Source organism: Ruegeria sp. CRTD044 (assembly GCF_059613485.1).
In genome coordinates this window covers 115,343-171,622 of record NZ_JBXWSP010000011.1, presented here as the reverse complement: position 1 = coordinate 171,622, position 56,280 = coordinate 115,343, and the positions used below count along the sequence as shown (strand labels likewise).

General features: G+C 63.3%; 51 protein-coding genes and 1 pseudogene (2 of these 52 only partly in view). 26 read left to right on the top strand and 26 right to left on the bottom strand.

Features of this window, described 5'->3' with window-relative positions; all coding sequences use genetic code 11:
• The 8 genes from AC2FNL_RS10820 to AC2FNL_RS10785 form a co-directional block, all read right to left on the bottom strand.
• Positions 1-231 carry the 5' portion of an Lrp/AsnC family transcriptional regulator gene (locus AC2FNL_RS10820; RefSeq protein WP_496833573.1) on the bottom strand. It extends 222 nt beyond the left edge of the window, so 231 of the gene's 453 nt are visible here — the first part of the coding sequence; the start codon lies at positions 229-231; its stop codon lies off the left edge, out of view.
• A complete protein-coding gene (ahbB, locus tag AC2FNL_RS10815; protein WP_496833572.1) occupies positions 228-1,217 on the bottom strand; it encodes a siroheme decarboxylase subunit beta in 990 nt (329 codons plus the stop codon). The genes AC2FNL_RS10820 and ahbB overlap by 4 nt, the downstream gene beginning before the upstream one ends.
• Before the next feature lie 3 nt (positions 1,218-1,220).
• Positions 1,221-2,369 carry a cytochrome D1 domain-containing protein gene (locus tag AC2FNL_RS10810; RefSeq protein ID WP_093963196.1) on the bottom strand — a complete coding sequence of 383 codons (1,149 nt, stop codon included), beginning with the start codon at positions 2,367-2,369 and terminating at the stop codon, positions 1,221-1,223.
• Positions 2,366-2,716 carry a c-type cytochrome gene (locus tag AC2FNL_RS10805; RefSeq protein WP_217357385.1) on the bottom strand — a complete coding sequence of 117 codons (351 nt, stop codon included), beginning with the start codon at positions 2,714-2,716 and terminating at the stop codon, positions 2,366-2,368. Before AC2FNL_RS10805 ends, AC2FNL_RS10810 begins: the two co-directional genes overlap by 4 nt.
• Complete coding sequence (gene cobA, locus AC2FNL_RS10800) at positions 2,709-3,470, bottom strand: uroporphyrinogen-III C-methyltransferase (RefSeq protein ID WP_496833570.1); 762 nt, start codon at positions 3,468-3,470, stop codon at positions 2,709-2,711. The genes AC2FNL_RS10805 and cobA overlap by 8 nt, the downstream gene beginning before the upstream one ends.
• Positions 3,471-3,682: 212 nt before the next feature.
• Positions 3,683-4,090, bottom strand: coding sequence for a cupredoxin domain-containing protein (locus AC2FNL_RS10795; RefSeq protein ID WP_496833569.1), 408 nt, complete (start codon positions 4,088-4,090; stop codon positions 3,683-3,685).
• Between the two features lie 54 nt (positions 4,091-4,144).
• On the bottom strand, positions 4,145-5,932 hold the full coding sequence (locus AC2FNL_RS10790; RefSeq protein ID WP_496833567.1) for a NapC/NirT family cytochrome c: 1,788 nt from the start codon (positions 5,930-5,932) through the stop codon (positions 4,145-4,147).
• A gap of 145 nt (positions 5,933-6,077) precedes the next feature.
• Positions 6,078-7,754 carry a cytochrome D1 domain-containing protein gene (locus AC2FNL_RS10785; RefSeq protein ID WP_093963191.1) on the bottom strand — a complete coding sequence of 559 codons (1,677 nt, stop codon included), beginning with the start codon at positions 7,752-7,754 and terminating at the stop codon, positions 6,078-6,080.
• A 233-nt stretch (positions 7,755-7,987) separates the two neighbouring features.
• On the opposite strand from AC2FNL_RS10785, the gene AC2FNL_RS10780 reads away from it, so the two are divergent.
• Positions 7,988-9,181, top strand: coding sequence for an NnrS family protein (locus tag AC2FNL_RS10780; protein ID WP_496833565.1), 1,194 nt, complete (start codon positions 7,988-7,990; stop codon positions 9,179-9,181).
• Positions 9,182-9,186: 5 nt separating this feature from the next.
• Here AC2FNL_RS10780 and AC2FNL_RS10775 read toward each other — a convergent pair whose 3' ends face one another.
• Positions 9,187-10,293 (bottom strand): Hint domain-containing protein, encoded by a 1,107-nt coding sequence (locus AC2FNL_RS10775; RefSeq protein ID WP_496833564.1) that lies wholly within the window; start codon positions 10,291-10,293, stop codon positions 9,187-9,189.
• Between the two features lie 244 nt (positions 10,294-10,537).
• On the opposite strand from AC2FNL_RS10775, the gene AC2FNL_RS10770 reads away from it, so the two are divergent.
• Genes AC2FNL_RS10770 through AC2FNL_RS10745 form a run of 6 tightly spaced genes read left to right on the top strand, consistent with a single transcriptional unit; the run spans position 10,538 to position 15,971 of the window.
• Positions 10,538-10,987, top strand: a complete 450-nt coding sequence (locus tag AC2FNL_RS10770; RefSeq protein ID WP_093963737.1) for a c-type cytochrome — start codon at positions 10,538-10,540, stop codon at positions 10,985-10,987.
• Between the two features lie 15 nt (positions 10,988-11,002).
• Positions 11,003-12,403 carry a cbb3-type cytochrome c oxidase subunit I gene (locus tag AC2FNL_RS10765; RefSeq protein ID WP_093963188.1) on the top strand — a complete coding sequence of 467 codons (1,401 nt, stop codon included), beginning with the start codon at positions 11,003-11,005 and terminating at the stop codon, positions 12,401-12,403.
• Positions 12,400-13,215, top strand: a complete 816-nt coding sequence (locus AC2FNL_RS10760; protein ID WP_093963187.1) for a CbbQ/NirQ/NorQ/GpvN family protein — start codon at positions 12,400-12,402, stop codon at positions 13,213-13,215. The genes AC2FNL_RS10765 and AC2FNL_RS10760 overlap by 4 nt, the downstream gene beginning before the upstream one ends.
• An 8-nt stretch (positions 13,216-13,223) precedes the next feature.
• Positions 13,224-15,146, top strand: a complete 1,923-nt coding sequence (locus tag AC2FNL_RS10755) for a nitric oxide reductase activation protein NorD (RefSeq protein ID WP_496833563.1) — start codon at positions 13,224-13,226, stop codon at positions 15,144-15,146.
• The gene (locus AC2FNL_RS10750; RefSeq protein ID WP_496833561.1) at positions 15,143-15,691 is read left to right on the top strand and encodes a cytochrome c oxidase subunit 3; all 549 of its coding nucleotides are present in this window, start codon (positions 15,143-15,145) and stop codon (positions 15,689-15,691) included. The genes AC2FNL_RS10755 and AC2FNL_RS10750 overlap by 4 nt, the downstream gene beginning before the upstream one ends.
• Positions 15,692-15,695: 4 nt before the next feature.
• Positions 15,696-15,971 (top strand): cytochrome C oxidase subunit IV family protein, encoded by a 276-nt coding sequence (locus AC2FNL_RS10745; RefSeq protein WP_496833560.1) that lies wholly within the window; start codon positions 15,696-15,698, stop codon positions 15,969-15,971.
• Positions 15,972-16,030: 59 nt separating this feature from the next.
• Here the strand turns inward: AC2FNL_RS10745 and hemA are convergent, their stop codons facing one another.
• Positions 16,031-17,254 (bottom strand): 5-aminolevulinate synthase, encoded by a 1,224-nt coding sequence (hemA, locus tag AC2FNL_RS10740; protein ID WP_496833558.1) that lies wholly within the window; start codon positions 17,252-17,254, stop codon positions 16,031-16,033.
• Between the two features lie 179 nt (positions 17,255-17,433).
• Between hemA and AC2FNL_RS10735 the strand changes: the two genes are divergently transcribed.
• Positions 17,434-18,135 carry a Crp/Fnr family transcriptional regulator gene (locus AC2FNL_RS10735; RefSeq protein WP_496833557.1) on the top strand — a complete coding sequence of 234 codons (702 nt, stop codon included), beginning with the start codon at positions 17,434-17,436 and terminating at the stop codon, positions 18,133-18,135.
• 10 nt (positions 18,136-18,145) lie between these two features.
• On the opposite strand, the gene AC2FNL_RS10730 is transcribed toward AC2FNL_RS10735, so the two are convergent.
• From AC2FNL_RS10730 to AC2FNL_RS10705, 6 genes are all read right to left on the bottom strand, one after another.
• Positions 18,146-19,141, bottom strand: coding sequence for an ABC transporter ATP-binding protein (locus AC2FNL_RS10730; protein WP_093963182.1), 996 nt, complete (start codon positions 19,139-19,141; stop codon positions 18,146-18,148).
• A 1-nt stretch (position 19,142) separates the two neighbouring features.
• A complete protein-coding gene (locus tag AC2FNL_RS10725) occupies positions 19,143-20,171 on the bottom strand; it encodes a Gfo/Idh/MocA family protein (RefSeq protein ID WP_170341789.1) in 1,029 nt (342 codons plus the stop codon).
• Entirely contained in the window at positions 20,168-21,007 is an 840-nt protein-coding gene (locus AC2FNL_RS10720; protein ID WP_496833556.1) for a carbohydrate ABC transporter permease, read from the bottom strand. The genes AC2FNL_RS10725 and AC2FNL_RS10720 overlap by 4 nt, the downstream gene beginning before the upstream one ends.
• A gap of 14 nt (positions 21,008-21,021) precedes the next feature.
• Positions 21,022-21,936, bottom strand: a complete 915-nt coding sequence (locus AC2FNL_RS10715) for a carbohydrate ABC transporter permease (RefSeq protein WP_496833554.1) — start codon at positions 21,934-21,936, stop codon at positions 21,022-21,024.
• A gap of 68 nt (positions 21,937-22,004) precedes the next feature.
• A complete protein-coding gene (locus AC2FNL_RS10710) occupies positions 22,005-23,255 on the bottom strand; it encodes an ABC transporter substrate-binding protein (RefSeq protein WP_170341178.1) in 1,251 nt (416 codons plus the stop codon).
• A 32-nt stretch (positions 23,256-23,287) separates the two neighbouring features.
• Entirely contained in the window at positions 23,288-24,181 is an 894-nt protein-coding gene (locus AC2FNL_RS10705) for an N-acetylmuramic acid 6-phosphate etherase (protein WP_254920163.1), read from the bottom strand.
• A gap of 88 nt (positions 24,182-24,269) precedes the next feature.
• Here AC2FNL_RS10705 and AC2FNL_RS10700 point away from each other — a divergent pair, with 88 nt between their 5' ends.
• From AC2FNL_RS10700 to AC2FNL_RS10670, 7 genes are all read left to right on the top strand, one after another.
• Positions 24,270-25,226: a glucosamine kinase nucleotide-binding domain-containing protein gene (locus tag AC2FNL_RS10700; RefSeq protein ID WP_496833553.1), complete on the top strand. Its 957-nt coding sequence runs from the start codon at positions 24,270-24,272 to the stop codon at positions 25,224-25,226.
• Positions 25,223-25,990 (top strand): GntR family transcriptional regulator, encoded by a 768-nt coding sequence (locus tag AC2FNL_RS10695; protein ID WP_496833551.1) that lies wholly within the window; start codon positions 25,223-25,225, stop codon positions 25,988-25,990. Before AC2FNL_RS10700 ends, AC2FNL_RS10695 begins: the two co-directional genes overlap by 4 nt.
• Before the next feature lie 8 nt (positions 25,991-25,998).
• Positions 25,999-27,030 carry an SIS domain-containing protein gene (locus AC2FNL_RS10690; RefSeq protein ID WP_093963177.1) on the top strand — a complete coding sequence of 344 codons (1,032 nt, stop codon included), beginning with the start codon at positions 25,999-26,001 and terminating at the stop codon, positions 27,028-27,030.
• Positions 27,027-28,178 (top strand): N-acetylglucosamine-6-phosphate deacetylase, encoded by a 1,152-nt coding sequence (gene nagA / locus AC2FNL_RS10685; protein ID WP_496833550.1) that lies wholly within the window; start codon positions 27,027-27,029, stop codon positions 28,176-28,178. The genes AC2FNL_RS10690 and nagA overlap by 4 nt, the downstream gene beginning before the upstream one ends.
• 152 nt (positions 28,179-28,330) lie before the next feature.
• Positions 28,331-29,248: a dihydrodipicolinate synthase family protein gene (locus AC2FNL_RS10680; RefSeq protein ID WP_496833549.1), complete on the top strand. Its 918-nt coding sequence runs from the start codon at positions 28,331-28,333 to the stop codon at positions 29,246-29,248.
• A 3-nt stretch (positions 29,249-29,251) separates the two neighbouring features.
• Positions 29,252-30,748 carry an aldehyde dehydrogenase family protein gene (locus tag AC2FNL_RS10675; RefSeq protein WP_496833547.1) on the top strand — a complete coding sequence of 499 codons (1,497 nt, stop codon included), beginning with the start codon at positions 29,252-29,254 and terminating at the stop codon, positions 30,746-30,748.
• The gene (locus AC2FNL_RS10670; RefSeq protein ID WP_496833546.1) at positions 30,745-32,085 is read left to right on the top strand and encodes an NAD(P)/FAD-dependent oxidoreductase; all 1,341 of its coding nucleotides are present in this window, start codon (positions 30,745-30,747) and stop codon (positions 32,083-32,085) included. Before AC2FNL_RS10675 ends, AC2FNL_RS10670 begins: the two co-directional genes overlap by 4 nt.
• A 41-nt stretch (positions 32,086-32,126) precedes the next feature.
• Here the strand turns inward: AC2FNL_RS10670 and AC2FNL_RS10665 are convergent, their stop codons facing one another.
• The gene (locus tag AC2FNL_RS10665) at positions 32,127-33,677 is read right to left on the bottom strand and encodes a trimethylamine methyltransferase family protein (protein ID WP_496833545.1); all 1,551 of its coding nucleotides are present in this window, start codon (positions 33,675-33,677) and stop codon (positions 32,127-32,129) included.
• 161 nt (positions 33,678-33,838) lie between these two features.
• Between AC2FNL_RS10665 and AC2FNL_RS10660 the strand changes: the two genes are divergently transcribed.
• Positions 33,839-35,464, top strand: coding sequence for a GMC family oxidoreductase (locus tag AC2FNL_RS10660; protein ID WP_496833543.1), 1,626 nt, complete (start codon positions 33,839-33,841; stop codon positions 35,462-35,464).
• A gap of 71 nt (positions 35,465-35,535) precedes the next feature.
• Entirely contained in the window at positions 35,536-36,465 is a 930-nt protein-coding gene (locus AC2FNL_RS10655) for a cation efflux transmembrane domain-containing protein (RefSeq protein WP_496833541.1), read from the top strand.
• On the opposite strand, the gene AC2FNL_RS10650 is transcribed toward AC2FNL_RS10655, so the two are convergent.
• The 5 genes and pseudogenes from AC2FNL_RS10650 to AC2FNL_RS10630 form a co-directional block, all read right to left on the bottom strand.
• Complete coding sequence (locus AC2FNL_RS10650) at positions 36,459-37,124, bottom strand: D-lyxose/D-mannose family sugar isomerase (RefSeq protein ID WP_496833540.1); 666 nt, start codon at positions 37,122-37,124, stop codon at positions 36,459-36,461. The two genes, AC2FNL_RS10655 and AC2FNL_RS10650, sit on opposite strands and share 7 nt — an antisense overlap.
• Before the next feature lie 18 nt (positions 37,125-37,142).
• The gene (locus AC2FNL_RS10645; protein ID WP_496833538.1) at positions 37,143-38,069 is read right to left on the bottom strand and encodes a carbohydrate kinase family protein; all 927 of its coding nucleotides are present in this window, start codon (positions 38,067-38,069) and stop codon (positions 37,143-37,145) included.
• Positions 38,070-38,108: 39 nt separating this feature from the next.
• Positions 38,109-39,089 carry a glucokinase gene (locus AC2FNL_RS10640; RefSeq protein WP_496833778.1) on the bottom strand — a complete coding sequence of 327 codons (981 nt, stop codon included), beginning with the start codon at positions 39,087-39,089 and terminating at the stop codon, positions 38,109-38,111.
• A gap of 48 nt (positions 39,090-39,137) precedes the next feature.
• Positions 39,138-40,436: pseudogene (locus tag AC2FNL_RS10635) on the bottom strand (GH1 family beta-glucosidase); the annotation flags it as partial.
• Positions 40,437-40,438: 2 nt separating this feature from the next.
• Positions 40,439-41,470 carry a LacI family DNA-binding transcriptional regulator gene (locus tag AC2FNL_RS10630; protein WP_170371964.1) on the bottom strand — a complete coding sequence of 344 codons (1,032 nt, stop codon included), beginning with the start codon at positions 41,468-41,470 and terminating at the stop codon, positions 40,439-40,441.
• 231 nt (positions 41,471-41,701) lie between these two features.
• On the opposite strand from AC2FNL_RS10630, the gene AC2FNL_RS10625 reads away from it, so the two are divergent.
• The 9 genes from AC2FNL_RS10625 (at position 41,702) to AC2FNL_RS10585 (ending at position 52,850) form a co-directional block, all read left to right on the top strand.
• Entirely contained in the window at positions 41,702-42,970 is a 1,269-nt protein-coding gene (locus tag AC2FNL_RS10625; RefSeq protein ID WP_093963165.1) for an ABC transporter substrate-binding protein, read from the top strand.
• A gap of 63 nt (positions 42,971-43,033) precedes the next feature.
• Positions 43,034-44,041: a carbohydrate ABC transporter permease gene (locus tag AC2FNL_RS10620; RefSeq protein WP_496833536.1), complete on the top strand. Its 1,008-nt coding sequence runs from the start codon at positions 43,034-43,036 to the stop codon at positions 44,039-44,041.
• 11 nt (positions 44,042-44,052) lie between these two features.
• Complete coding sequence (locus tag AC2FNL_RS10615; protein ID WP_496833534.1) at positions 44,053-45,201, top strand: carbohydrate ABC transporter permease; 1,149 nt, start codon at positions 44,053-44,055, stop codon at positions 45,199-45,201.
• Between the two features lie 9 nt (positions 45,202-45,210).
• The gene (locus tag AC2FNL_RS10610; RefSeq protein WP_496833532.1) at positions 45,211-46,866 is read left to right on the top strand and encodes an alpha-glucosidase; all 1,656 of its coding nucleotides are present in this window, start codon (positions 45,211-45,213) and stop codon (positions 46,864-46,866) included.
• A gap of 3 nt (positions 46,867-46,869) precedes the next feature.
• On the top strand, positions 46,870-47,952 hold the full coding sequence (locus AC2FNL_RS10605; protein ID WP_496833531.1) for an ABC transporter ATP-binding protein: 1,083 nt from the start codon (positions 46,870-46,872) through the stop codon (positions 47,950-47,952).
• A 350-nt stretch (positions 47,953-48,302) separates the two neighbouring features.
• A complete protein-coding gene (locus tag AC2FNL_RS10600; protein WP_496833529.1) occupies positions 48,303-49,427 on the top strand; it encodes an extracellular solute-binding protein in 1,125 nt (374 codons plus the stop codon).
• Positions 49,428-49,551: 124 nt separating this feature from the next.
• Positions 49,552-50,664 (top strand): ABC transporter ATP-binding protein, encoded by a 1,113-nt coding sequence (locus AC2FNL_RS10595; protein WP_093963159.1) that lies wholly within the window; start codon positions 49,552-49,554, stop codon positions 50,662-50,664.
• Between the two features lie 12 nt (positions 50,665-50,676).
• Positions 50,677-51,597, top strand: coding sequence for an ABC transporter permease (locus AC2FNL_RS10590; protein ID WP_093963158.1), 921 nt, complete (start codon positions 50,677-50,679; stop codon positions 51,595-51,597).
• A complete protein-coding gene (locus tag AC2FNL_RS10585; protein ID WP_170365990.1) occupies positions 51,594-52,850 on the top strand; it encodes an ABC transporter permease in 1,257 nt (418 codons plus the stop codon). The genes AC2FNL_RS10590 and AC2FNL_RS10585 overlap by 4 nt, the downstream gene beginning before the upstream one ends.
• Before the next feature lie 42 nt (positions 52,851-52,892).
• Here AC2FNL_RS10585 and AC2FNL_RS10580 read toward each other — a convergent pair whose 3' ends face one another.
• The 4 genes in view from AC2FNL_RS10580 to AC2FNL_RS10565 are tightly spaced (each overlapping or abutting the next) and all read right to left on the bottom strand, a layout consistent with a single transcriptional unit that may run on beyond the window.
• A complete protein-coding gene (locus tag AC2FNL_RS10580) occupies positions 52,893-54,812 on the bottom strand; it encodes a beta-galactosidase (RefSeq protein WP_496833528.1) in 1,920 nt (639 codons plus the stop codon).
• Positions 54,809-55,669 (bottom strand): SMP-30/gluconolactonase/LRE family protein, encoded by an 861-nt coding sequence (locus tag AC2FNL_RS10575; RefSeq protein ID WP_496833527.1) that lies wholly within the window; start codon positions 55,667-55,669, stop codon positions 54,809-54,811. The genes AC2FNL_RS10580 and AC2FNL_RS10575 overlap by 4 nt, the downstream gene beginning before the upstream one ends.
• The gene (locus AC2FNL_RS10570; protein WP_093963154.1) at positions 55,666-56,271 is read right to left on the bottom strand and encodes a 2-dehydro-3-deoxy-6-phosphogalactonate aldolase; all 606 of its coding nucleotides are present in this window, start codon (positions 56,269-56,271) and stop codon (positions 55,666-55,668) included. The genes AC2FNL_RS10575 and AC2FNL_RS10570 overlap by 4 nt, the downstream gene beginning before the upstream one ends.
• Positions 56,268-56,280: the final stretch of a 2-dehydro-3-deoxygalactonokinase gene (locus tag AC2FNL_RS10565; RefSeq protein ID WP_496833526.1), read on the bottom strand. Its footprint extends 881 nt past the window's final position; 13 of the gene's 894 nt are visible here — the last part of the coding sequence; the start codon falls outside the window, past its right edge; its stop codon occupies positions 56,268-56,270. Before AC2FNL_RS10565 ends, AC2FNL_RS10570 begins: the two co-directional genes overlap by 4 nt.

Here is a 56,280-nt window from a genome sequence, read left to right as displayed (position 1 = left end):
GGGCACCGCCATGGCGCACAGGCAGAAATCCCCGCCCATGGCGGCGGCGTCGAAGAACGGGCCGAACCGGGTGATGACCCGGTCGGCCTTCATCCGAGCCAGCCGGTCCAGCAGGTCCTGTTCGGTGATCCCCAGTTCGGTTGCCACATTGGCATAGGGGCGGGGGGTCAGTGGCAAGTCCTCCTGCAGGCGGTTCAGCAGGCGGCGGTCGGTGTCGTCCAGCGGGGTCATGCGGCGGCCTCTTTCGGTTTGATCAATGCGCCGGTCTGTTTGAAGCATCGGGTCGAGAATAGAACCTTGTGCGCGGCGCCTGCCAATTCAGGCAGGGCGGCGGCGCCGGCCAGGATGCCCCGCGCTTCGGAGCGCGACCGGGCGTGGATCATGGAATAGAGCCGATAGGGCCACACGCCCTCGACCGGCTGGCGCTCATAGCACAGGGTCACGCCGGGATGGGCGGCCAGTGCGGGGCCCGCGTGGTCGATCCGGTCGGCGGGCAGGTCCCACACGACCATGGCATTGGCCGACCACCCCAGCGCCCGATGCCGCACGATAACCCCTAGGCGCGAGATGACGCCGGCCTTGTGCAACACCCGGATGCGGTTCATTACGTCCTCGGGGGTGCGGTTCAGGGACCGGGCCAGCGCCGCGTAGGGGTCGGCCATCAGCGGCAGCCCCGCGCTGAGAGCCTGCAGGATGTCGCGGTCGCCTTGGCGCAGAACGCTCCGGTCCACCGCACGCGGCCGTGGCACGCGCCGCGAGCAATCCGACATGCGGAAACCCAGATCGACGTTGAACGGGCGGACCAGACGCAGGTCCAGCACGCGCAGCCCGGTGCGGTCGCTGATCCGGGCCAAAGTGGCGTCCACATGCGCCCGGTCGGGGCCGGTGGCCACGAACCACAGGTTCCAGTCATCCTCGCGCTGGTAATTGTGGTTCACACCCGGCTCGGCGTCGATCAGGGCGGCGATCTGTTCCACCTTGTCCTCGGGCGCGGCGACGGCAGCCAGAGTGCTGGCCGAGGCCACGCCGGGCGCGACCGTCGCGCCGACGCGGGTGATGCGCCCGGCGGCGCGCATGCGGGCCAGGCGGTCGATCACCTCGGTCTCATCCAGCCCCAGCGCCGCGGCCAGCACCTGGAACGGCCGGTCGGCAACGGGAAAATCGCGCTGCCAGTCATCCAGCAGCCTGCGGTCGATCGGGTCGGTGATATGGCACATCGCTTACAGCCCCGTTCTGTGCGCACGCGCGGTGAAGAAGATGCCCGAGGGGCTGTCGGCCGGGATTTCCCGCAGCTTTTCAAAGCTGTGGGTGTCATAGACCATGACCGTATTTGCATCGCGCACGCTGATCCAGACCTCGTGCCCGCGCGGGGTGAACTCCATGTGCAGCACCGCCGGGCCGGGTTTGAACTCGTGGATGACCTGTTTGCTGACCGTGTCTATCACTTGGATCGTGTCGTTCAGCGGGTGGGCGAAATTCACCCAGACCTGCCGGCCGTCGGGCCGCGCCATGGCAAAGACGGGCTGGCCGTATGTCTGGGTGCGCCCGGTTTCCGTGAGTGTGTCGGCATCGACCCAGAGCACCTGGTGATGGCCGACGGCCGGCAATATGAATTCGGCGCCCGTATGCGCCCAGCCTTCCAGATGGGGCATCTTGTAGACGGGCAACTCCTGTTGACCGCGCCCATAGCCAGGCAGCACCCGGATCGGTTCGGGGGTGTCCGCCCACAGGTCCAGCGCGGTCAGCCCGTCCTGCCCGAACAGACCGGTGATGTAGGTGCGGCCATTGGCGGTGATCAGCGCGTCATAGGGGTTTTTGCCCATGTCGGTGATCTTGGTGATCTGCGGGTCGGTGCCGCGCGCGAAATCGGCGATCCAGGTCTCGCCCGTATCCCACATGGTGAATACGAAACGGCGGCCCGGCGCATCGACCAGGCCGATGGTCTTGCTGCCGGTGGGGATGTCGGCCACCAGATCCAGCGTGTCGGCGTCAAAGACGCGCACCCCGCCGGGTTCATAGTTCGACACCGCAACCAGCGTGCCGTCGTCAGAGATCGCCCCGCCGATGGCGTTGCCGGCCTGTACGACTCGATTGGCGATCTGCCGGGTCACGATATCGACTTTGGTCAGCCCGCCGTCGCGCCCGAAGACATAGGCAAAACGTTCATCCGGCGAATAGACCAGCGAGGCATGGGACAGATCGCCCAGCCCCTCGATCCGGGCCAGCGCGGCGCGGTCGGACTGATCGACCAGCAGGACCGAACCGGCGGCCCGTTCTATCACCAGCCCCAGGTCTCCGGTGGCGGTGGGTTCGGCATGGGCTGCGGTCATCAGCAGCGAGGCCGCGAGGCCAAGGACAAACTGTTTCATTGCGCCTCCGGTTTCAGCAGATAACGGGCGATCCATTCGGCTTCTTCCGCGCTGATGAGGGGCCGCCAGGGCGGCATGGCCGTGTCGGGGATGCCGTCCAGGATTACGCCGGTCAGGATTTCGGGGTCATAGTGCTGCAGGTTTCCTGCGCGCAGATCGGGGCCCAGCCCGCCTTTCAGGGTCAGGCCGTGGCAGGACCCGCAATCCTGATGCACCAGACGTTTCAGCGCGTTAGGGTCCAGCGCATCGGCCGCAAAGGCCGAAGTGGCCACCAGCACGGCGGCGGTCAGCACCGCGCGCCCGGGCCAGTCCCGACGGGCCGGTTCAATGGGCAGAGTCCTAGCCATGAGCGTGCTCCAGCAACTCGGCAACGGGCCGTTCGGCATACAGCGACACGACCTTGCCGATGATGAACAGGGTAGGGGCGGCCAGACCGGCCGCGCGCACGTCGGAGGCGACACGGTCCAGACGCGAGACAAGGCGGCGCTCGTCCGGGGTGGTCGCCTTGCCGACGGCCAGGACGGGGGTCGATCCCGGCAGGTTCTCGGTCATCAGGCCCATAGCGATCTGGCCGATATTGGCGACGCCCATGTAGATGACCAAGGTGGTGTCAGGGTCCGCCAGGCGCTTCCAGTCGAGGTCCAGCACCTTGTCGGCCTGACGATGTCCGGTGACATATTGCACCGAGGTGGCCAGCCCGCGATGGGTCAGCGGCACGCCAGTCGTACAGCTTGCACCCTGCGCCGCGGTGATGCCGGGCGCGTATTCCAAGGCAATGCCATGGTCCGTCAGAAACGCCGCCTCTTCCGAGCCGCGGCCAAAGATCATCGGATCGCCCCCCTTGAGGCGGGCAACTATGTGGCCCGCGCGGGCCTGTTCCAGCAGGATCTGGTTGATCCGGTCCTGTGGCACGGTATGGCATTTCGGCGCCTTGCCCACGGGGATCAGCTGCGCGCCGGGGGCGTGCATGGCCAGGATCTCGTCCGAGACCAGGCGGTCGTAGACCACCACATCCGCCTCGCGCAGCATCCGCAGGGCGCGCAGGGTCATCAACTCGGGGTCTCCGGGTCCGGCGCCGATCAGAAAAACCTTACCGCTCATGGTGCAATCTCGCTTGGTCTGAATGTCATCGGGACCCGGGTGTTCCGGTAGGTTCCGAGCGCGGACAGAGCGGCGGATCGGGACGTTGCTGGGGTGGCCGGGCGTGTCATGGCCGCAGACTGGCGCATTCGCAAAGGGGCCTCCTTGACATAAGTTAAGGAGCGCGGGATTTGCGCCCGCGCTCCTGTTGTTTGCCTGTATGTCTGCTGCGTTCAGGGTTCGACGGTGACCATACCGACCATGTTCTGGGTTTCCCAATGAGGGCCGCACAGATAGTCCTGCGGGCCGGGCTCAAGGAACGTCATCTCGACCGACTCCTCGGGGAAGATGCGGTCGGATTCGGGCTGGCTGCCGTCCTTCAACAGCACCGAATGGCTGGTGCGCTTGTCCACGTTGACCCAGCGAACCGTGGTGCCGGGTTTGACCGTGATCCGGGCCGGGCAGAAGTTGTACTTGTACATCAGCACCACCTCGGCATCCTGCGCTGCGTCAGAGGGTTCGCCGAAGAGTTCGACATAGCGCTCCTCGGCCTCGGCGCAGATCTGGTCGGTTTCATCGGCCAGGGCCGGCAGGGCCGCAACAAGGGCCAGGACTGCGGTCAGAAGGGGCTTGGTCGTCATGGTCGCATATCTCCTCGGCTGTGGAAAAGGGGCCGGATCGCCGGCCCCTTTTCGCTACTGTTTGACCACGTTGATGTCGGCGCTGTCGTCATCCAGCGCGAGGCTGGTGTTCAGCGTGACGTGATGGAACCGCGCCGCCGTATGGTCATCGTGGATGGCAAAGCCCACCGTGTAGGTCTTGCCCGGCTCCAGCGGGACGTCGCCCGGCGCGCCCGAGTTCAGCGGACGCGAGAATACCACCGTCCACATGCCGCCCGACAGGCTGGCCGAGGCCGAGATCTCGCCATCATTGACCACGCGCTGTTCCAGCAGATAGCCGTTGGTGGCGCTGCCGTCGGCATAGACGCGCATCAGGTCAAGGAAAGTGCCGTCCTGCAGGTACTGCGCGATCTGCTCTTCGGCCTGCAGCTTGTCCCAGCCGCCCAGCGGCTTGCCGCGCCGGCCTTTGACTTCGACCTCGGTGCGGCTTTCGCTGATGTACTTGGTGACGGTGTCCTTGGCCGTCAGGCGTCCAGCCACGTCCGGGTTGGCGGCGATGGTTTCGGCATCGGGCGCAAAGGGCATATAGGTGTTGTCGGCGTGGCACGAGGCCCAGCACCCCACCTGTTCGCCCAGCTCGATCCCGGTACCGGTGATCATCATGGCGACCTTGATCGGGTTGTCCGGGTCCATCTTGCCGCCGTCGACGAAGGGCACGGGATTGTGACCCGCATCCGCCCATTGCAGCCGGATATACAGGTTTTCGTCGTCATGCGCGGCCTGAACCGTGGCGTCGATCACCCCGCGCTTGCCGGGGATCGGGGTCGGTTCGAGATCACCGCCGGCGACAATCTTGTTGCCGATCGCGTCCAGTTCCTTGGCGTGGCAGGTCGAGCACTGGTCGCCACCCTTGGTCAGCGGGCGTGCGCCGCCGTGGGTCTTGCCGTTCTGTACCCATTCGAACGAAGCCTGTCCCGGATAGAACAGTTTCAGATCGGTGCTGGCCACGGCGTTCCAGTCGATGTTGCCGCCCACGTCGCCGCCGCCCGAGGCCGTGGCGTCGGTTGCGGTGCCATCGGCCTTGGCGCGCTCCTCGGCCACTGCAGCGTCGACCGCGTCGGCGATCTGCGCCTGCACAGCCTCCTGCTGGGCCTTGCGGGCGGCTTTCTCGGCTTCGGCCTCGGCGGCCTCCTTGGCTTCGATCCGTTCCAGGCTGGCCAGGTATTCCGGCGGGATCGGACGGGCGAAGGCCGGGTTCGGGGCTTCGAGCTCTTCCAGGAAATCTTCGGGTGCGCGGTCACGGATGTTCGAGTGTGCGATACCCTTGTGGCAGTCGATGCAGGTCTGGCCCACCTCCATCGCGTTCAGGTGCTGCTGCCGCGCGCGTGGCTTCTGGAACTCGGGCATCATCGACTCGAAATCGTGGCAGTTGCGGCACTCGCGCGAGTCGGTCTTTTTCATCCGCTGCCATTCGTTCATGGCCAGATGGATGCGCTTGGCCTCGAATTTCTCGGGCGTGCTGATCGAGCCAACCATCTTGCCGTACAGCTCTCTCGAGGCTTTGATCTTGCGGATGATCTTGTGCGTCCAGTCCTTGGGCACGTGGCAGTCCGAACAGACCGCGCCCACGCCCGAGCGGTTCACATCATGGATCGTGCCCTTGTACTCGGTGTAGATATAGTCGCGCATCTCATGGCACGAGACACAGAAATTCTCGGTGTTGGTGGCTTCCATGGCGGTGTTGAACCCGCCCCAGAAGATGATGCCGGCGACAAAGGCCGCGGCGATGCCGGCCACGGGCATTCCCCACAGGAAATACCGGCGCCAGATCGGTTTTTTCTTTTCCGGTTCGGACTGGGTCATGTCCAGGCTCCGTTTTGGCTGTCATGTCTGGCCTTGGATTTCAGGCCGGTTGGAATGGCGGTTGGGATGCCGGGCAGGGCGCCGCGGACAAACGTGGAAAGGGCGGGCGAGGGGCCCGCCCTTTCCTGTGCTTGCTGCCAACCCGTCAGGTGACGTGGTTCGAGCGGTTGTAGACGTTGAACTTGCCGGTCGGCGCATAGAGCCCGTCGATACGGCCGATCTCTTCCAGCGTCTTGGCGTCGAAGATCACGATTTGACCGTTGGGCTCCTTGGAGTCCGACAGGTTCCACTTGGAGACCCAGACCTCGGTGCCGTCGGCATTGAATTCAAAGTGAACGGCGGCACTGCCTTCGTCTTCGGTGATCTGGATCGTTTTCACGATCTCGCCGGTCTCTTTCGAGATGACTTGCACCGACTGCTGGATTTCCGGCTCGGGGTGTTTGGTCTGGTCAGCCCAGATGTAGTCTGAGTTCGGGTGGGTGCGGACAAACAGGCCGGGGCCGTCCGTCTCTACTTCGTAGCAGACCTTCCAAGCCTGATCCGGGTGGCCTTCGGGGTCGTTGCCCCAAACGGTCACGGTACCCACACCCAGGTGGGTCGTGCCGGCAACCGGTCCACAGTTCGGATCGACCCAGTTTGCGCCCGGTCCGGGGTGCGGCAGGGCGGCGGTGTCGATCATCGCCTCCAGCTTGTGGGTTTCGGTATCGACGACTACCATTTTGTTCGACGCGTTCGCGGCGATCTGGAAATAGCGGCCCGTCGGGTCAAAGAACCCGTCATGCAGGAACTTGGCGCTGTCGATCTTGTCGATGCGCAGGTTGTCGAGGTCCGTGTAATCGACCTGCCACAACTGGCCCAGTTCTTTCACGGCGACGATCCAAGTGGGTTCGTTCGGTGTCGTGTAGATCGCGGCCACGCGGCTCTCTTCGACATAGTCGCCGTCCACGTTCACGCCGCGGGTCGAAACGACCTTGAGCGGTTCCATGGTTTTGGCGTCAACGATCGCGAAGTGCGGCGGCCAGTAACCACCACCGATGACGTATTTGCCATCGCCGGAAACTGCGACGTCGCGGGCGTCATAGGCGATCTTGACCTCCGAGACCAACATCTTGTCTGGCGTCTGCCAGAGGTCGATTTTGGTCATCTTGCCGTCGCGACCCATGGTGTACCAGAAGCGGCCGGGATGTTCCGGTTCGGTCAGGCTGTGGTGTTCGGACGCTTTCAGAACGTGCACGGCATATCCGGTGGGGATGTGGGTCAGCACCTCTTTGGTGTCGCCGTCGATTACGGCAACCTTGCCCACGTCACGTTCGATGACGACGAAGAAGTTCTCCCAGTTGCGACCGTGCAACGGCTCGGTCGGATAATCTGCCTCTTCGACATAGACCTTGCGGGTCGCCTTCATCTGTTCAAGCGACATTTCCGGCGGCTTGGGCGCGTCCATCATGATGTAGGTCGCCATGTCGCGAATCTGCTCCTCGGTCATGATGTCCGAGAAGTTGTTCATGCCGCCTTCGGTGCCCCACGCGATGATCTTTTCAAGGCGCTCCTGGCCCAGTTGCAGGGTGCCGCCTTCGGTCACGGTGCCGTCGGCTGCGGTTTTCTTCCAGTGCGGCTCGAGGTTCTTGCCGGTGGCGCCTTTGCGCAGCACGCCGTGGCAGCCGGCACATTGTTCGAAATAGAGCTGTTTCGAAGCCTCGAAGGCCTCGTCGCTCAGGGTTGGCTCTTCGGCGAATGTCGGAGCAGCGACGCTGCCCAACAACATGGCCAGACCGACCCTGAAGGCGCGGCCGGTGGTGTAATGGCTGATTCCAAGTGACATGATCACTCTCCGTTTGCTGGTGAGGCAGGCCGGACACTGCGCCGGGACGGGCGTCTTCTCCTTGACGAAAGTCAACGGAGGGGGCGTTCAGAGGGAAATGGGGTGGAAAAAAGCCATGAAAATAAGTGCTTTTTGGGGTCATGTTTTCGCCGACGCTTGATTTTGGTTAAGGGGCGCGGGCCCAGCGGTTGCTAGTGCTTGGCAAACGAACAGCTTGGCCAAGGAGAGCAGGCATGCCATCGGCAATCACGCGCGTTATGGGTGAGGGGTTCCGGGTCTTTTTTCTGTTTGCAGGTCTTTACGGCGTGTTTGCCGGTCTGGCCTGGGGCGGGTGGCTGGCAACGCTGGCCGGGATCGAAATGTGGACCAAAGCGCCCTATGCCATGAGCCCGCCGATGTGGCACGCGCACGAGATGATTTTCGGCTATGCCAGTGCCGCACTGGGCGGGTTCTTTCTGACCGCAGTTCCCAACTGGACCGGCGCCCCCGAGGCGCGGCGCCTATTTATTGCCGCTGCAGCGGCGCTGTGGTTGGCCGGGCGCGTGGCACTGTGGTTCTCGGGTGCGATCGACCCGGTGATTGTCGCAGTGCTCGACCTCGCCTTCGTGCCGGTTCTTGCGGCCAAGATCGCCACCCAGCTGATCCGGCGTCCCAAGCCGCAGAACATGATCTTTCTTCTGTTGCTGGCCTACATCTGGGTGTCAAACCTGTTGACCCATCTGGACTGGATCGGTGTGACGGCCGGAACCCTGGATGTCGGTCTGCGCACAGGTTTGCTGGCCTTGTGTTCCATGATCGCCATTCTGGGAGGTCGGATCACTCCGGCCTTTACGCGCAACGCAATGAAGCGCGCAGGCGTGCCCGAAGCTGACTGGCCTGTCAGTCGTGATTGGATGGAAAAAAGCAACATGGTGCTGGCCCTGCTGCTGCCCGCTGCGATGCTAATCTTCGGGGCCGGGTACGCAGTCGCGATAATGGCACTGGTCCTCGGAGTGATACAGGGCTTGCGCCTGTCAGCTTGGCGGGGGGCTTGGGCGCTCCGGCAGCCGATCCTGTTTGCGCTGCATCTGGCCCTGGGGATGCTGGGCCTTGGCTTGGTTCTGTGGGGAATGAGCCTGTTGGGCCTCGGCAGCGAACTCGGTGCGCTGCATGTGTTGGGCATCGGCTGTGTGGGCGGGATGACCCTGGCGGTCATGAGCCGCGCTGCGCTTGGCCATAGCGGCAGGGCGCTTGTCGCCCCCGCTCCGGTGGTCGTCGCCTACGGAGCGATGGCTTTGGCTGCGATCTTGCGCTGGATTGGGTCCGGGTTGGACGCGCAATTTCTGACCACCATGCTGGTCGCCGACGGGCTGTGGATCAGCGCGATGGCGCTGTATGTGGTGGCGATGTGGCCGGCCTTGGTGGGTCCGCGTGCGGTACCGTCCTGAGCGGCTCAGGCCCGGTCGATCAATGGTCGCGCGTTTTTGACATGCCGATGGATCATGTGCCGCGCACGCTTGCCGGTTTCGGGAATGGGCCGAGCGGCGATCGGGACATGATCCGGGTCGTCAAGCTCGGGGAATATCTCGAAGATCTCGTCTCGGGCATCGCGGCCAATGCTTTTGAGAGCCTCGGGCCCGGTGTACAGGCTTTCCGACGGAGCCCCCTCGGCGGTCACGATTTCATGGCGGTCGAACAGAATGTGGTAGTACGGCACGCTGCTGGCAGTTTCATCGACATGAACGCCGGGAACGCCGACCAGCTTATGGGCGGGGATCAGCACTTCTTGGGCGTCGAACATGCGCACGGCAATCGCCGAGCGGACCAGCATCCGGTGCTGCGGAGAGACCCGCAGATCGCGCCGCGGTAGACCCGCCCCCAGCGCACCCGCAGACACGCAGACCGGCCGCAGCCGTGGCTTGGCTCGCAGCTCGGCCGACGTCAAGGTGCGCGAGCCGATCCAGCGAATCGGTTGCGGGCCGTGATCGAGCGTCAGAACCAGGTCGCCTTCGGCCAGATCTTCTATCGCTTTGGCGCCGGTGGGTGTTTCGATCAGCGTACCGGCGGTAAAGCAGGGCACGTCGACAATAGCTGTAGGATCGGTGGTGTCCGGCGCGTTCGACGGGGTCACATTCGAACGAATGAAGGAATAGGCGGTACCGGGTACCAAAGGTTCGGACGTGATGTATCCGACAAGACTTCCTTCAACCTCGACCCGAAAAACATCGATCGTACCGCCGCCCGGTTTGGTCAGGGCGTAGGATTCTTCCAGATAGATAGCGCCGGAATCAAAGGTGGTTGATCCGTCAAGACTGGTGACAACGCCTGTCTGTGTCAGGTCATCGCCGACTTCGTTGTTGAAGCGGTCGCCGTTGAAATCAGTTCCGTTGTCCGGATCTCCGTTCACGAGCGTTCCACCGGCCGCGTCGGTTACGTCAAATACCCGGCGATCGGTGTTCGGATCATAGCCTGAACTCAGAGTGATGGTACCGGAGTTAAACCCGGTAAAACTAAGTGAAATCACCCCCGGCGCGTAGCCGATATAGGAATAGTTCGCCATCTTTTACTCGTTCACTCACTCATTCAAAGACACCGGAACCGCACAACACAGACCCGGCAACTCCATCTGACTTGGCACCCTGATAGCAGCGGTTCAAGGCGATTTCGGGGCATTTCACGCTTATTTTAAGGGAATGTAGCCTATTGGCCGCGTGCCAGGACAGAGTCTTGACTTTCGTTAAGGCGGCAAACCGCCCATCCCGCCATTGTCCCACTACCAGCAAAGCGGCGCAAAGGAGAGCGCAATGCGAGAAGTCATGACCAAGAGCATGGCCCGCAACATATTCTATGGCGGGTCACTGTTCTTTATCTTAATCTTTCTGGCCCTGTCGGCCCATTCACACCTGTACATCGTCAATTCGCCGAACTCGGCGAAGCTGGATGAAAGCGTGATCCGGGGCAAGCATGTCTGGGAAAAACACGCCTGCATCAACTGCCACTCGATCATGGGTGAGGGTGCCTATTTCGCCCCCGAGGTCGCCAACGTGATGACCCGCTGGGGCGTTCTGGACGACCCGGAATCGGCCTTTGAATCCCTCAAGGGCTGGATGGAGGCGCAACCCACCGGCATTCCCGGTCGCCGGCAGATGCCCCAATTCAACCTCAGCGACGAAGAGATCCGTGATCTGGCCAACTTCCTGATCTGGACGGACAATATCGACGCTCAGGACTGGCCCCCGAATGACGCGGGCTGAGAAGGGAACGGAGCAATGAAATACGAATCCCAAAAAGTGGCCTATGCCTATTTCGCATTCGCAATGGCCCTGTTCGCGATCCAGGTGATCGGCGGTCTGCTGGCCGGCTGGATCTACGTATCCCCGAACTTTCTGAGCGAGCTTCTGCCGTTCAACATCGTGCGGATGCTGCACACCAACGCGCTGATCGTATGGCTGATCACCGGCTTTTTCGGCGCGGCCTATTTCCTGATCCCCGAAGAGGCCGAGCGCGAGATCCACTCGACCAAGCTGGCCTATATCCAGCTGGCGATCCTGATTCTGGGCACGCTGGGTGTGGTGCTGACCTATGTCTTCAACCTGTTCGAAGGCAACTGGTTGCTGGGCAAAGAGGGGCGCGAGTTCCTTGAGCAACCCAAATGGGTCAAGGCCGGCATCGTCGTGGCGGCGCTGATCTTCCTCTACAACGTGTCGTTGACCGTGCTGAAGGGCAAGAAGACCGCCATCACAAACATCCTGCTGCTGGGCCTGTGGGGTCTGGCGCTGCTGTTCCTGTTCGCCTTCTACAACCCGGGCAACCTGTCGCTGGACAAGCAGTATTGGTGGTATGTCGTCCATCTGTGGGTCGAAGGCGTGTGGGAACTGATCATGGCCTCGATTCTGGCCTACCTGATGCTTAAGCTGACCGGTGTTGACCGCGAAGTGGTCGAGAAATGGCTTTATGTCATCGTCGCCGCCGCGCTGTTCTCGGGCATTCTGGGCACCGGGCACCACTATTACTGGATCGGTACGCCGGGCTACTGGCAGTGGATCGGGTCGATCTTCTCGAGCCTCGAGGTAATCCCGTTCTTCGCGATGATGGCCTTTGCCTTCGTCATGGTCTGGAAGGGCCGCCGGGACCACCCCAACAAAGCCGCGCTGCTGTGGTCGCTGGGCTGTGCCACGCTGGCCTTCTTCGGCGCCGGGGTCTGGGGCTTCCTGCACACGTTGCACGGGGTGAACTATTACACCCACGGCACGCAGATCACCGCGGCTCACGGGCACCTGGCCTTCTACGGCGCCTATGTCTGCCTCAACCTGGCGATCTTCACCTATGCGATGCCGATCCTGAAAAACCGGGATCCGTACAACCAGGTGCTGAACATGGCCTCGTTCTGGCTGATGACCAGCGGCATGGTCTTCATGACCTTCGTGCTGACCTTCGCCGGTACCGTCCAGACGCACATGCAGCGCGTGGTGGGTGACTACTACATGGATGTGCAGGATCAGATCGCGATCTTCTACTGGATGCGCTTCGGCTCCGGTCTGGTCGCGGTCATCGGTGCGCTGCTGTTCATCTACTCGATCTGGGTTCCGCGCAAGGAAATCGTCGAACCCGGACCGGTCGAACGCGAGCGTCTGGAAAGCGATCCTGACCACGTGGCAGCGGAGTCATGAACATGGATGGATCGATGCAACTGGGAAAGGGGGCGGCAGACGCCCCCTTCTACCTGCCCCAAGGCGATGAATGCGACGTGTTCGCCGCCGCCTATACCAACAAGCTGCCGGTCCTGCTGAAGGGGCCGACAGGGTGCGGCAAGACCCGTTTCGTGGCCCACATGGCCGCCAGCCTGGGCCGGCCGCTCTATACCGTAGCCTGCCACGACGACCTGGCCGCCGCCGACCTGATCGGGCGCTATCTGCTGAAGGGCGGCGAGACGGTCTGGGTCGATGGTCCCTTGACCCGCGCGGTGCGGGAAGGCGCGATCTGTTACCTTGACGAGGTGGTCGAGGCGCGCAAGGACGTGACCGTGGTGCTGCACCCGCTGACCGACGATCGGCGCATCCTGCCGATCGACCGCACCGGAGAAGAGCTTGAGGCCGCGCCCGGCTTCATGCTGGTGGCCTCGTACAACCCCGGCTATCAGAACATCCTGAAAACCCTCAAACCCTCGACCCGGCAGCGGTTCATCTCGCTGGAATTCGACTTTCCCTCGCCTCAGATGGAGGCCGAGGTGGTCGCGCAGGAAAGCGGACTGCCGCTGGAACGCTGCAAACCGCTGGTGCGGCTGGCGGGAAAACTGCGCGGGCTCAAGGGTCAGGACCTCGAGGAAGGCGTATCCACCCGTCTGGTCGTCTATGCCGCGACGCTGATCGCGCAGGGCATGTCCACCGACCGCGCCATCCTTGCCGCCATGATCGAACCTCTGACCGATGATGAGGATATCAAACGCGGGCTCCTCGATCTTGTCACCGCCGTCTTTGGGTGAGGCCGGCGATGGTCAGGATCGACTTTGAGCCATGGGAACCCGAAGAAACGATCGGGAAACTGTGGCACACCCTTGCCAGCCGCCTTGATGCACCAGAGGTGCACGAAGGAGCCGCGGTCGACCTGTCGCAGGTCGCGGGGCGGCTGGCCGTTCTTTTCCGGGGGCTGGGCGGCAGTCCGGGCGTCGAGCTGCGCCCGGTTTCGCCCGAGCTCTCGCGCCACCGGCTGGGCTGGCGGCGCAAGCTGGCCACCGAGGCCGAGCTGATCCCACGCGCCAGTTTCGACGGCGAGGTCCTGCGCCTGCCCGACCGGCTGGCGGTGTTTCCCGCGCGCGAAGCCAATGGCGCGCTTTATGTCTGGCTGGCGGCGGTCGCTGCCCATGCCGGAACCCGCATCGACGAGGACGACCCCCTGCGCGCCGATCTGCGCGCCCTGCAGGCGGCCGGCGCGATGGTCGCCTCAACGCTCGAAGACGCGCCGGGCCTGCGCCCGCTTTACGCCGAGCTGTGCAAGGGCGTGCTGTATCAGCGCGACTTGCCGGGCCTGCCCCCGGCCGAGGCCGCCGTCGAAGACCTGATCCGCCGGATGCTGGGCGACCCAGCGCCCCTGTCCGCCCGCGCCCAGGCCTACGACGCCCTGGGCGATGACGTGGCCGCCCCGCGCGGGTACCAGCCGTTCCGCCCGGTGCCCCTGTGGCCCGAACTGCGCGCGGTCGCCTTTTCAGAACACACCGAGGTCGAAAGCCGCGACACCGACGGCCCACCCGAGGAATCGGGCCATAAGACTCACCGCGCCCGTCGCCGCAAGTCCGACCAGGCCGAGCGGCAGGACAGCCTGATCCTGCACAAGTTCGAGGCGATCCTCAGCTGGGCCGAGTTCCTCAACCTCAACCGCCGGATCGACGATGACGATCCCGACAACGCCAAGAAGGCCGCCGACGACCAGGATGAGATCGGGTTGGGCCAGATCTCGAAGGCCCCGCCGACCCGGCTGAAACTGCATCTCGATCTCGCGCCCGAGGACGTGAACCGCGAGCGCCTTTCGGGGCGTGTGCTGTACCCGGAATGGGATGTGCGCACGGGGCAGTATCTGCCCGATCACGTCAACGTTCTGACCTCGGATGCCGAGATCCGCGAGGATGCCGCCGAGTTCGGCAAGGACCCGGCCACCGCCCGCCGCATCCGCGCCGTCAAACGCCAGTTCGAGGCGCTGCGCCCGGGCCGGGTGATGACCCGCGGCCATCTGGACGGCGACCAGCTGGACATCGAGGCCGCCGTGCGCAGCGCCGTGGACCGCCACGCCAATGGCGAGGGCAATGAGCGCATCTGGATGCAATCCCGGCCCGAGGCGCGCGACCTGGCGGTGTCGATCCTGCTGGACATAAGCCGCTCGACCGAAAGCGCGGTCGCGGGGCGTGCGGTGATCGATATCGAACGCGAGGCACTGGCGGCGCTGGCCTGGGGCCTGAACGCCTGCGGCGACGATTTCGCCATTCACGCCTTCAGTTCGCTGAAACGCCAGCGGGTCTATGTGCAGCGCTGCAAAAAGTTCAGTGAGCCAATGACCGCCACCGTCGAGCAGCGCATCGCGTCGCTGCGGCCGGGCCACTATACCCGGCTGGGGGCGGCGATTCGTCATGCCTCGGCCGATCTGGCGGCGCAGGCGCGCAAACGCCGGCTGCTGCTGGTGATCACCGACGGCAAGCCCAATGATCTCGACCACTACGAGGGCCGCCACGGCATCGAAGACACCTGCATGGCCGTGCGCGAGGCGCGCCGGGCGGGGCAGTCGGTCTTTGGCGTCACCATCGACAAGACCGGCAAAAGCTGGTTCCCGCGCATGTTCGGGCAGGGCGGGTTCGCGGTGATCCCCGACCCCAACCGCCTGACCATGGCCCTGCCGCAGATCTATCGCCAACTGGTCGGCGCATGAGTGATACGTCCTTGATCGACGAGTTGCCCGGCGAATTGCTGATGTGGGTTCTGATCGTCTCGGAGCTGCTGGTGTTCGGGGCCGGGCTGATCGCCTTCATGGGTGTCCGCCTGACCGATCCGTCCGGCTTTGCCGAGGCGCAATCGCATCTCTACCGCACCGGAGCCGCGCTCAATACCGGGGTTCTGGTCACCTCGGGCTTTCTGGCGGCGCGGGCGCTGCGCTGGCGGCGGGCGGCACGCCGTGGCGCCGCGCGGCTGGCCCTGATCGGCGCGGCCCTGCTGGGCGTGGTGTTCCTGATCATCAAGGGCGCGGAATATGGCGGCAAGGCCGCGCAGGGCATCAGCTATGAGACCCACCCGTTCTTCCTGTTCTACTACCTTCTCACCGGGTTCCATGCCGCGCATGTGCTGGCCGGGGTCGTCATTCTGCTGCTGGTCGCCTGGCGCGACGATCCCCGCAATATCGAGGCGGGGGGCCAGTTCTGGCACATGGTCGATCTGGTCTGGGTCCTGCTCTTTCCGGTGATCTACCTGCTGGGGTGACGCGATGCCGAGTTTTTCCTTTGACCGATACACCCGCGCGGATCGCCTGACCCGCGCCTGGGCCGGCCTGATCGCGCTCAGCCTGGCCTCGGCCCTGCTGACCCTTGTGCCCATTGAGCCCCGGCTGGTCGGGGGCGGCATCCTGCTGCTGGCCTTGTGCAAGGCTCGCATCATCCTGGCGCGGTATCTCGACCTTGAATGCAGCCCGGCCTGGCTGCGGGGCTTCACGCTGGTGCTGAGCGCCTTTGCGGCATTGATCTTCGCGCTCTGTCTGGTCTGAGGCAAAAAAGAACCGCCGCGCACAGGGGCACGGCGGCTTGCCAGTTCAGGGACAGAAATCTATTGCGCGGCCATCGGCATCCGGGCGATCTGGCACCGCTGCCACAAAGCCGACAGCGCGCCGACCAGATGGTCGATATCGGCATCGGTATGCACGGGCGAGGGCGTGATGCGCAGCCGCTCGGTGCCTTTGGGTACGGTGGGATAGTTGATCGGCTGGATGTAGATGCCGAACTCTTCCAGCAGCGTGTCCGAGATGAACTTGCACTTGACCGGGTCGCCCACCATCACCGGGATGATGTGGCTGGGGTTGGGCAGATGCGGGATGCCCTCGGCGTCGAGCCGGGCGCGCACCTGGGCCACGCGCGCCTTCTGAAGGTCGCGTTCCGCATTCGACTGCTTCAGATGCCGGATCGAGGCCGCAGCCCCGGCCGCGACCGCCGGGGGCAGGGCGGTGGTAAAGATGAACCCGCTGGCAAAGCTGCGCACGAAATCGCACAGCGCGGCCGAGGCGGCGATATAGCCGCCCACAACGCCGAAGGCCTTGCCCAGCGTGCCCTCGATCACGGTCAGGCGGTCCATCAGACCCTCGCGTTCGGCGATGCCGCCGCCGCGCGGGCCGTAGAGGCCGACGGCATGCACCTCGTCCAGATAGGTCATGGCGCCGAATTCATCGGCCAGGTCGCAGATTTCCTTGATCGGCGCGATGTCGCCATCCATCGAATAGACCGATTCAAAGGCGATCATCTTGGGCGCCTCGGGGTCGGCGGCGGCCAGCTTGGCGCGCAGGTCGTCCAGATCGTTGTGCTTCCAGATCACCTTCTGCGCCCGCGAATGGCGGATTCCCTCGATCATCGAGGCATGGTTCAGCGCGTCCGAGAACACGATCAGGCCGGGGATCTTGGCCGCCAGCGTCCCCAGCGCGGCCCAGTTTGAGACGTAGCCGGAGGTGAACAGCAGCGCCGCCTCTTTCCCGTGCAGGTCGGCCAGTTCCTGCTCCAGCAGGACGTGGTCATGGGTGGTGCCGGAAATGTTGCGGGTGCCGCCCGCACCGGCGCCGCAGCGGTCCAGCGCATCATGCATTGCCGCCAGAACCGACGGGTGCTGGCCCATGCCCAGATAGTCGTTCGAACACCAGATGCGCACGTCCCGTGCCGCCGCGCCATCGGTCTGGCGGGCATTGGGGAAGGCGCCGCATTTGCGCTGCAGCTCGATGAAGACACGATAGTTGCCCTCGGCCTTCAGGTCGCTGAGGCTCTGGCTGAAGAAACGCTCGTAATCCATGTCTCGATCTCCCCGGAAAACTGGCTGTTGGCGGGCAGACTATGGGTGCGCGCACGCCGGGAACATGACAATAGTCAAGCGAGGCTGGGAAAAGGGTGGTGCGCGGCGCGCGGGTTTGGCATAGGCTGGCGCAGGGATGGATGGGCCGGGTTTTCGGCCGGACAAAAGGGGATGCCTTCGTGGCGCATGAAGCACAAAAAGCCATTGCGCGGCAGTCGCTGCTGCTCAAAAGCCTGCCGGATCAGCATGTCGAAAACCTGCTGAGCCACGCGATCTGGCGCCAGTATGACCGTGGCGAGACGATCTTTGTGCAGGAAGAAAGCGCTCAGGCCGTGCATGTCGTCCTGGCCGGATGGGTCAAGCTGTTCCGCATGTCGCCCACCGGGGCTGAGGCCGTGGTCAGCGTCTTTACCCGCGGCGAAAGCTTTGGCGAAGCGGTAGCGCTGCGCAACGTGCCTTATCCGGTTTCGGCCGAGGCGGTCTCGGCCTGCGAGATCATGCACATTCCCAGCCCGGTGTTGATTTCTTTGATGAAGACCGACCCCGAGATCGGGATCTCGATCCTGGCTTCGACCTTCACACATTTGCATTCGCTGGTGTCCCAGCTGGAACAGCTCAAAGCCCAGACCGGGGCGCAGCGGGTGGCCGAGTTCCTGCTGAACCTGTGTGACTGCGACGACGGCGCCTGCGAAGTCGAGCTGCCCTATGACAAGATGCTGATCGCCGGGCGTCTGGGTATGAAGCCCGAAAGCCTGAGCCGTGCGTTTTCGCGGCTCAAGGCGGTGGGGGTGAAGATCAACCGCAACCACGCGGAAATCTCGGACATTCCGCAGCTGCGAGACTATGCCGACAGCGACCCGGCCGACAATTGGGGGCGCTGAACGGGCCCGGTCAAACCCGCAACCCGTCCTCTCCGAACGTCAGTGCATTGGCCGGATCATAGTCGATGCCGACCTGCGTCCCCGGGGACACCTGATGCTGACCAAAGGCCCGAACGGTAAAGGGCTTGTCGGTACCGATATCGACCAACACGTTGGTATCTGCTCCAAGGTTTTCCACGTGAACGACTGTGCCCGAAAGCGGACCCGACTGCCCAAGGCGAGCGTATTCAGGGCGAATGCCGATGAGTTGCCGGCCAGATCCACCGATCCGATCGGCGGGCACGAAATTCATCGCCGGAGACCCGATGAACTCGGCCACGAACCGGTTGGCGGGGTTGTTGTACAGCTCCATCGGGCTGCCGATCTGTTCGACCCGGCCGTCGCGCAACACAACGATCTTGTCCGCCAAAGTCATCGCCTCGGTCTGGTCGTGGGTCACGTAGATCATGCTTGCGTCGATCTGGCGGTGCAGGTTTGCGATTTCGACCCGGGTGTTCAGGCGCAACGCGGCATCCAGATTGGACAACGGCTCGTCAAAAAGGAAAAGCTTCGGGTTCCGTACGATCGCGCGGCCGATCGCGACGCGCTGGCGCTGACCGCCGGACAACTCGGCCGGGCGACGTTCAAGATACGGATCCAGCGACAACATGCGGCTGGCTTCGGTGATGCGGCGCGCGACTTCGTCCTTGGGATGACCGGCCTGCTTCAAGCCCAGTTCCATGTTCCCCCGAACAGTCAGATGCGGATACAGCGCATAAGACTGGAACACCATTGCGATGCCGCGCTTGGCCGGTGGGACCTCGTTGACGGTCTGGCCATCGATTTCGACCGTTCCTGAGGTCGCCTCTTCAAGCCCCGCGATCACGCGCAACAGGGTGGACTTGCCGCAACCCGAGGGGCCAACAAAGACCACGAATTCGTTTTCCTCGACGGTCAGGTCGATGTTCTTCAGCACGTTTACCTGTCCGAAGGACTTGCACACATTGGTCAGTTTCAGGGCGGTCACGTCACGTCTCCTTCAGGTCGACCGGCTGGCCGGATCGAATGCTTTGGTCGGCGGCAAGGCAGATCCGCAGGGATTGCACCGCGTCATTCATGTGGCGGGTCAGGTCGATGTCCTGCGCGATGGCTTGCAGCATGTAGGCTTGTTCGGCGTCGCACAGTTCCTGGTGGCCAGGTTCGCCATCCATCTCGATCAGGGTGTCGCCGCTGGATTTGTGCACAAGAATGCCGCCCACTTTTGTGTGGCCGTCCACATCATCGGATGCGCCCTTGTTGCCTTCGGTAATGGAAACCGCGCCATTGGGTGAAACGATGTCTTTCACGAAGAACGCCGTTTCGGACATCATAGGACCCCAACCGGCCTCGTACCAACCAACCGAGCCATCTTCGAACACCACCTGGAACTGGCCGTAATTGTACATGTCGGGCGCGATCTCGTCCGACAATCGCAGGCCCATGCCGTTGACCCGAACGGGCCGGGCATCGGTAATCTGGCACATGACGTCGACGTAATGCACACCGCAGTCCACGATGGGTGAAGTGGTTTGCATCAGCGCCTTGTGCGTCTCCCATGTCGGACCGTCGGACTGCTGGTTCAGGTTCAGGCGAAAGACATAGGGGCCGCCCAGGTCACGCGCCTCGGATATCAACCGCATCCACGAGGGGTGATGCCGAAGGATGTAACCAACCACCAGCTTTCGGTTGGCGTCAGTGGCCTTCTCGACGACACGGCGTGCGTCTGCGACCGTGGTGGCCAGGGGTTTCTCGACAAAGACATGCGCACCGGCGTCCATTGCGGCACAGGCATAGTCGGCATGGCTGTCGGAATAGGTGGCAATCACGGCCAGATCAGGGTTAGTGTCTGCAAGCGCCGTATGGAAATCGGTGAAGACCGGATACCCCTGCAAATCCGGGTGATCCACTGTCCCGGATCGGTTCACCAGACCCACGATCTGGGCGTCGGGATGGTGATGATGCGCCAGCGCGTGGCTGAGGCCCATGTTTCCCAAACCTGCGATCAGAACCCGGATCATTTGACCGCCCCCGAAGTGATCCCGCGGATCAGTTGCCGCGAGAAGATGACATACAGAACCATGACCGGCAGGATCGCCATGCTGAGTGCCGAAAGCACCGCGTTCCAGTCGGTGACGAACTGACCGATGAAGACCTGGCTACCGAGGGTCAGGGTCTTGGTCTCTTCGGCCGGGGCCAGGATCAGCGGGAACCACAGGTCGTTCCAGATCGGGATCATGTTGAACACGGCCACGGTCGCCATGGCCGGACGCACCAGAGGCAGAACCAGGCGGAAGAAGATGGTGTATTCGCTCAGCCCGTCGATGCGGCCTGCATTCTTGAGGTCGTCGCTGACTTGCCGCATGAACTCGGACAGGATGAATACGGCCAGCGGCAGGCCCTGTGCGGTGTAGACGAGGATCAGCGCCATCAGCGTGTTGACCAGACCGGTCGCCACCATCATGTCAAGGATCGCAACCGTGCCGATGCGGATCGGAATCATGATGCCCAATGCAAGGTACAGGCCCATCAGCTTGTTGCCCTTGAACCGGTATTCGCTGAGCGCGAAAGCCGCCATTGCGCCGAACAGCAGGATCAGGAACAGCGACACGACGGTGACAATCATCGAATTCTGGAAATACAGGAAGAAGTCGCCCTGTTTCATCACCGTCTGGTATCCGATCATCGAGAATGAGTCGGCATCGGGCAGGGCCAGCGGTTCACGGAAGATCGCCTTGCGCGACTTGAAGCTGTTGATCACGATCACGAAGACCGGAAACAGGGCGATCAGCGTATAGAGGATCAGCGCGCCATGCATGGCGGCGATGTTGAAGGGGTTTCTGCGGGCTTTGTTCATGCTCTTCGGGCCCCTCAGAACTGATACCGGCGGATGCGGGTCTGGATCAGGAACAGATAGATGCAGACCCCTGTCAGGATGATGGCGAACATGCCCGTTGCTATGGCCGATCCCATGTGCGGGTCACCGAGTTGCAATTGGAACCCGAAGAAGGTTCGGTACATGAACGTGCCAAGGATGTCGGTCGAGAAGTCCGGCCCCGCCAGAGCGCCCTGGGATGCGTAGATCAGATCGAACGCATTGAAATTGCCGACAAATGTCAGGATCGAGATGATGCCGATAGAAGGCAGGATCAGCGGCAGCTTGATCTTCCAGAAGGCGGACATGCCGGTGATGCCTTCGACTTCGGCGGCCTCGAGGATCTCTTCGGGGATCGACAGCAGGGCGGCATAGATCAACATCATCGGAATGCCCACGAACTGCCAGACCGAAATCAGGGCCAGCGTGGTCAGCGCGTATTCTTCTTTGCCCAGCCAAGGCGCGAACAGAGATTTGAGTCCCACCGCGGCCAGCATATCGGGGGCGATGCCCCAGATCGGCGACAGGATCAGCTTCCAGGCGAAGCCAACGATCACGAAGGACAGGATCGTCGGGATGAAGATGGCCGATCGATAAAACGCAGCAAAGCGCAGGCGTGGGTGGCTGAGGATTGCCGCCAGTGCGATCCCGATCGGATTCTGCACCAGCATGTGAATGAAGAAGAACCAGAAATTGTTGCCCAGTGCGTTCCAGAACGCATCCGACCAAATCGGGTCGCCGAACAGGGTGCGGAAGTTGTCCAGGCCTACGAACACACGGGCCTGATCGACCTCGGCGTACAGTGCCAGCCGCAGCGTGTTGAACAGCGGAAAGACCATGACGGCCGAGTAGACCAGCACTGCGGGTGCCAGAAACACCACGATGTGCCATTTGATCCGGCGATTGCCCATGTTGTTCCTCGAAAGCTCAGGGTGGCTCTGGCCGTCTGGCCAGAGCCGTTTGTGTCTCGAAAGACGGGTTACTGGTGCGGGGCGTACCAGCTGGCCAACCCGTCCTGCAGGCGCTTGCCGGCGTCCTCGGGCGATTCCTCGCCTTTGATCACCTGAGCCGATGCGTTCCAGGTCTCGTTCTCAAGATTGGGCGTTCCACGCGACAGGATCTGATAGGTGGACCGGATGGTCGAGTTGCACTCGTTCCGCCAGCTGACGAATTCCTGTGCCAATGGGTCCTCCATCGCCACATCGAAGCTGGAGAGAGAGAAGAAGCCGGGCAGGGCGTTTGCATAGATCTGCGCGAATTCCTCGGACCCGACCCAGTTCAGGAAGGTGCGTGCCGCATCGGCGTTGGGCGACGCCGCGTTCAGACCAATGGCGATGTCGGTGTGATCCGAGATATAGCACTCGTCCCCGGCATTCTGGACTGGCGGCTTGAAAGCGCCCATCTCGAAATCGGCCAGGTTGTTGAAGCCGCTGATCTCCCAGCTGCCGGCCGGATAGATGGCGGCGCGGCCCAGCGTGAACAGGTTCTGGCTGTCAGGATAGGTCTGCGCTTCGAACCCGTCGCCCAGATAGGCACCCCATTTGGCCAGCTGGCGGTAGGGGGCGACCCACGGCTCGTCCGTCAGTTTCTGAGAACCTTCGATCAGGGCGAGGCGACCTTCTTCGCCTTTCCAATAGTTCGGCCCGATGTTGTTGTAACCCATGGTGGCCGCTTCCCACTGGTCATTGGTGCCCATGGCCATGGGGATATAGGTGCCGTCTTCCTTGATCTTGTCCAGAACGGCAAAGAACTCGGCTTCGGTTTCCGGAACCGACAGGCCCAACTCGTCGAACGCGTCCTTGTTGTAGATGAACCCATGGATCACCGAGGCCATCGGCACGCAGAAGGTGGCCGAGCCGTCATCGGTCTGCCACGCCGATTTGGCGACGTCCGAGAAGTTCGCCATGCCTTCAAGGTCCGAAAGATCGGCCAGCTTGCCCGCCTCGTACAGGCCAAGTGAGGTGTCGAAGGGGCGGCAGGTGATCAGGTCTCCGGCCGAACCGGCATCCAGCTTGGCGTTCAGGGCGGCATTATACTCCGCCGGGGCCGATGGGGTGAACTTGATCTTGATGTCGGGATGCTTGGCCTCAAAGGCCGGGATGATCTTTTCCTGCCACAGGGCCAGGTCGTCGTTGCGCCAGCTTTCGATGGTCAGCGTGGTTTCGGCCATTGCCGCACCGGCCAGGGCCGATGACGCCAGCAGCACGGCGGTCAGTGTGGTTGTTCTCATGATGTATTCTCCCTTTTGGTCTTCTTCTTGGTTCAAATCTGGTCCAACGCAGGGCGCAGATGGCCGCCCGATGCCGTCAGCAGTTCACTGGCCTGCGCCGGTGTTGCGGCACCGGCGGCCAAAAGTACGGCAAGCTTCAGGTTGCCTTCGGCACGATTCAGGGCATCAGCGGCGTGCTGAGGTGTGGCGCCGGTTATGTTCCGGATGATTCCTTCTGCGCGCTGACGCAGCTTGGCATTGTCGGCCACCACGTTGACCATCATGCCGTCATGCACATGGCCCAACCTGACACCCATGAGGGTCGAGAGCATGTTGAGCGCCGCCTTTTGCGCGGTTGCGGCGCCCAGTCGGGTCGATCCGGCAATGACTTCGGGCGGGGTGTTCAGGCAAATTGCGCAATCGGCGTGCTCGAACAGCAAAGCGTCGGCGTTGTTGGCAATGCAGATGGTTTTGGCGCCGCGGGACCTTGCAATTCCGGCAAAGGTCAACGGGTAAGGCGTGGTGCCGCTGGCGGATATCGCGATCACCGTGTCCGTGGGGCGGAGGTCGGCGGCTGCGATTTCGGCAGTTCGGGTGTCATCTTCGGTGTGACCCGGCATCTCTGCCCCGGTCGGTATGCCGCCGGCCATGCAGATGGCGATCGACTCTGGAGACAGGCCGAATGTCCCCGGTATCTCCGCCCCATCGGCCAAGCCCATCAGCCCGGACGACCCGGCGGCGGCATAATAGAGCCGCCCCCCGGTGCGGATGGTTTCTGCCATCAATGCCGCACCTCTTGAGATATCCTGAAGGCATGCATCCAGCCCGTTCAGTGCGGCTTTCTGCGCATCCAGCAGCAGGCGCAGAACTTCGGCGTCCGGCCGCAGGTCCAGTCCCTCGGATTCGTCGCGCAGCATTTCGGTTTGCGGCAGCATGTGCGGCGTCATGTGATTCCCCTTTGGCATCGAAGATAATACCTATATAATACCTTTTGTCTACCATTCGTTTTAAATCGCGAAATATCGACCGATAAGCATGAAAAATCACGATCTCGGCACACAAGAGGTCTTTTTTTCAGACAAAAGGTATCGTAAAGGTATCTATATGGATGAGTCCCTCCAATATCTCATTGCAATTGACGGTGGCGGTACACGCTGCCGGTTTGCCATGGTCGGCCCCACCGGGCGGCATGATCTGGTTCTGGGAAGCGCCAATGTCTATTCCGATCGTGCGGCGGCTATCTCAACGCTGAATGCCGGGCTGCGGGCTCTGGCCGAGCGTGCTGCGATGCCCGAAGCGGCTTTGACCGGGATTCCGATCTACGCAGGGCTGGCTGGCGTGACCGACGCGGACACCGGTGCTGAAATCGCACGGCACCTGCCATCGCGCATTGTGCAAGTCGAGGATGACCGTCGCTCGGCCGTGGTTGGGGCGTTGGGTCCGGTCGATGGATGTTTGATCGGGATCGGCACAGGATCGTTCCTGGCCCGGCAAAGTGATGGCGAAATCCGGTTGCTTGGCGGATACGGCGCGCTCATCGGTGATGATGCGTCCGGATATTGGCTGGGAAAGCAGTTGCTGCGGCGGGTGTTGCTTGCAGCGGACGGAATAATCCCCGACAGCGCGCTGACGCGGTCCATACGCAGACGTTTTGACGATGACCCGATGCAGATCGTGCGATTTGCGGGGCAGGCGCGGCCGGCCGAAATCGCAGACTTCGCGCCCGAAATCATTGCGGCGGCTCAAAAAGGCGATGTGGTGGCCGTGGCCCTGATGCGCGAGGGCGCCGACTATGTCGCTGCAGGGCTTCAGGCCCTTGGTCGCGATGCTGACGAGCCGGTCTGTGTAGTAGGCGGGGTGGCATCGCATTACATCGACTATCTTTCCGCCGAGGTGCAGAGCGCGATGATCGAACCGGCGGGCACCGCCCTTGACGGGGCGCTGCAGCTCGCCGCACAGCTGGCCGAGCGCGCCAGATTGGGGGCAGCATGACCGCCGAAACGATCGAAACTTTCCTCAGGACCGGTGACTGGATGCAGCAGGCCGTGGGGCCTCGGTACGTTCGGCTGCGCAAGCGGATCGAAGAGGGCATCGAGAATGGTCTGCTGGCGGAAAGTGCACCGCTCCCGGCCGAACGCGAGATCGCAAACCTCACGGGCCTTTCCCGCGTCACCGTGCGTCGGGCGATGCAGGATCTGGTAGATCGGGGAATCGTCATTCAGCGCCAGGGCTCGGGCAGTTTTGTGGCCGACGGAACGCCTCGGGTCGAGCAATCCCTGTCACGGCTGACCTCGTTCACCGAGGACATGAACCGACGCGGTCTTGAATCCTCAAGCGAGTGGCTCGAGCGCGGTGTTCACACTCCGTCGCCCGAGGAGGTGGTGGCGCTGGCCCTGTCCTCGGGCGAAGCGGTCGCGCGCATCTCGCGCCTGCGTATGGCCAACGATCGGCCCATGGCGATCGAACGGGCCTCGCTGCCAATCGACATTCTGCCGCGCCCGCAGGAGGTCGAAGCCTCCCTGTACGAAGTCTTGGAGCGGGATGGAAACCGGCCCGTACGGGCGCTGCAGCGCATATCGGCGATCAATCTGGACAGCGCCGACGCGGGTTTGCTTGGGGTCGAACCCGGTGCGGCCGGGCTGCGCATCGTTCGAACATCATACCTGTCCAATCGGCGGGTCGTTGAATTCACTCGGTCGATCTATCGCGGCGACGCCTATGATTTTGTCGCCGAATTGCGGTTGGCCAACAGCTAGGACACATCATGCAACAGCAGATCACCCGGATGCGCCGGGAAATTGATGAAATCCCCGTGGCCGTAGAGAGGCTTCTGAGTCGGGGCCAGACCGACATTGAGGCGGTCGCCTCGGTTGCCCGCGAACTGGACCCGACATTTGTCGTGACGGTCGCGCGCGGGTCCTCCGATCACGTCTGTACCTATCTCAAATACGCCTCGGAAATCCTGTTGGGTGTGCCGGTGGCCTCAGTAGGGCCGTCGATCGGATCGATCTACGACTCGGTTCTGCGCATGCGTCAGGCGATGTGCCTGTCGGTGTCGCAATCCGGCAAAAGCCCTGACATCGTGGCCATGGCTCGCAATGCCCGGCGCGACGGCGCATTGACAGTAGCGTTGACCAACGACGCCGCTTCACCGTTGGCCGAGGTCAGCGATCACACCATAGATATTCAGGCGGGCCCCGAACTGAGTGTTGCGGCAACCAAGACCTTCGTCACATCGGCGGTGGCCGGCTTGTGGCTGTTGGCAGAGTGGGGGCAGGATGCGGCGCTGCTGGCGGCGTTGCGCGACCTGCCCGAGCAGCTGGATCAGGCGGCCCGGATCGATTGGCCCGAAGTGCGTGACGCTATCGGTGCTCATCCGTCACTGTTCACACTTGGCCGGGGCCAGGCACTGGCCGTATCGAACGAAGCTGCGCTGAAATTCAAGGAGACCTGCCAGCTGCACGCTGAAAGCTATTCCTCGGCCGAGGTTCTGCACGGGCCAGTGTCCATCGTCGAGGACGGTTTTCCGGTACTCAGCTTTGCAGCGGCAGATGCGGCGGAGCCTGCGTTGGCGGAGGTGGCCGACGCGATCAGCGCCAAGGGTGCCCGTGTCTTTGCGACCACGGACAGGGTTACTGCAGCAACGCGCATTCCGCATGTCCGCACGGGCCATGCTCTGACCGACCCGCTGAGCCTGATCGTCTCCTTCTACGCGATGGTCGAGGCATTTGCCGCTTCGCGCGGGATCGACCCGGACGCACCGCGGCACCTGAACAAGGTGACGGAAACCGTATGACCAGCGAATTGCAGGCTCTGGCGGGCGCGGACATTTTGACCCCTGCAGGTATCCTGCAGGATCATACTCTTCTGTTCGCGGAAGGACGTATCGAGGGCGTGACGCTTGTCTCCGACACTCCTGGCACAGCGAGGGTGTGGCAGCTGGACGGTGGCCTTCTGGTCCCGGGCTTCGTCGATCTGCAGGTCAATGGCGGCGGCGGGGCAATGCTGAACAACGCCCCAGATCTGGCCACTCTCCGCACGATGTCGCAGGCACATGCGCGTATCGGAGCAACGTCGATCTTGCCAACGCTGATCACGGATACGCCTGAGATCACGCGCCGGGCGATCGCGGCCACGATTGCGGCCGTGACCGAGGGTGTTCCTGGCATCGTCGGCCTTCATCTGGAAGGCCCGCACCTGTCCCAAACCCGCAAGGGTGCACATGATGCTGCCCTGATCCGACCGATGGCGCAGGCTGATCTGGACTTGTTGCTGGACACAGCCGCGCAGTTGCCGGTTCTCAAGGTTACGGTGGCGCCGGAAAGTGTGACCGATGATCAGATACACGCCATGACCCAAGCGGGGATCGTCGTCTCGCTGGGCCATACGGATGCGAGTTTTGAAACCTGTCAGAAAGCCGTTCAGGCCGGGGCGCGCTGCGTCACACATTTGTTCAATGCTCAGAGCCAGATGGGCAACCGAGAGCCCGGCGTCGTAGGCGCGGCGCTGGCGCTTGGCGAGCTGTCCGCGGGCCTGATCGCTGACGGAATTCACGTCCATCCGGTTTCAGTGCGCAATGCCATCCGGGCCAAAACAGGGCCGGGCTGTGTCTTCCTTGTCAGCGACGCGATGGCGACCGCCGGGTCGGATATCGACGGCTTCCTGCTGAACGGCCGTCAGATCTTGCGCGACGGCAACCGGTTGACCCTCGCCGATGGAACGCTCGCCGGTGCGCATCTCGAGCTGTTGGACGCGGTTCGAAACGTGATCGCATTCGCACAACTGCCTTTGGAAGCTGCTTTCGACATGGCCACCCGGTTGCCCGCGGACCTGATCGGCAGATCAGATCTTGGCCGTTTGGCGGTTGGTGCCCGCGCCAATATGCTGCATGTCTCCGACCAACGGCTGCTCCAGGTCTGGCAGGAAGGTCAAGCACTGAGCTGACGGTGTTCAGGCCGACGCATCGTCGTCCGATTTTCTTCGACATGTCGGATCCTGGGCCGTTCATGTCGGGAATCTGCATTGTGCACATCTTGTATTTTTCTTAGCCTTGGTGTCGGGCGCAAGCTTCATGTGTGCCCGGCAAGAGGATTGAGATGACGCCTGTGTTCAGATTTCAGGGGATATACACCCCGGTGGTGACCCCGTATCACGCGGATTTCAGCGTTGATTGGGATGCCTTGGCCGAGGTGATCGAATACCTGGTCGAAAACGGCGTGCACGGTCTGATCTCGGGCGGGTCCACGGGCGAAAACTATGCCCAGACCGTCGATGAAAGGCTGGAACTGGCGCGTTTTACCCACCAGCGACTGAAGGGTCGGCTGCCTTTGGTGGTCGGGACCGGCGCGATGTTGACGCCGGATTCGATCGCGTTGGCCCAAGGCGCGCGCCAGATCGGGGCCGATGCCATCCTGCTGGCCAGCCCGCCCTATTCGGTGCCGACGGATCGGGAAAACGCCCTGAATGCGCTGGCCATCGACAAGGCGGCCGATTTGCCAGTTATGCTGTACAATTATCCGCACCGCACCGGCACGATGATGGGGGCTGAGTTCCTCGATCGCGTCGGGCGCAGCCGCAATTTCTGCGGCATCAAGGAAAGCTCGGGCGACATCAACCGCATGCACATGCTGGCGCGGGACTATCCGCATATCCAGCTGGGCTGCGGCATGGACGATCAGGCGCTGGAATTCTTCGCTTGGGGTGCGCCGTTCTGGGTCTGTGGCGGGTCGAATTTTCTGCCGCGCGAGCATGTGGCGCTGTATGAGACCTGCGTGTTGCAAGGCGATTTCGCCAAGGGCCGCCGGATCATGTCGGCGCTGATGCCGTTGATGCGGGTGCTCGAACAGGGCGGCAAGTTCATCCAGACCATCAAGCATGGGGTCACGATGAACGGCATCCCGGCGGGCGCGGTTCGGCCGCCCCTGAAGGGGCTGAACAAGGATGACAAGCGCGCGCTGGAACAGGTGACCCGCGTGTTGAAACACAAGATCACAGACATCATGGCGGAGGGCTGAGGCATGGGCATGCTGACACGGGACGAATACGCATCCATCGCCGCCGGGCTGGACCTGCCCAACGGCGCTTTCATCGACGGTTGCTATCGTCCGGCGATCTCGGGCGCGGTGTTTCCCACGGTGAATCCGGCCACCGGCACGGTGCTGACCGAGGTCGCGGCCTGCGCCGCCGCCGATGTGGACCTGGCCGTGGAAAAGGCGCGCGAGGCTTTCGATGACGGCCGCTGGTCGCGCCTGCACCCGTCGGCGCGCAAGGATGTGTTGATTCGTCTGGCCAAGCTGATGACCCGCAATGCCCGCGAACTGGCGGTGATGGAAAGCATCGACAGCGGCAAGACCATCTTTGACTGCGAAACCGTGGATATCCCCGAGGCCATCCACTGCCTGAAATGGCACGCCGAGGCGGTTGACAAGATTTACGATCAAGTCGCGCCTGCCAGCGACGACCACATCGCGATGATCCTGCGCGAACCGATCGGGGTGGTGGGGTTGGTGCTGCCGTGGAACTTCCCCCTGCTGATGCTGGCCTGGAAGATCGGCCCGGCGCTGGCGGCCGGGTGCTCGGTGGTGGTCAAGCCGGCGATGGAAACACCGCTGACCGCGCTGCGTCTGGCCGAACTGTCGGCCGAGGCCGGGCTGCCGCGCGGGGTTCTGAACGTGGTTCCGGGTGGCGGCGGCGAAGTGGGTGAACCCATCGGGCGGCACATGGATATCGACATGGTGTCCTTCACCGGCTCGACCGTGACGGGCAAGAAATTCCTGTCCTATGCGGCCGAAAGCAACGCCAAGGAGGTGGTGCTGGAAATGGGCGGCAAGAACCCGGCCATCGTGATGGAGGATGCCGAGAACCTCGACCGGGTTGCCGCCCATGTGGTGAACGGGGCGTTCTGGAACATGGGCGAGAATTGCTCGGCCACGTCGCGCCTGATCGTGCACCGCGCGGTCAAGGCTGACCTGCTGGAGCGCATCGCCCACCACACCCGCCAGTGGACTGTGGTCGACCCGCTGGACCCTGCAACCCGTCTGGGCGCGCTGGTCAGCAAAGACCATTTCAACAAGGTCTGCGGTTATCTGGACAAGGCGCCTTCAGTCCTTCTGGGCGGCAAGGCCGAAAACGGGTTCGTCGAGGCAACCGTGGTCGAGCTTCCGGACAATGACGCGCCGCTGGCGCGTGAGGAAATCTTTGGGCCCGTTCTGTCGGTGATCGAGGTCGCGGGGTTCGACGAGGCCATCGCGATGGCCAATGACACGCCATATGGGCTGTGCGCATCGCTGTTTACGGCCAACGCCAAGCGCGCCCTGCGCGGCGCCCGCGCGATCCGGGCCGGAACCGTGACGGTGAACAGCTTTGGCGAGGGCGACATCTCGACCCCGTTTGGCGGCTACAAGCAGTCTGGTTTTGGCGGGCGGGACAACGGGCTGCACGCGCATGACCAGTACACGCAGCTGAAGACGCTGTGGATCGACCTGTCGGATGATGCCGACGAGGCGGTGGATTGACGCGGTTCACCGCTTGCCGCCTGCCGGTGCAGCGCGGTCCAGCTGCGTGGAATGCCCTGCTGGGCCCGCAAACTCCCGCGCGGCAGCTTTCGGGCAATATCACCGCAGATTTCACCATCGTGGGCGCCGGTTTTGCCGGGCTGTCTGCGGCGCGGCGTCTGCGGCAGCTGGTGCCCGATGCGCGGATCGTGGTGCTTGAAGCTGGGCGCGTGGCGGAAGGCGCGGCGGGGCGCAACTCGGGCTTCATGATCGATCTGCCGCATGACCTAGCCTCGGACGACTATGCTGGGGCGGGCGATGACCGGGCGATGATCGGGCTGAACCGGCAGGCCATCGCCTTTGCCCGCGCAGCGGTCGAGGAATACGGCATCGACCCCAACTATTTCGGTCCGACGGGCAAGGTGAACGGCGCGGCCAGCCCGGCGGGACATGCGCACAACCAAAGCTATGCCCGTCATCTGGACAGCCTCGGCGAGCGGTTCGAGATGCTGGACCCGCAGCAGATGCAGGAACTTACCGGGTCCGGGCACTATGTCTCGGGGCTGTATACGCCGGGCACGGTCATGCTGCAGCCGGCGGGCTATGTGCGCGGTTTGGCGGCGGGTTTGGCGGCCGATGGGGTGCAGATTTATGAACACAGTGCGGTCAACGCATTTCAGCGCGACGGGGCGGGCTGGCGTGTGCAGATCGCGCGCGGGCAGGTCTCGACCGGCCGGCTGATCCTGTCGGTGAACGGTCATCTGGAAAGTTTCGGTGTCGAACGTGGCCGGCTGATGCAGCTGTTTCTGTTCGCGGCGATGACGCGAGAACTGGAGGCCGATGCGCTGGCCCGGCTGGGTGGCCAGCCGCGCTGGGGCGTGACCCCGTCCGATCCGATGGGCACCACCATGCGCCGGATCGACACCGGGCAGGGCGGCAACCGGATCATTACCCGCACCTGTGCGGTGCTGCGTCCGGGCATGGAGGCGCGGGCATCGGACCTGCGGCGCACAGTTGCGGTGATGCGACGCAAGTTCGACCGGCGCTTTCCGCAGTTGCGCGGCATCGCGATGGAGTACGAATGGGCCGGCCATCTATGCCTGAGCCTGAACGGCGTCTCGGTCACCCGCGAGGTCGAGACCGGCGTGTTTTCCGCCTGCGTCCAGAACGGGTTGGGCACCGCGCGCGGCACCCTGACCGGGATCGCCGCGGCCGAAATGGCCTGTGGCGTGCGGTCCGGGATCAGCGATCATTTCGGTGCCGAGGACCGGCCCAGACGCCTGCCGCCCCGACCGTTGTCCGAAATCGGTGCCAACATGGTGCTGCGCTGGAAGGAATGGCGCGCGCGCGACGAATGAAAAAGGCCCGCCTGATAGGCAGGCGGGCAAGTGGAGTGTTCCTAATAGTGCTGGTTCAATTCGTCGGCGGCGGGAATTTCCCGCTCGCGCCGGGCGATGTAATCTCGCAGCGCCTCGTCGGTGGCCGGGTCCATTCGGGGCTCTTGATACTCGGCCAGCAGCTTGCGGGCGTGGTTCAGGGCGCGCTCGGTGATCTCGACCTCGCCCTCGGCCACCCATTGTTCGATCGAGTTGTTGTCGAACAGTTCGGGCATGAAGAACGCCTCCTGGAAATTGTCCTGTGTGTGCGGATGGCCCAGGTAGTGCCCTCCGGGGCCGATATCGGATACGGCGGCAACTGCCTCGTCGAAGTCGTGCCATTTCGGGCCCTCGGCCATGCGGTAGGCCATGGCGCATTGCTCGGCATCGACAACGAATTTGGCGGTCGAACAATGCATCCCGGCCTCGTTCCAGCCCGCCGAATGCCAGATATAGTTTGCCCCCGCATGGATCACCGCCGACAGCGTGGTGGCGGATTCGTAGCCCGCCTGCGCATCGAACGTCTTGGCCCCGCCCAGCGTGTTCGAGCTGCGCCAGGGCACGCCGTAGTGTCGCGCCATCTGGCCGATCATGAAGTTCATCAGGCTGATCTCGGGCGTGCCCGCCATCGGCGCGCCGGATTTCATGCTGACGGTCGACAGGTAGTGCCCGTAGATCGCGGGACAGCCGCGCCGGATCACCTGCGTGTAGGCCAGCGCGCTCAGCGCCTCGGCGTTGAGCTGCGCGACCGTCGCCGGCACGCTGGCCGGCGTGTTGGCCCCGCCCAGTACGAAGGGCGAGCACAGCACCGGCTGATTGCGGTGGCAGAAGGCGCGCATCGCCCCCAGCATGGTCTCGTCCCAGACCAGCGGTGAGTTGCCGTTGCAATTGCCGGTGGTGACGGGGTGATTCTCCATGAACTCTGCGCCGAACAGGATCGCGCACATCTCCATCACGTCTTCGGCGTTTCTGGGCGAGGTGGTCATGCCCATGAAGGTCTTGTCGGAATATTTCATCGACGAATAGGTGATGCGCAGGTGGCGCTGGCTGATCGGGTGATCATAGGGTTCCACGATGTGATGGGCGCTGGAATGCAGCGCCGGCAGCATGTGGCTGAGCTTGTGGAACATCGCCAGATCGTCCAGTGTCGGGTTGCGGCGTACGTCGTCGAGATCGCGCAGAAACGGCGCGCCGGTCATCGGCACGAAGATCGCGTGCGGCCCGCCCAGGCGCACATTCTTGCGCGGGTCACGGGCGTGATAGGTGAAATCCGAGGGGATCGTCGCGATCAATTCGCGGACCAGCCCGCGATCAAGATACACCCGCTCGCCGTCAACTTTGGCTCCAGCCGCCTTCCAGTCGACCAGCGCGATCGGGTCGCGGAACTGCACGCCCACGTTTTCGAGGATGTCCATCGAGGCCGCGTCGATCCGCTCGACCTGTGATCCGTCCATCACCTCGCACAGCGGGATGTTGCGGGTCAGACCCGGCAACATGTCAAAGCAGGGCGCGGTGCGCAGGGCGCGGCGGGCGGCGCGGCCTCCGGTTCGGACACGGGTGGCGGTCTGGGTCATTCTGGGCCTCCTTTGACACCAGTCTGACCACCGACCGTGGGCGCGACCTGCAGGATTGCGAAATACTGTTGCGGAATGCGACATCGAGCCCGTGCATTGCCCGCAACAGCTGCTAAGCTGCGCTCCGCAGGAGCAGGAACAATGCACAGAGCAGACCGAGAATGAATTCCGCCACATCTGAAACCACCCGGCTCGAGGGCGAATACGACTATATCATCATAGGCGCGGGTACCGCGGGCTGCGTGCTGGCCAACCGGCTGACCGAGGATTCCAGGACACGGGTTCTGCTGCTCGAGGCGGGCAAGTCGGACAATTACCATTGGGTCCACATCCCGGTGGGGTATCTGTACTGCATCGGCAATCCGCGCACCGACTGGATGATGAAAACCGCGCCCGAGCCTGGGCTGAACGGGCGGTCGCTGGTTTATCCGCGCGGCAAGGTGCTGGGCGGGTGCAGCTCGGTCAACGGGATGATCTACATGCGCGGGCAGGCGGCCGACTATGACCATTGGCGGCAGCTGGGCAATGCGGGCTGGGGCTGGGACGACGTGCTGCCCTATTTTCTGAGATCCGAAGATCACCACGCCGGCGACAGCGAAATGCACAGTTCCGGCGGCGAGTGGAAGGTTCAGAAACAGCGGCTGAGCTGGGAGATCCTGAAAGCCGTGCAGGACGGAGCGCGCGAGATCGGCATCCAGCCGCGCGCCGATTTCAATGACGGCAACAACGAGGGCTCGGGGTTTTTCGAGGTCAATCAGAAGAACGGCGTGCGCTGGAACACGGCCAAGGGATTTCTGCGGCCCGCGATGAAACGGCCCAACCTGCGGGTCCTGACCGAGGCCGAGACGCTGGGCCTGATCCTCGAGGGCAAGACCGTGCGCGGCGTACGCTTTGCGCGGGGGGGCACCGAATACCGCGCTGTGGCCGGGGCCGAGGTTCTGCTGGCGGCGGGGTCGATCAACTCGCCCAAGCTGCTGGAACTGTCGGGGATCGGCGACCCTCAGGTGCTGGTGGCGCACGGAATCGCGGTTCAGCATGAAAGCGCGGGCGTGGGGGCGAACCTGCAGGACCACCTGCAGATCCGAACCGTGTTCAAGGTGCAAAACGCCAAAACCCTGAACACCATGGCCAACAGCCTGTGGGGCAAGGCGCGCATCGCGGCGCAGTACGCCCTGACCCGGTCGGGCCCGATGGCGATGGCGCCCAGCCAGTTCGGCATGTTCACCAAATCCGACCCGATGCTGGCCACGCCGGATCTGGAGTATCACGTGCAGCCACTGTCGACCGACCGGCTGGGCGACCCGCTGCATCCGTTCCCCGCGATCACCGTCTCGGTCTGCAATCTGCGACCCGAAAGCCGGGGGCACTGCCATATCACCACGCCCGATCCGACGGCCCAGCCCGAGATCAGGTTGAATTACCTCTCGGCCGAGCGTGACCGGCAGGTAGCCGTCAAATCCGTGCAGCAGGCCCGGCAGGTGATGGCGGCGCGGGCGTTGGCACCCTACCACCCGCAAGAGGTTCTGCCCGGCCCCGAGATCAACGACCAACAGGGCCTGCTGGATGCGGTGGGCGACATCGCCACCACGATCTTTCACCCGGTCGGCACCTGCCGCATGGGAAGCGACGACGCCGCGGTGGTCGATCCACAATTGCGCGTTCGGGGTCTGGAGGGGCTGCGGGTGGTCGATGCCTCGGTGATGCCTAAGATCGTCTCGGGCAATACCGCCTCGCCCGTGATCATGATCGCGGAGAAGGCTGCCGACATGATACGCGGACGGGCATGAGCGCGGGGCTTGCGCCTTGGCCCGTCGGACATAAATGACCGCCAGCCTCATCAACCGGAAAAGCTGAGCCGATGCAGGACACATTGATCTTTGAACGCCGGTCGCTGAACGCGGCAAAATGGGCCAGCCTGTTCATGGCGGGTGCCGGGGTTGTGGCCGGGTTGCTGGCAAACTCCGATGCGCTGTTGCTGGACGGGCTGTTCTCGGGGCTCAATTTCGCAACAGCTGTGGTGGCGGGATGGGTCGCCGCCTCGATCCGACGGGCCCCGGACCAGAACCGCCCCTTCGGATACGAGATCGACGAATCCGTCTTCGTGATGTTCCGCAGCCTGCTGCTGTTCGGGATCATCCTGATGGCGGCTGGTTCGGCGGTGAACCGTCTGCTGGCTTATGCCAAGACGGGCGAAGCCGCGCCGGTGGTTCTGGAATGGATCCTGATCTACGCCGGGTCGATGGCGACAATCTGCCTGGCGCTGTTAGCCTATCACCGCTGGAACTGGCGCCGCACGGGAAAGACCAGCGATCTGCTGCGGGTCGAGTCCCGGGCCGCGATGGTCGACGGGGTGCTGAGCCTTGGGGCCGGGGCGGCGTTTTTCGCGATCAACCTGCTTGAGGGCGGGCCGCTCGCCGGTCTGATTCCGGTGTCGGATGCGCTTGTGGTGTTGCTGCTGTGCCTGGCGCTGCTGCCGCAGCCGATCAAGGTGTTTCTGGGCGCGCTGCGCGATATCGTGGGTGTGGCGCTGCCGGCCGATGCCCGGGCCGAGATCATTGCGCAGGCCCGCCGGATCTGTGCCGACAGCCCGTTTCAGGTGCTGGACGTGGCGACGGTGCGCAGCGGGCGGGCACTGTTCCACCTTGTCTATCTGAAACCCGCCGAACCCGTGACGATCGAAGCCTTCGAGGCCGTCCGCGACCGGCTGGCCCAGGCCGCAAGCCCGGGCCGGGTCGCGTTGACACTGGCCTCGGACCCGCCCTTTGGTCCGGCCCCGCGCGCTCAGTAATCGGCGACCAGCAGGAATTCGGGCGCGGTATCTTCTTCGATCGTGGCAAAGCGCGGGATCGGCTTCTCGAACACGTTGTCGGTGCGGTCGTCATTGACGGTCGAGACCTCACCGATCAGACAATCGCCCTTTTCCGCCCAGAAGGCATGCCAGATGCCGGGCATCAGCGTGACGCTTTCGCCCGGTTTCAGGCGCAGATGCTCGCCGGGCTGGATGGTCACCGGGCAGGCGTCGCTGGGTACGGTGACGGGGGTATCGCGGTCGATGCTGCCATCGGGGGCCGAGGCGTAGATCTCCATCACCAGATCGCCGCCGCCGCGGTTGATGATGTCCTCGGCCTTGACGATGTGGCGATGCATCGGCGACAGCTGTTTGTCACGCGAAATCAGCAGCTTCTCGGCATAGAGCATACCCCGGCCCGCGCTCAGATCCTTTTCGTCGCCATTGCGCAGGGTGAACAGGAACAGGCCCAGCTCGTCGAACTTGCCCTGGCCGTAATCGGTGATGTCCCAGCCAAGACCACGGGCGCGGATGCCGGCGGCCTGCGGGCTGCGCATCTGCTCGGGCGTCCAGTCGGCAAAGGGCGGCAGGGCAAAGCCGAACGAATTGATGAAGGCCTGCGCCTCGGCCTTGATGCGGTTGATCTCGGATCGTTTCATATCGGTGCTTTCGATGAATTACAGCTCGTGCGCCCAGGGCGGGTTGGCCCCGGCGCGGGATACGGTGACGGCGGCGACCTTGCCGCCCAGTTCCAGCGCGGTGCGCAGGTCGTCGGGCGAGATCGCACGGAGCGCCTGTTTGGTCAGCAGCCCGTCGCGGTGCATTTGCGCCAACACCCCGGCGTTGAACGTGTCGCCCGCACCCACCGTATCGACCACCTGAACCGGCGTGACGGGCACCGAAATCGTGCGGCCATCGGCCAGATACCCGGTCGCGCCCTGGCTGCCGCGCGTGACGATCACCACGGCGGGACCGGCCTGCAGCAGCAGCGGCACCTTTTCTTCCAGCGATTCAGGGCCGGGGACGATCCAGTCCAGATCCTCGTCCGAGACCTTGACGATGTCGGCCTGCGCAATCATCCGGTTCAGCCGGGTGCGATAGCGGGTCTGGTCCTGGATGAAGCCGGGGCGGATGTTGGGGTCGATCATCACCGCGCGCTCGGCGCCGTGGCGGTCCAGCAGGGCGGCATAGGCATCGGCGCAGGGCTCGCAGGCCAGGCTGATGCCGCCGAAATACAGCGCCGAGGTCGCGGTCAACTGGTCCGGCATGTCTTCGGGGCGCAGCATCCGCCCGGCCGAGTTTTCATCGACGAAGGAATAGGTGGCGTGCCCGTCCTGCAGTTGCACGAAGGCCAGCGTGGTCGGACGGTCCGAAAGAACAACCTGCGAGCCATCCACATGACTGTCTTTCAGGGCCTGAGACAGTTGCTGGCCGAACATGTCGCTCGACAGCCCGGTCAGCATTCCGGCAGGCGCATCCAGCCGGCCCAGGGCGATGGCGGTATTGAACACCGCCCCGCCCGAATGCGGCACGAAACCTTGCGCGCCCGAAACCGTCGGCTCTGCGATCATGTCGATCAGGGCCTCGCCACAGCACAGGATCATGTCCCGGCTCCTTCCTTCTGCAAAGATCAGGCGGTGAGTTTACCGCGCGAGCGCATTTTTGCAGAAGTTGTTAGCGCCAACAATGCCAAATTCGGCCTGTTCCGACACATAAACGCCAAAGCCCTGCCGCAGCGCGTCGAACCGGCCTCCGGCGTTGAAGGCCGCCAGGAAGTCGTCGCCGAACAGCCAGCGGTTCTTCTCGGCCACGCCGCCCACCAGGAAGACGCCGCCCGTGGGCATCACGGTCACGGCCATGTCGCCCATCACGGCGCCCAAGTGGGTGGTGAAGATCTGCGCGGCGCGCATGGCGAGCGGATCGGATCCGTTCTGCGCGGCCTGCAGGATGTCCTTGGCGGGCAGGACGGGCGTGTCGGGCTGGCCCGCGGCCATGCCCGCGGCGCGGTACAGGATCGGCAGGCCCGTACCGCTGAGGAACATTTCGGCCTCGAGCGTCAGGCTGTCGCCAAAGAAGCACTCGGGCGCGATCCGGCGGGCGGCTTCGAACACGTCCACCTCGTCGCGGGTGCGGGGTGACAGGCCGACATGGCCGCCCTCGCCCGAGACGGTGTGATAGTGGCCTTCGGAATACAAAAGCGCGCCGACCCCCAGCCCAGTGCCGGGGCCGACCACCAGTCGGGTGCCCTTGGGCGGGGTCGGGTCGCCCTGCAGGGCCTGCACGTCATCGCGGGTAATCTCGGCCACCGACCACGCGGCGGCGGTGAAGTCGTTGATGACAAAGGTATGGTCCGCGCCAGTGGCTGTGGCGATGTCGGCCTCGGACAGGTCCAGATTGGCATTGGTCAGACGGATCGTGCCATTGCGCACCGGGCCCGCGCCCGCGGCGACCACGGCGCGCGGCGGCGTTCCGATTTCGGCGCACAGGTCGTGCAGGGCGGCCAGAAACTCGGGCAGGCTGCCGGTGGGCGATTTGCGCAGATCGGTGAGCGTGCCATTTGTGACGACCCCTAGCCGCGTGTTGGTGCCGCCGATATCGGCCACCAGGTTCCAGTGGTCGTGCATCGCGCCTCTGGGCTGCGCCATCGGGACCGAGACCGGTTCGCCCTGGGCCAAAGCCGCCTGCATCGCCCGGAACGAGGCCTTGGGGCGCCGTTCCAGCGTGTCGAAATCGACATCGACCAGGCCGAACCGCTTTTCGTATCCCAGCGCCCATTCGTAGTTGTCCAGCAGCGACCATATGAAATAGCCCTTGACCGGAACGCCTTGATCCAGCGCGTCCTGCACCGCCGACAGATGCTGATTCAGATAGTCGATGCGGTCGTCATCCTGCTGCCGCTCGGGGCTGGCCATGCCGTTTTCGGTGACATAGATCGGCAGATCGCCTGTGTAGTCCCGTGCCGTACGGGTCAGGAACCGGGTCAGCGCGCTTGGCTCGATCTCCCACCCCATCTGCGTCTTGGGCAGAGGGCCAGGCACCTCTTGCAGACTGGGCCAGGGCGTGTCGACGGGCGCGATCAGCTTGCGGGTATAGTAGTTCAGCCCGCACCAGTCGACCGGCGTGCCGATCGTGTCGAAATCGTCCTGCCACCCGTCGGGCAGGTGGGCCTGCAGCCCTTGCAGGACGTTCTCGGGGTAGGCTTTGTTGAACACGCCGCCGAGGAAGAACCGGTTGTAGATACCGTCATACAGATCGGCGGCTTCGCGGGCCTCGGGGGTATCATCGGCGGGTTCGGCCCATTCGAGGTTGAACACCGCGCCCAGGTTGGACATCCCAAGGCCCCGCATCGCCTGAATCGCGCGGCCGTGGGCCAGAAGGACGTGATGCATGGCGCGGGCCGTGGCGCGGATGTCGCGCAGGCCGGGGGCGTGGTGGCCTTCGAAATGGCTCAGCCAGCTGACGCACCAGGGCTCGTTGATCGGGGCGACGCTGTACATGCGGTCGCCGATGCGGCCCATGATGATCTCGGTGAAATCGGCGAACCAGTCGGCGATGTCGCGGTTGCGCCAGCCGCCCCGATCGGCCAGGGCTGAGGGCAGCTCCCAATGATACAGGGTGGCGCAGGGGCGGATGCCGCGTTCCAGCAGGGCGTCGGCCAGCCGGTCATAATAGTCCAACCCGGCCTGGTTCACCGGACCGCGCCCTTCGGGCAGTACGCGCGCCCAGCTGGTGGAAAAGCGATAGCAGTCGAACCCGGCCTCGCGGATCAGGTCGAAATCCTGTTCGAACCGGTGCAGGTGGTCGCAGGCCAGATCGCCGTTTTCGGAACGCACCACGTTGCCGGGCGTGGCCGCGAAACTGTCCCAATGGGTCGGGCCGGCGCCGCCCTGTGCGTGGCCTTCGATCTGATAGGCCGAGGTTGCGACACCAAAGAGGAAGTCTTTGGGGAAATCAGCGCGGGTGTATTTCATGTTCAGAACCTGTTGGGGGCGGGACCGGTCGAGCCGCCGACTACCAGTTCGGCCTCGAGCAATCTAGTCTTGGCCGGATCGTGGGGCGCGCGGATGCGCTCGATCAGCATCTCGGCGGCTAGTTCGCCGGCGTGGCGTACCGAAGACCGGGTGGCGGTAAAGATCGGAACGTCTTGTCCGTTCTTCAGATAGGACAGGTCATCGTCATGGGCGATCACCGATACGTCGCGGCCCATTTTCAGCCCGGCCTCGTCCAGCGCGCGCCGCACCCCGATCGCCGAGATCATCGACGAGGTCAGGATCGCGGTCGGCGGATCGTCCAGCCGCAGCATGTCGCGGGTTTCGTGATGGCCATAGACCTCGGTCATCTCGGCGCTGCGCATCAGGGCCGGGTCGGGCGACAGGCCGGCCTGTTTCAGCGCCTCGAGATACCCGTCGCGGCGCCTTTGGGCAAAGTCCATGTCCTCCAGCCCGTTGATCAGCGCGATCCGCCGGTGGCCCAGGTCGATCAGAAAGCGGGTGGCGCGCAGGAATGAGCTTTTGTTGTTCACGTCGATCCAGTCATAGGGCACGCTGACGCCGGTGGATCGGCCATGCACGATGAACGGAACCTGCATCCTGGTCAAAACCTCAATCCGCGGCTCGTTCACTTTTGGGCCCTGCAGCACCACGCCGTCGACTGCCCCGCGTTGGAACAGGCTGCGATAGGCGTCCTCGATCGAGGTGTCGTCAGCATTGGTAAACATCATGTCGTAGCCGTGCTCGGCATATTTCTTGACCGCGCCGGCGACGAAATCGCCGAAGATCGGGTTCACCATCTCGTGGCGCGACGAGCTGGGGATCACGTGGCCAATCACCATCGACCGACCCGTCGCCAGCCCCTTGGCCCGCGCGTTCGGCCGATAACCATGTTTGGCCGCCGCCGCCTGAACCCGCAGGCGTGTCTCTTCGTTCACCTCTGGGTAACCGTTCAGCGCGCGGCTGACCGTCGTCTGTGACAGACCCAGGATCTGAGAGAGCTGCTTGAGGTTCATAGCGGTTTCAAAACGCTTTCAATGCTTGTGTGCGCCCTGTTGTGTGGGGATTTGCCGCTTGCGTCAAGTTGTTTTGCCATTCTCTGCAATATACCATGAAAACATGGGCACAGGCGGCCCAAGCCAAAATCTAGCCATTGACAGGGCCAACATGTTAGCGGATAACGGCCGCATTCAAAGCGCTTTGAAAATTGAGTCTCACACGCGCGGATACAGTTGGGAGGAAAATCAATGAAACACTCGCTTTTGGCAGGTGCGGCCACGTTCGCCCTGATGGCGGGCGCGGCGCAGGCCGAAAAGGTCACCGTGTTCGGCCCGTGGCTTGGCCCGGACCAGGAGAATGTCGAAAAGGTTCTGGACGGCTTTGCCGCGGCCACCGGTCATGAATATGCCTATGTCGGGTCGGACAGCTTCGAGCAGCAGATCCGCATCGACGCCGAGGCCGGATCGGCACCGAACATCGCCGTGTTCCCCCAGCCGGGTCTTGCTGCCGACATGGCGAAGGCCGGGTTTCTGACGCCGCTTGCTGACGGGACCGCCGACTGGATCCGGGACAACTACGCGGCCGGGCAGTCCTGGGTCGATCTGGGCACTTACGCTGGGCCGGACGGTCAGGATCATTTGTACGGCTTCTTCTACAAGGTCGATGTGAAATCGCTGGTCTGGTACGTGCCCGAGAATTTCGAGGACGCGGGATATGAAGTCCCGACCACGATGGAAGAGCTCAAGGCCCTGACCGACCAGATCGTCGCCGATGGAGGCACACCCTGGTGCATCGGTCTGGGGTCGGGCGGCGCAACAGGTTGGCCTGCGACCGACTGGGTCGAGGACATGATGCTGCGCACCCAGTCCCCGGAGGATTATGACGCGTGGGTTGCCAACGAGCTGAAATTCAACGATCCCAAGGTCGTAGCCGCGATCGAGGAATTCGGTGCATTCGCCCGCAATGACGACTACGTCGCCGGTGGGGCCGGTGCGGTTGCAACCACGGATTTCCGCGACAGCCCCAAAGGCATGTTCAGCTCGCCGCCGCAGTGCTACATGCACCGTCAGGCCTCGTTCATCCCGGCCTTCTTCCCCGAAGGCACAGTCGTGGGCGAAGATGCCGATTTCTTCTACTTCCCGGCCTATGAAGGCAAGGATCTGGGCAGCCCGGTTCTGGGCGCGGGCACCCTGTGGGCGATCACCAATGACAGCCCCGCCGCGCATGACCTGATCGCCTATCTGCAGACGCCCGAGGCGCATGAGACCTGGATGGCGCTCAGCGGTTTTTTGACCCCGCACAAGGGTGTCGATACCTCGGCCTTCTCGGACCCGACCCTGAAGAAGATGAACGACATTCTTCTGGGTGCGACCACCTTCCGCTTTGACGGGTCTGACCTGATGCCGGGTGCGGTTGGCGCAGGCACGTTCTGGACGGGCATGGTCGACTATGCCGGTGGCAAACCCGCGCAAGAGGTGGCGGACGAGATCCAGGCGTCTTGGGACGCGATCCAGTAAAGCCATGAAACCGGGCAATCCGACCTCCGGGTTGCCCTACCCATTGTCGCCAGGGAGGGTGACATGCATCCCGCATTGCAAGGTCTGCTGACGATCGCCATCGGCGTATCCGGCTGCGTTGGGTACTTCTACCTGTCCAACCAGTTTCTGGACAAGATTCTGTTCCCGCCGCGCGGCCCGAACGCCGGACGCAACATCAATCGGGCAAACATGGTCCGGCCATGGTTGTTTCTATTCCCCGCTCTGGTCGCGCTGGGGCTGTACCTGGCCTACCCTGTGGTGGAAACGCTACGCCTGTCCCTGACCGACCGGGTGCCCGGCGGCGGATACGAATGGGTGGGTCTGGACAACTACGCCCAGATGATGGGAGAGCCCAAATTCTGGGAAGCGATGCGTAACAACATGCTGTGGCTGATCGTGGTCCCGGCGCTGTCGACAGCATTTGGCCTGTTGGTCGCCCAGCTGACCGACCGCATCCGATGGGGCAATGTCGCCAAGTCTCTGATCTTCATGCCGATGGCGATCTCGTTCGTGGGCGCATCGGTGATCTGGAAGCTTGTCTATGACACCCGTCCCGTCGAGCAGGACCAGATCGGCATGCTGAATGCCCTGTACATCTTCTTTGGCGGAACCGACCCGCAGACCTGGCTGACGATCCCGTTCTGGAACAATTTCTTCCTGATGATCGTGCTGGTCTGGATTCAGACGGGCTTTGCCATGGTGATCCTGTCGGCTGCCCTGCGCGGCATTCCCGAAGAAACGGTCGAGGCCGCCATTCTGGATGGCGCAAGCCCGTTCCAGATCTTCTTCAAGATCAAGGTGCCGCAGATCAAGACCACGATTCTGGTGGTGTGGACCACGATCACCATCGTCGTGCTGAAGGTGTTCGACATCGTTTTCGCCATGACCAACGGCCAGTGGGAGACACAGGTCTTGGCCAACTACATGTTCGACAAGCTGTTCCGCGCCAATGACTGGGGCGTGGGCTCGGCCTCGGCCATGGTGATCATGCTGCTGGTGACGCCGATCCTCGTCTGGAACGTGCGCAACGCGCGCAAGGAAATGGAATAGGAGGGCGCGTCATGAGTGAGATCGCAGGAACCCGCCCGGCGCTCAGATGGGCCGTACATGCCTCGGTTCTGTTTCTGGTGGTGCTGTGGGTGGTGCCAACGCTGGGCCTGTTCATCTCGTCCTTCCGCACGGCGGACCAGATCGCGACCAGCGGCTGGTGGCGGGCGATTTTCCCGTCCGAGCAGAACCTGACGCTGCGCAGCGCCGCGCCCGACACCCAGATGCAGGAAAACGGCCTGTATGTGATCGAGGGCAACCTGTTCGACGCCGGAACCAAGGCGCGCATCTCGAAATGGGGCATCAGCTCGCGCGAGATCGATGCGTTTGAGCCGGGCCAGACCGCCGAACTGCGCAAGGGCGGTACGATCACCGTTCAGGCCAATGGCGACTACCGGATGGAGAACGCCGAGGAATTCACCGGCAGCCGTGGGTCGCGCGTCTTCGTGACCGCCGAACTGCCGCCCGAGTTCACGCTGGACAACTACCACAAGGTCCTGCTGGCCGAGGACAGCACTGACAGCATGGCCAAGGCGTTCTTCAACACGTTGACGGTCACGATTCCGGCCACGATCATCCCGATCCTGGTGGCGGCCTTTGCGGCCTATGCGCTGGCCTGGATGGATTTCCCGGGCCGTGCGCTGTTGATCGCCGCGGTAGTCGGTCTGCTGGTGGTGCCCTTGCAGTTGGCACTGATCCCGCTGCTGAAATTCCACCTGAACATCGGCATCGGCAAAGGGTATCTGGGCGTCTGGCTGGCCCATACCGGCTTTGGCATGCCGCTGGCGATCTATCTTTTGCGCAACTACATGGCCGGGCTGCCCCGCGACCTGATTGAGAATGCGCGGGTCGATGGCGCCACCGAGTTTCAAATCTTCACCAAGCTGATCCTGCCGCTGAGCTTTCCGGCGCTGGCCTCGTTCGCCATCTTCCAGTTCCTGTGGACATGGAACGACTTGCTGGTGGCCAAAGTGTTCCTGATCGACGCATCCGGAGAAACCACCGTGATGACCAACAGTATCGTCGAGCTTCTGGGCACCCGTGGCGGCAATTGGGAAATCCTGGCCACGGCCGCATTCGTGTCGATCGCGGTGCCGCTGGTCGTCTTCTTTGCAATGCAGAAATACCTGGTCCGCGGATTGCTGGCCGGTTCAGTCAAATAAGGGCGTGTGATGAACGTGCAGAACAACGTGGACCTCAAGCACTCAACCAAGACGGCGTCTGACTGGTGGCGCGGCGGGGTGATCTATCAGATCTATCCGCGCAGCTTTCAGGACAGCAACGGCGACGGCATCGGAGACCTGCGGGGCATCACCCAGCGGCTGGACTACATCGCCGGTCTGGGGGTCGATGCGATCTGGATCTCGCCCTTCTTCAAGTCGCCGATGAAGGATTTCGGGTACGATGTCAGCGACTATCGCGCCATCGATCCGATGTTCGGCACGATGGAGGATTTCCAGACGCTGCTGGACCGCGCCCATGGTCTGGGTCTGCGGGTGATGATCGACCTGGTTCTGTCGCATACCTCGGACCAGCATCCGTGGTTCGTCGACAGCCGTAGCAACCGCGAAAACCCCAAGGCCGACTGGTATGTCTGGGCTGACCCCAAGCCCGACGGGACCCCGCCCAACAACTGGCTGTCGATCTTCGGCGGCTCGGCCTGGCAGTGGGATACGCGCCGGCAGCAGTATTACCTGCACAACTTCCTGACCTCGCAGCCGGATCTGAATTTCCACAACCCCGATGTGCAGGACGCGCTGCTGGACGTGGCGCGGTTCTGGCTGGACATGGGCGTTGACGGGTTCCGGCTGGACACGATCAACTTCTACTTCCACGACGCGCAGCTGCGCGACAACCCGGCGCTGCCGCTGGATCAGCGCAACGCCACCATCGCGCCGATGGTCAACCCCTACAACCATCAGGATCACCTGTATTCCAAGAGCCAGCCGGAAAACATCGCCTTCCTGGAACGGCTGCGCGCCCTGACCGATCAATATGACGGTCGCGCCTGTCTGGGCGAGGTGGGCGACGCACAGCGCGGGCTTGAGATCATGGGCGAATACACCCGTGGCGACCAGCGCATGCACATGTGCTATGCCTTTGAATTTCTGGAAAAACGCCGCCTGACGGCAGAATACACCAAGCATGTGTTCGACCAGCTTCTGTCCAAGGCCGGCGACGCCTGGCCGTGCTGGGCATTCTCCAACCACGACGTACAGCGCCACGCCTCGCGCTGGGATCTGGACGAGGCCGGCATCCGGCAGCACGCGGTTCTGATGATGTGCCTGCGCGGCTCGGCCTGCCTGTATCAGGGCGAAGAGCTGGGCCTGCCCGAGGCCGACGTGCCCTTTGAGCACCTGCAGGACCCCTATGGCATCGAGTTCTGGCCTGAATACAAGGGCCGCGACGGCTGCCGCACGCCCATGGTCTGGGCCGCGCAGGACGAACAGTCGGGCTTTACCACCGGTGCGCCCTGGCTGCCCGTCAGCACCGCGCAGGCCGAGCGCGCCGTTGACCGGATGGACGCCGACCCGCAGTCGGTGCTGAACAATTATCGCCGGGCCATCGCTTTGCGCCATGAATACCCGGCGCTGATGTCGGGCACCCAGTCCGACATGCGCGAAACCGGCCCGATCCTCAGCTTCCTGCGCGAGGATGACACCCAGCAGGTGTTCTGTGCCTTCAACCTGGGCGATGGCGCCGCCGAAATCGCCCTGCCCAAGGGCAACTGGCGCTGCATCGGTCAGGATCTGGGCGCAGTCGAGGCACAGGGCCGCGCCACGCTGGCGTCCTCGCAGTTCTGCCTGATGGTCCGAGAGAAAGGGTAACCCATGTCCGAGCTCAAGCTGACCGATGTCGCCAAGACCTATGGCAATGTCGATGTCCTGAAAGACATCAACCTCGAGATCGAGCGCGGCGAGTTGATCGTGTTCGTCGGCCCCTCGGGCTGCGGCAAGTCCACCCTGCTGCGGATGATCGCGGGGCTGGAACGCATTTCGGGCGGAACGTTGGAAATCGAGGGGCAGATGATGAACGATGTGCCCCCGGCACAGCGCGGCATCGCCATGGTGTTCCAAAGCTATGCGCTGTATCCGCACATGACCGTGCGCGAGAACATGGCCTTTGCCCTGAAGATCGCCAAGATGCCCGCCGATCAGATCGACGCCGCGGTGAACCGCGCGGCGCAGATCCTGCAGCTGGAACCGTTTCTAGACCGTCTGCCCAAAGCTCTGTCGGGCGGTCAGCGTCAGCGGGTCGCCATCGGCCGGGCCATCGTGCGCGACCCCAAGGTCTATCTGTTCGACGAGCCGCTGTCGAACCTGGATGCCGCGCTGCGGGTGGCCACACGGATCGAGATCGCGCGCCTGAAAGAGGCGATGCCCGACAGCACGATGATCTATGTGACCCACGATCAGGTCGAGGCAATGACCCTTGCCAGCCGGATCGTGGTTCTGGCCAACAAGGGCATCGCACAGGTTGGTACGCCGCTGGAGCTGTACGAGACGCCCGACAATGAATTCGTGGCCCAGTTTATCGGCTCGCCTGCCATGAACCTGCTGCCGGGCACGATCACCGGCACCGGTGCCACCACGACCGTTGCGTTGGACTGTGGCGGAACGGCAGTTTCGGCCATACCGACCGAGGACGCCGACGCCGGCAAGAAGGTCAACGTGGGTGTGCGGCCCGAGGATCTGGTGGTCGCCGACGGTGACCCCATCGTGACCGGGACCGTGGACTTTACCGAAGCCTTGGGCGAGGTGACGCTGCTCTATTTCGCGAAAGCCCCCGGCGCTGAGTCGGTGATCGGCAAACTGCCGGGCATCCATCGTGGCTTGCGTGGCCAGACGGTTTCGGTGACTGCCGCGCCGGAGAAGATCCATCTGTTTCATGACGGCCGGTCAATGCGCAAATAGCTCCGACCGCGTCGTGATTCTGGTCTGAATTTGTCGCAAATCGATTTTTGCGGCTGAAATGATGCGCATCGATTAGGCGGATGCGTAAAAATTCGCGTGATCTCCCTGTGTGACATGAGGCCAGTTCCGATGCGCCGTTAGGTATCGTCGACCCTTTTGATATATGATCCTTGCGCGAATTCCCGCAGAGGCGCGTGCTGTTTGGGCAGGCTCCGGGCTTGGGCTTCCGAGGGAACTGGACCTAAGAATTTCGCAAACTGTCACTTTTTGGACTGACGGGGCGACCGCAAAACTCTAACGTGACGCACGGATAAAAAACAATACTCAGTCCAAACACGGGAGAAACACGAATGACCAAATCGTCAAACTTCAGCCGTCGTACGGTGTTGAAAGGGGCCGGCGCAGCTGCGCTGGCGTCACCTCTGTACAGCAAAAGCGCCCTGGCATCTTCGGGCGAAGTCAACATCCTGATGTGGTCGGATTACCTGCCGCCCAGCTTCATCGAAGAGTTCGAAACCCTGACCGGGATCAAGGTGAACTACACCGGAATTGGCTCGAACGAAGAGATCATCAACAAGATGAAGGCCACCAAGGGCCAGGGCTTTGATATCGTTTCGCCGACCAACAACCGGTCGCTGCAGTGGGAGCCGCTGGAGCTTCTGCAGCCGTTCGACATGAACAGGGTCCCGATCGACAAGGTCAACCCGGCGATGGCCAAGATCGGCACCGATGCCTGGAACTTTGGTGACAGCGGCGCGCATTGGCTGCCGCATATCTGGGGTACCGAAGGCATTGCCTATCGCACCGACCTGTGGCTGCCCGAGGGCGACGCTCCGTCCTATGGTGACGTCTGGTCGGAAGAAAACGCCGGCAAGACCATGGGTCGCGCGCATTCGATGATGCTGGGCGCGGGTCTGTACATGGAGCGCATCGGCGAGATGGAGCCCGGCTCGGTCTGGGCCGCATATGGCGACGAAGACACCATGCGCAAGGTCTGGGGTCAGATCACCGACTGGTGCATCGCCCGCAAGGACCGGATCAAACTGATCTGGAACGATGCCGACACCCAGAAGAACGGCCTGCTGAACGAAGGGGTTGTCGTCGGACAGACTTGGGATGGTCCGCCGCTGGCACTGAAATCCGCTGGCGAACCGGTGCACTACCAGGCTCCGGTCGAGGGTGCGATGGCTTGGGTCGACGGTATTTCGATGCCGACCGGCGCAACCAATATCGACCAGGTCTACGCCTTCATTGACTTCGCCTATCAGGCCAAGCCGGCCGGTGTCGCAATCGACAGCCACGGCTACAACTCGCCGGTTCTGGGTGCCGACCAGTATTCGGGCGACACCTACAAGAAGAACTTTGCCGAGGCCTATCCGGGCGACTCGCTGGCCAACCTGAACCCGTGGCCTGCCGAAGCACCGTGGTACGCCGAGACCCGGACCGAGTTCGTTAACAAGTTCAAGAGCGCCTGATCGCCTTGAGATCGCGCCCCTCGCGTTGTCGCGCGGGGGGCCTTTGGACCCCGCACGCGTTTGCCCCGCGTGACGGACAACGATGCGGTGCGGCCTGAGGCTGCATCACAGGGAGATACCAAAAATGAGTGCAGGGATCGGAGTTGATCTGGAAAACCTGTGGATCCGCTTCGGCGATTTTGTCGCTGTGCGAGATGCGAACGTGAACATCAACGGGGGCGATTTCTTTTCGTTCCTTGGGCCTTCGGGCTGCGGCAAGACCACGATCCTTCGGGCGGTCTCGGGGTTCCTCGAGCCCAGCGAAGGCAATGTCCTGATCGGCGGCAAGAACATGAAGGGCATCGGGCCGAACAAGCGTCCTACTGCTCTGATCTTTCAGAACCTCGCGCTGTTTCCGCTCATGAAGGTGTGGGAGAACATAACTTTTTCGATGGAGATCAAAGGGGCCAGCGCCGCCGAACGGCGCAAACGCGCGGACGAGCTGCTGGACATGATCGCCCTGCCTGATCAGGGCGACAAGCTGCCCAGCGAATTGTCGGGCGGTCAGCGCCAACGAGTGGCCATCGCGCGCGCTCTGTGCGCCGAGCCAGACGTGCTGCTGCTGGACGAACCGCTGTCGGCGCTGGATCTCAAGCTGCGCCAGCACATGCGCACCGAGCTGCGCGAAATCCAAAAGCGTGTGGGCATCACCTTCATCTACATCACCCACGACCAGGGCGAGGCCCTGACAATGTCGGACAACATCGCCGTGATGCGCGCTGGCGTGATCGACCAAATCGCCGATGGCAAGACCATCTACAACGACCCGACAACCGCTTTTGCCGCCTCGTTCGTGGGCGAAAACAACGTCTTCCGCGGCAAGGTCAAAAGAGTGATGGGCGAAGAGGCCCTGATCTCGACCAACCGGTCCGGCGATTTGGTGGCGCGGATATCGACCGCCAATCAGGGCAAGTTGGCCGAAGGTGACGACGCCATGATGTTCATCCGACCCGAGGCGTTCTCGATTGCACCCGAGGGGACGAGCGGCGATCACTTCGTCACGGCACGGGTGACCCACGAAGAATTCGAAGGCAACGTCTTCAACATCTTCACCGAAGGAGAGGGCGGCAAGGAGATCAAGGTTTCGATCCCGAACCACGGGCAGTCGTTCAAAGATCACACCGGGCAGAACATCACGCTGGAATACGAAACCCGCAACGCGGTCGTCGTTCCGGCGGGTGAGCTGGCTGCGGAATAAGGAGGCCCGACGATGCCTGGCTTCCTCAGGGACTTCTTCAACCGCAACGGTTTCGGCATGGGGATCGCGATTCTGGGACTTGTCCTGTTCTGGACGATCGGCCTGATCATCCTGCCGCAGCTGTCGATGCTGGACTTTTCCTTCCGTCCCAACCTGCCGCCGCCGGAAATCGGCGGCCCCAAGGACGTGTACACGCTGGAGAACTACAAATACCTGATCTACGGCCCGGAAGGCGGCAGCCAGTCCTACAACGCCGTTGATCTGCGTGTGTTCTTCCGGACGTTGATCGCCGCGGTCTGCGTGACGATCTTCAACCTGATCATTTGCTATCCGATTGCCTATTACCTGGGTCAGTCCAAGGGCAATCACATCCGTATCTTCGCGATCATGCTGATCATCCCCTATTGGATCAACGAGATCCTGCGCGCCTTTGCGCTGCGTATCATCTTCGGAGAGACGGGTGTTTTGAACACGCTGTTCGTCGGATTGGGGATCTGGGACACGCCGTTTGATTTCATCCGCAACGACATCGCGCTCTATGCGGGCCTCGGCTACGCGTACATCCTGCTGATGATCTTCCCGATGTACAACGTCATCGAAAGCCTGGATGGAAACCAGATCGAAGCGGCGCGCGACTTGGGCGCTCCGTGGTGGCGGATCCACTGGAGGGTGGTCATTCCCTATGCCAAGCCTGGCATCAGTTCCGGCTGTACGATGGTGTTCATGCTGTCGGCCGGTGCGCTGGCCGCACCGCAAATCCTGGGCGGGCCATCCAGTCTGTGGTTCACGCAACTGATCTATCAGCAGTTCAATGACAACAACGACTGGCCACAAGGCGCAGCCTACGCCATCGTTCTGCTGGTCACCTGTATCCTGTTCGTGCTGGCAATGATGCGCCTGTTCAAGGTGAACATGGGGGATATCGGGAAATGAACATGTCCTTCCTCCGTATCAGCATCTGGGTCTATCTGGCGATCTTCTTCGCCTACCTGCTGGGTCCGCTGGTGATCATGTCGATCACCGCCTTCAACTCATCTGGTTTCCCGCGCATGAGCCCGTGGGAATGCCTGACCTTCCAGTGGTTCGGCGAGTTGTTTCAGGACCAACGCATCCTGAACGGCATCAAGAACTCGTTGATCATCGGCGCGGGAACCGTGGTTCTGTCGGTGGCGATGGGCTTGGCTGGAGCGTTGATGCTGACCCAGATCTGGCCCAAGCTGCGCGCGACCTACTACACGATCATCATCGCACCGATCCTGATCCCGGGCGTTGTTCTGGGTATCTCGACGCTGGTCTTCTGGGACCGGATCAACCGGATGCTGGGGCTGGGTGCCGACAGCTTCTTGTCGAACGGTATTTTCCTGACCGTGATTGGCCAATCCACCTTCATCGCCAGCTATTGCATGTTGGTTCTGGTGGCTCGGTTGCAGCGATATGACCTGGCGCTGACCGAGGCGGCACTGGACCTTGGCGCAACGCATGCACAGGCGTTTCGCAAGATCCTGCTCCCGTTCATGCGCCCGGCGATTGCTTCGGCGGCGGTGCTTGCGTTTCTTGCCTCGTTCGAGAACTACAACACCACCACCTTCACGTTCGGCGAATATCCGACACTGACAATCGAATTGGCTCAGAAGGTGCGCTACGGCATTACACCTGCGATTTCGGCGCTGGCCTTTATCATCGTGGCGCTGACCGTTTTCTTCGCCCTGTTGAACGAAGCCAAGTTGAAGCGTCAGGAACTGGTCGCCGCCGCGCGCAAGGAAGCCACGGTCGAGGAGCTGGCGGGCAAGATCAAGTTGCCCAGCTTTTTCTCGGGGAACATGGCGGCCGTGCTGCTGGTCATGTTCGCCGTGGCAACGATCACTGTCGTCGGGACGGCCATGGCCTACAACCCGGCCCAGTGTATCGCGGACGTCAAGGAAGAAAAGCGTCTGGAAGCCGAGCAGCGCATTCAGGAATTGCGCAAGCAACGCGAGGAGCAGCGCAAGCAGCGCGAGGCCGAGCAAGGCGACGCTCAGCAATCCACGCCCAAACCGTCTAACAACAGCGGTTTTGGCAATGTGTTCGCTCCGAACACATTGGGTGGTCAGGACGACGAAAGCTCAGCCGAGCCTGACGATCAGCCTTCGGGCAACAGTGGGTTCGGCAACGTCTTCGATCCAAACAGTCTGAAGACCGACGAGTAGGAAGAAGCGCCTACCAGAGCACCACATCCGCCCGGTTCAGGTTCATTCCTGGCCGGGCGGATTGCGTTTCAGGATGGCGACTCCGCAGGCAGCGATGCTGTGGCCGTTCCAATCCACCGGTGTGGCGTTGTAGTTGATCAGGAAGTCATGGGTCGCGGTCTCGCGCCGCCGCAGGCCAGGCGGCATCGGGTGCAGGGTCAGCCCGACCTTCTGCGCGGCCATTTCAATGATCCGGTCCCACAGGTCCTCGTCCGGGAACCCGGCCAGATACCAAAGCTGGTCACTGCCCTTCAGCGCAGGGGTCCCGTCTTCGAAGGTCTGCAGGTCGGGCGCGTCACCGGTCAGCCGCTCGACCCAGTGCTGCGCCGCTCCGCCGCTCTGAACCGGGCGGGTGATTTCGGGCGGCAGGGATTCCACCAGCGCCACATCGCAGTCTAGCGCTTGCAGGCCGGGGCGGCCTTGGGCCGGGATCTGAAAATCAGCCGTGATTGCCCCGCTGCGTGGGCCCAGAACCGTCAATTTGGCGGCCGTCTGCAAGCGGTCGGCCAGCGCGTCGTCCAGCGTGGCCAGCCCGGGGGCGAGGATCAGATCATAGTCCGCGCTTGACAGGCCCGAGGCCGGTAAGACATCGATCGACAGCCCGGCGCGGCGCAGGGCGCGATAAGCGGAAAACACCAGCCGGAAATAGTTGAACCCCGCGCCTTGAGGCTGGGTCGCCCAGGCCCAGTCCGACGGATAGTCGAACAGGATGGCCACCCGCGCCTGCACCGGTTCGACCGGTCCCAGCGTGGCCAGATCCGCGGCCGTCTGCTGCGCCTCGGCCAGACCGGGCGCGGGGTGGTTGTTCGGCGTCAGCAAGCCCGCGTGCATCTGTTCCTGCGCAAAGGGCGCCTGCCGCCAGCGGAAATAGCTGACCACCTCGGCCCCGTGGGCCACGGCCTCAAGCGACCAAAGCCGCACCATGCCCGGCAAGGGGGCCGGGTTGTAGGGCGCCCAGTTCACCGGTCCGGGCTGTTGTTCCATCACCCACCAGCGGCCGCGTCCGACGGCGCGGTACAGATCGTGGTGAAAGGCCTGCATGTCCGGGTCGCCCTGTTGCAGAAAGGCTGCCTTGTGCGCCGCGTCCGCCTCGAGCCGGTCGGACAGGAACCCGATCGGGTAGCTGTCCCAGGTGGCGATGTCCAGATCCGCGCCCACCTCGAAATGGTCGAAATCCAGAATCCGGCCCATGTAGTTGTGCAGCAGCGGCGCGTCGGTCAGGGGCCGCAGCGCCTGAACCTGTGCCCGGTTGAAGGCCACCACCTGATCCGAGCTGAACCGGCGGAAGGCCAGCACATGCGCGGGGTTGGGTTCGGTCACGGTCAGGTTGGGCAGGTCGATCTGATCGAAATCACCGTATTCCATCGACCAGAACATGTTGCCCCAGGCCGCGTTCAGCGACTCGACCGAGCGATAACGCGCCGCCAGCCAACGGCGGAAGGCCTGCCGCGCAGGCGCGCTGTAGCTGACGGTGGTGTCGTGGCAGCCATATTCATTGTCGATCTGCCAGGCGGCCACATGCGGGTTGCGGCCATAGCGTTCGCCCATGATCCGGGCAATGCGGACGCACTCATCGATATATCCGGGATGGCTGAAACAATAGTGACGGCGCGAGCCGAACTTGCGCGGTTGCCCGTTTTCATCCATCGCCAGCATGTCCGGGTGCCGGTCCAGCATCCAGCGCGGCGGTGTGGCGGTTGGGGTTCCCAGCACCACTTTCAGCCCGGCCGCACCAAGGGTCTCGATGGCCTGATCCAGCCAGTCGAATGTCAGCCGGCCCGGTTCCGGCTCCATCCGGCTCCATCCGAATTCGCCGATCCGGACCCAGCGCAGACCGGCCTCGACCATGCGCGTGGCATCTTCGGCCCACATTTCTTGCGGCCAGTGTTCAGGGTAATAGCAAACGCCAAGTTCGGGGGTCATAGGATGACTCTGTGTTCCGCCTGACCTTGGCCCGCGTTTTCGGCGGCAAAGGTCATTCCGTTGGTGGGGTGCGAAGCGATTGTGTCCGCATCCAGCCCTTCACGGGCCGAGGTGCAGAACAGCGTCGTAAGTTCCGGCCCGCCGAATGCGGGGCACGAGGTATGGGCCGCCGCGAAAGGCACCGCGCGCAGGAAGGCTCCGCCGGCGTCATAGGCCGCAACCCGCGCCGCGCCCCATTGTGCAAGCCACAGGTTGCCCATTGCATCGACGACCGCGCCATCGGGGTTCAGCCCCTCGGCGCGCAGGTCCAGAAACACCGCGCTGTCGCCCTCGGGCCAGCCGGTTTCCGGGTTCAGGCCCCAGCGCCGCACCTGCCCGGTGGCCGTGTCGCAGAAATAGGCGCAGGACCGGTCGGGCGCGAAACTGATCGCGTTCGAGATGGTCACGTCCGGAACCAGCTGCCGCAGCTCACCCCGCCACAAGCGGTAGATCGCTCCCGCGCCCCGTTCCGCGCGCTTGCCCATTGTGCCGATCCAGAACCCGCCCCACGGATCAGCCCGCCCGTCATTCGAGCGGGTCACCGGGTTGTCGGCTTCGAGCGCGACGATGCGGTCCTTGTGACCGGTCTCAAGTCCGAACCGCCACAGGCCGGTTTCCGACGCGATCAGCAGCGTGTCGCGGTCGATCCAGCCTGCGGCCGAGACGTTCTCGGCAAAATCCCAGCTTTGCGGTCCATTCGCGTCGCGGGTCATCAGGCGCTTGTTGACGATGTCGAACCAGAACAGCTGTTGCCGTTCGGGGTGCCACAGCGGGCCTTCGCCCAACGCGCACGGGCGGTCGTCAAAGACCTGGCTCATCGCGCGGCCTCGTCAAAGGCGGCGACGATCCGGCGGGCGTTCTCGGCGATCTGGTCCACGGACATGCCGGGTTTGAACAGGGCCGAGCCGATGCCGAACCCGTCGGCCCCGGCCTTGAGCCAGTCGCCGAAATTCTCGGGCCCCGCGCCGCCAACGGCATAGACCTGCGTGCCCTTGGGCAGGATCGGGCGCATGGCAGCCAGCCCCACCGGTCCGGCCATCACGCCGGGAAACAGTTTCAACCCGGTGGCCCCTGCGCGCAGGGCGGTGAAGGCCTCGGTCGGGGTATAGACTCCGGGCCAGCTTTGCAGGCCCAGACCCACCGTACGCGCGATAACGTCGGCATCGCAATTGGGCGACACGATCAGCTTGCCACCCACGGCAGCCACCTGTTCGACCTCATCCATGGTCAGGACGGTTCCGGCCCCGACCAGCGCGCGGTCGCCGATCGCGCGGGCCAGACGGCCGATGCTGTCCAGCGGGTCGGGCGAGTTCAGCGGCACCTCGATCCGGTCGATGCCGGCGTCCAGAATGGCCTGGCCGACGGCCTCGGCCTGCGCCGGGTCAAGCCCGCGCAGAATGGCGATGATGGGGCGGCTCATGCGGTTTGC

What these genes read in the sequence shown, in the direction of transcription:
- cobA (WP_496833570.1), bottom strand. Translation starts at nt 3,470, where the DNA reads ATGAGCGGTAAGGTTTTTCTGATCGGCGCCGGACCCGGAGACCCCGAG.
- AC2FNL_RS10580 (WP_496833528.1), bottom strand. Translation starts at nt 54,812, where the DNA reads ATGACCCCCGAACTTGGCGTTTGCTATTACCCTGAACACTGGCCGCAA.
- AC2FNL_RS10795 (WP_496833569.1), bottom strand. Translation starts at nt 4,090, where the DNA reads ATGACGACCAAGCCCCTTCTGACCGCAGTCCTGGCCCTTGTTGCGGCC.
- AC2FNL_RS10770 (WP_093963737.1), top strand. Translation starts at nt 10,538, where the DNA reads ATGCGAGAAGTCATGACCAAGAGCATGGCCCGCAACATATTCTATGGC.
- AC2FNL_RS10780 (WP_496833565.1), top strand. Translation starts at nt 7,988, where the DNA reads ATGCCATCGGCAATCACGCGCGTTATGGGTGAGGGGTTCCGGGTCTTT.
- AC2FNL_RS10660 (WP_496833543.1), top strand. Translation starts at nt 33,839, where the DNA reads ATGAATTCCGCCACATCTGAAACCACCCGGCTCGAGGGCGAATACGAC.
- AC2FNL_RS10615 (WP_496833534.1), top strand. Translation starts at nt 44,053, where the DNA reads ATGAGTGAGATCGCAGGAACCCGCCCGGCGCTCAGATGGGCCGTACAT.
- nagA (WP_496833550.1), top strand. Translation starts at nt 27,027, where the DNA reads ATGACCAGCGAATTGCAGGCTCTGGCGGGCGCGGACATTTTGACCCCT.
- AC2FNL_RS10640 (WP_496833778.1), bottom strand. Translation starts at nt 39,089, where the DNA reads ATGCACGACCACTGGAACCTGGTGGCCGATATCGGCGGCACCAACACG.
- AC2FNL_RS10710 (WP_170341178.1), bottom strand. Translation starts at nt 23,255, where the DNA reads ATGAGAACAACCACACTGACCGCCGTGCTGCTGGCGTCATCGGCCCTG.
- ahbB (WP_496833572.1), bottom strand. Translation starts at nt 1,217, where the DNA reads ATGTGCCATATCACCGACCCGATCGACCGCAGGCTGCTGGATGACTGG.
- AC2FNL_RS10600 (WP_496833529.1), top strand. Translation starts at nt 48,303, where the DNA reads ATGACCAAATCGTCAAACTTCAGCCGTCGTACGGTGTTGAAAGGGGCC.
- AC2FNL_RS10610 (WP_496833532.1), top strand. Translation starts at nt 45,211, where the DNA reads ATGAACGTGCAGAACAACGTGGACCTCAAGCACTCAACCAAGACGGCG.
- AC2FNL_RS10700 (WP_496833553.1), top strand. Translation starts at nt 24,270, where the DNA reads ATGAAAAATCACGATCTCGGCACACAAGAGGTCTTTTTTTCAGACAAA.
- AC2FNL_RS10650 (WP_496833540.1), bottom strand. Translation starts at nt 37,124, where the DNA reads ATGAAACGATCCGAGATCAACCGCATCAAGGCCGAGGCGCAGGCCTTC.
- AC2FNL_RS10810 (WP_093963196.1), bottom strand. Translation starts at nt 2,369, where the DNA reads ATGAAACAGTTTGTCCTTGGCCTCGCGGCCTCGCTGCTGATGACCGCA.
- AC2FNL_RS10805 (WP_217357385.1), bottom strand. Translation starts at nt 2,716, where the DNA reads ATGGCTAGGACTCTGCCCATTGAACCGGCCCGTCGGGACTGGCCCGGG.
- AC2FNL_RS10605 (WP_496833531.1), top strand. Translation starts at nt 46,870, where the DNA reads ATGTCCGAGCTCAAGCTGACCGATGTCGCCAAGACCTATGGCAATGTC.
- AC2FNL_RS10665 (WP_496833545.1), bottom strand. Translation starts at nt 33,677, where the DNA reads ATGACCCAGACCGCCACCCGTGTCCGAACCGGAGGCCGCGCCGCCCGC.
- AC2FNL_RS10775 (WP_496833564.1), bottom strand. Translation starts at nt 10,293, where the DNA reads ATGGCGAACTATTCCTATATCGGCTACGCGCCGGGGGTGATTTCACTT.
- AC2FNL_RS10585 (WP_170365990.1), top strand. Translation starts at nt 51,594, where the DNA reads ATGAACATGTCCTTCCTCCGTATCAGCATCTGGGTCTATCTGGCGATC.
- AC2FNL_RS10790 (WP_496833567.1), bottom strand. Translation starts at nt 5,932, where the DNA reads ATGACCCAGTCCGAACCGGAAAAGAAAAAACCGATCTGGCGCCGGTAT.
- AC2FNL_RS10645 (WP_496833538.1), bottom strand. Translation starts at nt 38,069, where the DNA reads ATGATCCTGTGCTGTGGCGAGGCCCTGATCGACATGATCGCAGAGCCG.
- AC2FNL_RS10620 (WP_496833536.1), top strand. Translation starts at nt 43,034, where the DNA reads ATGCATCCCGCATTGCAAGGTCTGCTGACGATCGCCATCGGCGTATCC.
- AC2FNL_RS10745 (WP_496833560.1), top strand. Translation starts at nt 15,696, where the DNA reads ATGCCGAGTTTTTCCTTTGACCGATACACCCGCGCGGATCGCCTGACC.
- AC2FNL_RS10720 (WP_496833556.1), bottom strand. Translation starts at nt 21,007, where the DNA reads ATGAACAAAGCCCGCAGAAACCCCTTCAACATCGCCGCCATGCATGGC.
- AC2FNL_RS10590 (WP_093963158.1), top strand. Translation starts at nt 50,677, where the DNA reads ATGCCTGGCTTCCTCAGGGACTTCTTCAACCGCAACGGTTTCGGCATG.
- AC2FNL_RS10655 (WP_496833541.1), top strand. Translation starts at nt 35,536, where the DNA reads ATGCAGGACACATTGATCTTTGAACGCCGGTCGCTGAACGCGGCAAAA.
- AC2FNL_RS10695 (WP_496833551.1), top strand. Translation starts at nt 25,223, where the DNA reads ATGACCGCCGAAACGATCGAAACTTTCCTCAGGACCGGTGACTGGATG.
- AC2FNL_RS10690 (WP_093963177.1), top strand. Translation starts at nt 25,999, where the DNA reads ATGCAACAGCAGATCACCCGGATGCGCCGGGAAATTGATGAAATCCCC.
- AC2FNL_RS10750 (WP_496833561.1), top strand. Translation starts at nt 15,143, where the DNA reads ATGAGTGATACGTCCTTGATCGACGAGTTGCCCGGCGAATTGCTGATG.
- AC2FNL_RS10760 (WP_093963187.1), top strand. Translation starts at nt 12,400, where the DNA reads ATGAACATGGATGGATCGATGCAACTGGGAAAGGGGGCGGCAGACGCC.
- AC2FNL_RS10575 (WP_496833527.1), bottom strand. Translation starts at nt 55,669, where the DNA reads ATGAGCCAGGTCTTTGACGACCGCCCGTGCGCGTTGGGCGAAGGCCCG.
- AC2FNL_RS10755 (WP_496833563.1), top strand. Translation starts at nt 13,224, where the DNA reads ATGGTCAGGATCGACTTTGAGCCATGGGAACCCGAAGAAACGATCGGG.
- AC2FNL_RS10570 (WP_093963154.1), bottom strand. Translation starts at nt 56,271, where the DNA reads ATGAGCCGCCCCATCATCGCCATTCTGCGCGGGCTTGACCCGGCGCAG.
- AC2FNL_RS10715 (WP_496833554.1), bottom strand. Translation starts at nt 21,936, where the DNA reads ATGGGCAATCGCCGGATCAAATGGCACATCGTGGTGTTTCTGGCACCC.
- AC2FNL_RS10765 (WP_093963188.1), top strand. Translation starts at nt 11,003, where the DNA reads ATGAAATACGAATCCCAAAAAGTGGCCTATGCCTATTTCGCATTCGCA.
- AC2FNL_RS10785 (WP_093963191.1), bottom strand. Translation starts at nt 7,754, where the DNA reads ATGTCACTTGGAATCAGCCATTACACCACCGGCCGCGCCTTCAGGGTC.
- AC2FNL_RS10675 (WP_496833547.1), top strand. Translation starts at nt 29,252, where the DNA reads ATGGGCATGCTGACACGGGACGAATACGCATCCATCGCCGCCGGGCTG.
- AC2FNL_RS10705 (WP_254920163.1), bottom strand. Translation starts at nt 24,181, where the DNA reads ATGACGCCGCACATGCTGCCGCAAACCGAAATGCTGCGCGACGAATCC.
- hemA (WP_496833558.1), bottom strand. Translation starts at nt 17,254, where the DNA reads ATGGATTACGAGCGTTTCTTCAGCCAGAGCCTCAGCGACCTGAAGGCC.
- AC2FNL_RS10630 (WP_170371964.1), bottom strand. Translation starts at nt 41,470, where the DNA reads ATGAACCTCAAGCAGCTCTCTCAGATCCTGGGTCTGTCACAGACGACG.
- AC2FNL_RS10725 (WP_170341789.1), bottom strand. Translation starts at nt 20,171, where the DNA reads ATGATCCGGGTTCTGATCGCAGGTTTGGGAAACATGGGCCTCAGCCAC.
- AC2FNL_RS10595 (WP_093963159.1), top strand. Translation starts at nt 49,552, where the DNA reads ATGAGTGCAGGGATCGGAGTTGATCTGGAAAACCTGTGGATCCGCTTC.
- AC2FNL_RS10625 (WP_093963165.1), top strand. Translation starts at nt 41,702, where the DNA reads ATGAAACACTCGCTTTTGGCAGGTGCGGCCACGTTCGCCCTGATGGCG.
- AC2FNL_RS10680 (WP_496833549.1), top strand. Translation starts at nt 28,331, where the DNA reads ATGACGCCTGTGTTCAGATTTCAGGGGATATACACCCCGGTGGTGACC.